The sequence below is a fragment of the Rhodococcus sp. NPDC047139 genome (genome assembly GCF_040643435.1).
GTDB lineage: Bacteria > Actinomycetota > Actinomycetes > Mycobacteriales > Mycobacteriaceae > Rhodococcus.
In genome coordinates this window covers 284,419-342,089 of sequence record NZ_JBEYUH010000003.1, presented here as the reverse complement: position 1 = coordinate 342,089, position 57,671 = coordinate 284,419, and the positions used below count along the sequence as shown (strand labels likewise).

Below are 57,671 nucleotides of genomic sequence, written 5' to 3'. Positions count from 1 at the left end.
CGCCGCTCACGCTGGTCGCTGCAGCGGTGGTGCTGTTCGAGGTGTTGTCGCTGCTCAAGGGCGCAGTTGCGCAGTACCCGGCCTACTCGATCGCGAAGTCGAACGCAGCGGCGCTCACCGGTGACCATTGCGGCCTGGCCAACGAGGTGCTCGTCGAAACCGACCCGAACGCGACGATGCTGCAGCCTCTCGACGGCGATCCGGCCGACGCTCTGGGCGCCGGCACCGACGTCGGTTTCACTCCGAACGGGGTGGCTCTCGACCTCACCGCCGACGCGGAGACCAGCACCGCCGGCGGAGCCAACATCCTCGACAGCGAGGAGGGTGGCACCACGACCTCCACGAGCGCCGGCACCGGCGGCGGACGGACCGGTGACGCAGGCATCAACGGCAGCACTGTGAAGTTGCCGTTCGGGCTCGACCCGCAGACCACGCCCGTCCTCGGCAGCTACCGCAACGGCGTGCAGCAGTCCGCGGAACTCGAATCCGGCTGGTATGCGCTGCCGGAGCGAACCGACCGGACGCCACTGCTCGTGGTGACTGCCGCGGGACGCGTACGCTATGTCGACCCTGACGGGGTCATCACCCCAGGTCAGGATGTGCTGCTGGAGTTCGGTTCGTCCTCCGGGGGCGAGATGACCTCACTCGGTTCGGTCCCCCCGATCGACATCGGGCCGTCGCCGTCGTGGCGCAATCTGCGCGTACCGAGCGAGATGATCCCCGCCGACGCCGACGCGGTCCGGATCGTCGTGACCGACGGCGACCTCTCACCCGACCAGTGGGTCGCGGTCACCCCGCCTCGGATGCCGCGCATGCAGACCCTCCAGGAGGTCGTCGGATCAGAGGCTCCGGTCCTGATCGACTGGTCGGTCGGCCTCGCCTTCCCGTGCCAGCGGCCGTTCGGTCACCGCAACGGTGTCGCGGAGGTCCCCGAGTACCGCATACTCCCGGACCGGGTCGGAGCCGATGCGACGAACGGCTGGCAGGACGACATCGGCGGAGGCCCGCTCGGCTGGATTCCGCTGCTGCTGAACGCCGAGGCCATCCCCACCTATCTGAACCACGACTGGGACCGCGACTGGGGATCTCTGGAGCGATACCTGCCGATCGACCCGGATGCCTCGCCTGCGGAGATCGGTACCGAGGTGGCGACTCGCTCCGGTCTGTGGTCGCCCGGCCGCATCCGTGACGGCGTTCCGGTCCTGCTGGAGTAAGGGCGAGTGCCGTCACACCAGGCCGCCGGATACCATCGACTCCCGTGCCCGACGACGTGACGACCTCACCCGCGCCCTCAGTGACCGCCACCCGGTCCGTGGGCGAGGACCTTCGCACTCGGTACCGGACCGCACGGCTCGTAGCCGTCGTCGCCGGGCTGCTCGGCATGATCTTGGCGCTGGCCACACCCTTCCTTCCGGTCCGCGTGACCGAGACGACGATGGCGTGGCCGCAGGACGCTGCGGCGACCGATGTCGAGTTGCCGCTGATGGCGCAGGTTCCGCTGCAGTTCCGCGCGACGGTGCCGTGTACCGCCGTCGCAGACATGCCGGCCGACGGCGGCATGCTGCTCGCCACTGCTCCCACGAGCGGGCAGGATGCCTCACTCAACGCGATGTTCGTGCGGGTCGGCACCGAGAACGTCGACGTGCTCGATCGCAACGTAGTGGTCGCCACCGCGCCGCGCGCCGACGTCGAGTCGGCCGCATGCAGCGAACTGGTCATCTCCTCCGACTCCGAACGCACCAGCGCGGAGTTCGTGGGCCTCTTCGACGAGAACGGCAACCCGCGCGCCGGTGAACTCACCGGTGATCTGCGGCCACTCGTCGTGGGCGTGTTCAGCGACCTGCCGACCGCGGTACCCGGCCTCGAAGTGACCGTCGACGTCGATTCGCGCTTCACGTCGTCCCCGACACTCGTCAAGTCGCTCGCGATGATCCTCGCGGTGCTGTCGACCGCTCTCGCGCTCGGCGCACTGGCCAAGCTCGACGGCACGGACGGTCGCCGTCACCGCCGGTTCCTGCCCGCCCGCTGGTGGAAGTTCACCGGCGTCGACGTCGTGGTCATCCTCACGCTCGTCGGCTGGCATTTCTTCGGCGCCAACACCTCGGACGACGGTTATCTCCTGACCATGGCCCGTGTGTCGGAGCACTCCGGCTACATGGCCAACTACTTCCGTTGGTTCGGTGTCCCCGAGGCGCCCTTCGGCTGGTACTACGACGTGCTGGCGGCGTTCGCGAAGATCTCCACGGCCAGCCCGTGGATGCGCATCCCGGCCCTGATCGCCGCGGTCCTGTGCTGGATGGTGATCAGCCGCGAGGTGGTGCCGCGTCTGGGACGGGCCGTGCGGCACAACCGCATCGCGCTGTGGACCGGCGGATTGGTGTTCCTCGCGTTCTGGCTGCCCTACAACAACGGTCTGCGGCCCGAACCCATCGTCGCGCTCGGTGCCCTGCTCACCTGGTGCTCGATCGAGCGCGCCATCGCCACCGGCCGTCTTCTGCCCGCGGCCTCCGCCGTCATCATCGGCGCCTTCACACTCGCCGCCGCACCGACCGGCCTGATGTGTGTGGCCGCCCTGATCGCCGGTATCCGCCCGATGACGCGGATCATCGTGCGCCGCCACCGCGAGGTCGGCACGCTTCCGCTGCTCGCCCCGATCGGCGCGGCCGGACTGCTCGTGCTCGTCGTGGTGTTCTCCGACCAGACCCTCGCCGCAGTCCTCGAGGCGACCCGCGTGCGCACCATCATCGGCCCGAACGAGGAGTGGTGGAACGACTTCCTCCGCTACTACTACCTGATGGTGCAGACCGTCGACGGGTCGCTGCCGCGCCGTTTCGCCTTCCTCGTGATGCTGCTGTGCCTGTTCACGACGCTGTTCGTGCTGCTGCGCCGCCGCCGCATCCCCGGTATCGCCGTGAGCCCCACCTGGCGTCTGCTCGGCATCGTCTTCGGCACGATCTTCTTCATGATGTTCAACCCCACGAAGTGGACCCACCACTTCGGGGCGTACGCGGGCATCGCCGGCTCGCTCGCCACGGTCACGGCCGTGGTGGTCTCCGCGAGTGCGTTGCGGTCGCGGCGCAACCGCTCGATCTTCCTCGCCGGACTGCTGTTCGTCCTGGCGGTGTCGTTCGCCGGTATCAACGGCTGGTGGTACGTCTCCAGCTACGGCGTGCCGTGGTTCGACAAGACGGTCTCGTTGAGCGGTTACCAGTCCAGTTCGCTGTTCCTCATCCTCTTCGGCCTCGCTCTCGTGCTCGTCGCGTGGCAGTACCTCCGAGAGGGCTATGCACCCCCACCTGAGTCTCCGGAGACGAAGAAGGGTCGCCGGATCCGCACTCTCGCGGCCGCACCACTCACGGTCGTCGCCGCGGCCATGGTGCTGTTCGAAGTGCTGTCGCTGCTCAAGGGAGCCGTGTCGCAGTACCCGGCGTACTCGCTCGCCCGCTCCAACATCGGTGCGCTCGCCGGGCAGACCTGCGGTCTGGCGAACGATGTGCTCGTCGAGGAGGATCCCAACCAGGGGCGCCTCGAACCGATCATCGACCCCGCGAATCCGCCTGCGGGCGGCGATCCGCTCGCCGGTGCCGAGCCGCGCGGCTTCACCCCGGACGGCGTGCCGACCGATCTGACTGCCGACTACGTCGAGGTGAAGCCCGGCCAGGGCAACACGGACAACCAGAGCGTCGGCCCGACCTTCCAGACCGGCGCGGGCGGCGGCACCACGGGTGGCTCGGGCGCGCAGACCGTCAACGGCAGCACCGTGCGCCTGCCCTTCGGGCTCGATCCGGCCGTCACGCCGGTGCTCGGCAGCTACCAGCAAGGCATGCAGGAGCCCGCCTCGCTCACCTCGAGCTGGTACGCCCTGCCCGAGGTCACCGACGAGACGCCGCTGGTGGTCATCTCCGCGGCCGGCCGCATCTGGTCGTACGACGACACCGGCGCACTGACCTACGGACAGTCGCTGCTCGTGGAATACGGCACCCGCCTCCCCGACGGCAGCGTCGAGGCCAAGGGCACCTACCTGCCGCGCGACATCGGCCCTGCGCCGTCGTGGCGGAACCTGCGGGTGCCGCTCGCGGATCTGCCCGACGATGTGGACGCGGTCCGCATCGTCGCCAACGATCCCAATCTCACCGGCGACCAGTGGCTGGCGTTCACTCCGCCGCGCGTCCCTGCGCTCGAGCGACTCGACGAGCAGCTCGGTTCCGAGCAGCCCCTCCTGCTGGACTGGGCTGTGGGCCTGCAGTTCCCGTGCCAACGTCCGTTCGACCACTGGGCGGGCGTCGCCGAGATGCCGAACTACCGGGTGCTGCCCGACCGTCCGCTCGCCGTGTCGTCGACGGATACCTGGCAGTCCGCCGACAACGGCGGCCCGCTCGGCTTCGCAGAAGTCCTCGCCCGCCCCGAGCAGGTGCCGACCTATCTGGAGAACGACTGGGCCCGCGACTGGGGGTCGCTCGAACGCTATGTGCGCTTCTATCCCAACGCCGAACCTGCGGAACTGACGACCACCGAGGTGACGCGATCGGGGTTGTGGAAGCCCGCCCCGATGCGCGTGTACGAGTGATCCTGCGGTGAGCAACGGGTGAGACCCGTTCGCCTGCCGATCCGGGCGATGATCGACGGCCCCGCTCAGGTGGCGGTCGTGACGGGTCCGGGTACGGTCACTGCCGTCGTGAAGATCGAGGGCGTGACGTTCGTCCCGGGGACCGGATCATGGACGGTCCCCTGACCTGGTGACGGTGGGCGGGGTGTGCCGAGAGAAGCCCGTTCCTATTACATAGAATGAGCGGGTGAACACCGAGAAGCCCGTTGCACCGCCGCTGTCGCCGCGCGCCTCCCAGGCCGTGCATCGAAGCTTGTCGCCTCGGCAGGAGGCTGCGAGCCGCGACGTCGACACCCTGATCCGGTGCGGACGCGAGCTGCTCACCCGAGGGGAGCCCGCGCGGGTCGCCGACATCGTCGCCGCGGCCGGACTCTCCAACGATGCCTTCTACCGCTACTTCAGGAGCAAGGGCGATTTCGTCGACGCCGTCGTCGAGGAGGGTGGGCACCGGCTCGTCGCGTATCTGCGCCGGAAGATCGATGCGGCGACCACACCCGAGGACGCTCTGCGTGCGGGCATCGCAGCAATTCTCAGCCAGGCCGTCGATCCCGAGATCGCCGCCGCCACACGCAATGTCGTGGCGTCCGCGGGCGGCAGGTCGCACGCCCCGAAGGTTCGGGAAGATCTGGAGACGACGCTCGCACAGGTCCTCGCCGGGCCGATCACCGAACTGGGTTCGACCGATCCCGAACGGGATTCGTTGACCACGTCGATCCTGCTGCTCGCATCGATGGAGCATCTGCTGTGGAAGGACGCGTCGGATTTCGACGCCGACTCCGAGGTCGAGCACATCGTGGGTTACGTCCGCAGGGGCCTGCGGACGTAACCCACGCCTGCACTCAGAGCGGCAGCAGGTGGTGCTTGCGGGGGTTCTTGAACACTTCCTTGTCGCGAAGAAGGGTGAGCGCCTTACGAATTTCGAGGCGCGTGGCCGACGGCTCGATTACCGCGTCGACATAGCCGCGCTCTGCTGCGATGTACGGCGTCGCGACGTGCTCGTTGTAGAAGTTGATGAGCTGCTGACGTACTGCCGGAGCGTTCTCCCCCGCAGCCTCGATCTGCCGACGGCCGATCACCGCGACAGCCGACTCGGCACCCATCACCGCGATCCGGGCGGTGGGCCACGCGAAGTTGATGTCGGCACCGAGCTGCTTCGAGCCCATCACGGCGTAGCCACCGCCGTAGGCCTTGCGCACCACGACCGTCACCTTCGGGACAGAGGCCTCGACGTACGAGAAGAGGAACCGGCCACCACGCTTGATGACGCCGATCTTCTCCTGCTCGACACCGGGCAGGAAGCCCGGGGTGTCGACGACGAAGACGAGCGGGATGTCGTAAGCGTCGCACACACGCACGAAGTGCGCCGCCTTGTCGGCAGCGGCCGCATCGAGCGCACCCGACAGGTACAGCGGCTGATTCGCCACGACACCCACCGCGCGGCCGTCGACTCGCGCGTAGCCGGTGATGATGTTCGGCGCGGTCTGCGAGCGGACTTCCAGGAAGTCGCCGTCGTCGAAGATCTTGAGCAGGATGTCGTGCATGTCGTAGCCGGAGTTGTCGGCGTCGGGCATGAAGCTGTCGAGCTCGAGATCGTCCGGGGTGATCTCCGGTTCGAGACCGGGATTGACGATCGGCGGCTTCTCCTGCGCATTGGACGGCATGTAGCTCAGGTACTGCCGCACCCACTCGAAGGCCGCCTTCTCGTCGTGCGCGACGTGGTGCACGTTGCCGTACTCGGCCTGGTGGCGGGCACCGCCGAGTTCCTCGAGGCTCACGCTCTCACCGGTGACCGCCTTGATGACGTCCGGTCCGGTGACGAACATGTGAGCGCTCTCGGTGGCGACCACGACGTCGGTGTTGATCGGCGCGTAGACCGCACCGCCGGCGCAGTTGCCGACGATCACGGAGATCTGCGGGCAAAGGCCCGACAGCGGCTCGTGACGCTTGCCGATCTCGCCGTACCACGCCAGGGAAGTGACGGCGTCCTGCACGCGGGCACCGCCGGAGTCGTTGATACCGACCACGGGGCAGCCGACCTTGAGTGCGAAGTCGAGCACAGCGGCGACCTTGCGGCCGAACATCTCACCGACGCTGCCGCCGAAGACGGTCTGGTCGTGGGAGAACACCGCGACGGGCCGGCCGTCGACCGTGCCGTGGCCTACGACGACGGCGTCGCCGTACATGGCGTCCTCACGACCGGGCGTCTTCATCAAGGCGCCGATCTCGACGAAACTGCCCTTGTCGAGCAGCATGTCGATGCGCTCGCGAGCGCTGGGAATGCCCTTCTTCGCGCGCTTGGCGATGGCGAGTTCGCCGGCAGGCTCCTTCGCCACCTCCAGCTTCTCGCGCAGCTCGGCCAGCTTCTGTGCCGTGGTGCTCACTGTTCGTTCAGCTCCTCGAGGCCTCGATGTCGGCCAGCTTGCGGGTCAGGTCTTCTCCCACCTTCGAGATGTACGGCTCGTCGACGATCTGCAGGTGATCGCCACCGACGTGCACGACCTCGAGATTCGCGACGACCTCGCCCCACCCACCGTCGGGCTGCCGGGTGCCGAAGGCCGGCTCGAGATCGATCGCGTCGTCGTGGTACTTGTCGGCCATGTACAGCACGACATCTCCGCCGTAGGGCGCGAGTTCTGCCGTCTGGATGGCGCGGTTGTCGAGCCACGACGTGCGCTGGTGCTCGATGATGCCGCCGGGAATCTGCGCCCCGCTCATCTCGAGCAGACCCATCAGGATTCCGATCTGCTCCTCGTCGCTGCCGGCCTCGGCCAGCAGATCGTACGGAAGCGGCGCGTCGATCCCGTAGGTCTTCTTCGCGAACGCCGAATAACGCTGCCACCGCTTGCGGATCTCGTCGGGCGTGTCCTCGACCTTCTCCCCGGCCATGACCGTGTCGATGAGGCCGACGAGACGCACGTCCTTGCCTTCTTCACGCAGTAACCGGGCGACGGCGTAGGCGAGGACTCCGCCGAGCGACCAACCGCACAGCACGTACGGTCCGTCGCCCTGGATCTCCTTGATGAGCGGCAGGTAGACCTGGGCCCGAGTGTCGATGGGGCCCTCGGTGCGCTCGAAACCGAACATCGGGGTGTGGGCGGGCAGACGGCGCAGCAGCGGCTCGTATGCAACGGTCGAACCACCCGCGGGGTGGAAGACGAAGACCGGCACCGCGTCGGAACCCTCGGCGCGAGGACGCAGGGTGCGCACGAGACCGTCGATGCGGTCGGCAGATTCGAGGTGCTGCCGCACGGTGTCGGCGAGCTGCTCGATGGTGGTCGCCGCGAGCACCTCGTCGACGGTGATCTCGCCCTCGGCCCGCTCGGTGAGGCGTGCCGCGAGTCGCTCTGCCGCGTTCCGATCGAGCTTCGGCAACGGGTTGAAGATGCCCTTGGCGGACTTACCGGTTATCACCGCCCACGACGCGAAGGTCAGTCGTTCCGCAGCGTCGCGCGGGGGAACGTCGACACCACTCGACTCGGCTTCGGCTTCGGCTTCGGCTTCGGCTTCGGAGAGAACCTGCTCGGCCTCGCCTACCACTGTGGTGTCCTCGACCTGCGGAAGCTCGTCCCCGCCGGTGGCTGCTGCACGCTCGGCCGCCTTCTCGGCAGCCTGCTGTTCGGCGAGCTGTGCGACCTCTTCGCGGTTTTCGACGGCGTACCGCAGGTACTTCGCGACATCGCGCAGGCTCGCGTCCTTGACCGCCGAGAGCTGCAACTGCGGGATGTCGAACTCGTACTCGACGCGGTTCTTGATGCGGACCGCCATGAGCGAGTCCAGACCCAGCTCGATGAGCGGGATCTCGGCCGGCAGATCCTCCGGTGAGTACCCCATCGACTCTGCGACGATCAACGTCAGGCGGTCCTCGAGAGTCTGCGATCCGTTCGGATCCCACTTGCCACCGACCGACTCGACGACCTCGGGTTGCTCGTCCGCCTGCACAGCCGACGTCGCGGCTGCGGCGACGGGCGCAGGAAGCGGTTCGCCGGAAGTGACGACGCCCTCGTGGACGAGGGTGAAACCGTCACCGGTGTTCGCGTGCACCTGCAACGAGGCACCACCGGGATGGCGGGTCAGCGTCGTGGTGAGTGTGCCGGTCGCGGGGACGCCCGCGTGCGGGATGGACGCGGTGAGCGTGACATCGGAGAGCACCTGTGAGGCCGCCGCGACGACCAGCTCGGCTGCGTCGGTGACGGCCGCGGCCTGCACCTCCCACACGTAGCGGCCGTCCGGAAGCGCGACGCGCGCGCCCGGCGCCCGACCGTTGCCGGCGGCGCCGATGCGGGCGTCGACCCAGTAGGGCTTGCGGATGAAGGCGGTGCGCGGCAACTCCGCGTACCCGCCCTCCGGCAGCAAGGTCTTCAGATCCACCGGCTGCCCGTGCACGTACAGCTGGGCGAGAGCGGTGAGGACGCCGAGCGACTCGTCCTCCTTACGCTTGAGCGTCTGGATGAACTGGCCGTCCTGCACACCGGCGTCGAAGGCCGTGGCGGCGACGGACATGAGCGTCGCAGGGTTCGCGTTGAGCTCCACGAAAGTGGTGTAGCCGTCGGACAGTGCCTGCCGGATCGCCTGGGTGAAGTACACGCTGTGGCGCATGCCCTTCGTCCAGTAGTCGACGTCGTGGAGACCGGCGTGACCCACGCGGTAGAGGGTCTCCTGATCGACCGACGAGTACAGGTCGGCCTTCAGCCGGTACGGCTCGATGCCGGCGAGCTCGGCAGCGAGCTCACCGAGGATGGGATCGACCTGCGAGGTGTGGCTCGCGCCCTTGGTCTGCAGGACCCGGGCGAACTTCTCCTCGGCTTCGGCGCGCGCAACGATCGCGTTGACCTGCTCCTGCGGGCCGCCGATGACCGTGTGTGTCGGCGCCGCGTAGACGCACACCTCGAGTTGCGGGAAGTCCGGCAGCACGTCGGTGATCTCCGCGGCGCTGTACTCGACGAGTGCCATAAGGCGGATGTCGTCGCCTTCGAGGCCGGCTTCGGCCTCTCCCATCAGACGTGAACGAGCACAGATGACGCGCACGGCATCCTCGAGCGACAGCCCGCCGGAGATGTATGCACCGGCGGCCTCACCCATCGAGTGGCCGACGACCGCGGCGGGTTCGGCGCCGTGGTGACGCAGCACCGCGGCGAGACCGACCTGGATGGTGAAGATGCCCACCTGCGCGGTCTCGACGTCGTAGTCCTGGCCGTCGTCGAGGAACTTCTCCTTCATGGAGTAGCCCGACTCGTCGTAGATCAGTTCGTCGACCTCGTCCACGGCCGCAGCGAAGACCGGATTCTCGAGATACAGCTGCTTGGCCATCTTGCGGTGCTGGGCACCGAAGCCCGACAGCACCCACACCGCACCCTTGGACGCCGGAGCGTCTGCGGTGAACACACCCTGTGCGGGCTTGCCGGCCGCGACAGCGCGCAGACCGGCAATGGCCTCTCCGTGGTTGCTCGCCACGACGATCGCGCGGGAGCGACCGTGATTGCGGCGAGCAAGCGTACGGGCGACGTCGGCGAGGGGCGTCGTGCTGCCCTTCTCCGTCTCGAGCCAGTCGGCGAGGTCGGCTGCCGCACGGCGACGACGCGACGGCATCGCGGCCGACACGGCGAGCAGAACGGGCAGTTCACGAGCGGCTTCGGTGTTCTCCTCGGCCGTTGCGGTGATCTCCTCGGGCAGCACCTCGACCTCGGCCTCGGCGGCCTGGAGACCCTCGGGTCCGGTGTACTCGCGAACCACGACATGCGCGTTGGTGCCACCGAAACCGAAACCGGACACACCCGCGACGGCGCGACCGGTGTAACGCGGCCAATCCGCACCTTCGGGAATGACCTTCAGGTTGGCGCGGTCGAACGGGATGTACGGGTTGGGTGCGGTGTAGTTGAGAGTCGGGGGCAGCTGATCGTTCTGCATCGCGAGAACGACCTTGATCAGCCCGGCCGCACCGGCTGCGGACTCGAGGTGACCGAAATTGGTCTTGGCCGAGCCGAGCAGAACCGGCTTGTCGGTCTCGCGGCCACGGCCGACGACACGGCCGAGAGCATCGGCCTCGATCGGGTCGCCGAGGACCGTGCCGGTGCCGTGCGCTTCGATGTAGTCCACGCCGGACGGCAGGATCTGCGCGTCCCGGTAGGCGCGACGCAGCACGTCGACCTGCGCTTCGGGATTGGGGGCGGCCAGGCCGTTGGACCGACCGTCCTGGTTGACGGCCGAACCGGCGATCACGGCGAGGATCTCGTCACCGTCGCGCTCGGCGTCCTCGAGACGCTTGAGTACGAGGAGACCGCCGCCCTCGGCGCGGATCATGCCGTCGGCGTCGGCCGAGAACGCCTTGATACGACCGTCGGGAGCCATCACGCCGAGTTCGTCGAAGCCGAGAGTCCCGGCGGGGGCCAGGAGCATGTTGACGCCGCCGGCGAGGGCCACGTCCGCTTCTCCGCTGCGCAGGGCGCGCACAGCTTGATGCACCGCGACCAGCGACGACGAACACGCCGTGTCGAGCGTGACCGACGGACCGTGGAAGTCGTAGAAGTACGAGACGCGGTTGGCGATGACCGCGGTGGAGGTGCCGGTCAGCGCGTAGGGATGCGCTGCGGACGGATCACCGACGGCGAGCAGCATGTAGTCGCTCGCGGAACTGCCGATGAACACACCGACCGAACCGCCCTTGAGGTCGCTCGGCGGGATGTGGGCGTTCTCGAGGGCCTCCCAGGTCAGTTCGAGCGCGAGTCGCTGCTGCGGGTCGACCATCTCGACCTCACGCGGCGACATCGCGAAGAACTCCGCGTCGAATCCCTTGACGTCGTCGAGATAACCACCGCGGGTGTTCGCGTTGCGGATCGACTCCCACACGGCCGGATCGTTCTCGAATTCCGACCAGCGGCCTTCGGGGAGATCGGTGATGCCGTCGCGCCCGGATGCGAGCAGTTCCCACATCTGTTCGGGGGTGTCGACGTGCCCGGGGAAACGGGTGGACAGGCCGACGATCGCGATGTCCTTCGCACCCGTCACCGCACCCACGGTGTACAGCGCGGATTCGTCCTCCGCAGGAGCTTCCGGCTCACCCTCGATGATGCGGGTCGCGAGCGAGGCGATCGTCGGGTGCTGATAGGCGACGGTCGCGTTGAGAGTGACACCGAGGAGTTCCTCGATCTCACCCGCCATCGCGACGGCGTCCCGGGAGGACAGACCGAACTCCTCCATCGGACGGTCGTCCGAGATCTGGGAAACCGGCTGGCCGGTCGCGTCGGCGATCCAGTTGCGCAACCATTCGCGCAGTTGCGCAACCGTCATTTCAGTGTCAGACATCAACCCACCACGCTACCCGGGAAAGAGGACATTCTTACACGCTGTCCGGGAAGGACTGCTGCTGGTAACCACCACGCAGAGTTCCCTCGACATATGCGGTCTTGCACGCCCTGCGCGCGATCTTTCCGCTGGACGTACGGGGGATGGATCCCGCCGGCACGAGCAGAACGTCGCGCGCGGTGACACCGTGCCGGGTCGAGATCGCGGCACGTACCGCGTCGGCGATCGGCTGCGGATCGGCCTTGCCGGCACCGGGGGCACGCTCGGCGACGATCACGAGCTGCTCCGAGCCGTCATCGGGATCGAACGCCAGGCCGGAGGCGTCGTTGTCGAAGACGTCGCGCGGCAGCTGATTCGCCGGGACCGCGAACGCCGCGACGAAGCCGGGGCGCAGCGCGGAGCTGGCCTCCTGGGCCGAGAACTCGAGGTCCTGCGGATAGTGGTTGCGGCCGTCGACGATCACGAGATCCTTGACGCGACCGGTGATGTAGAGCTCACCGTCGATGTAGACGCCGTAGTCGCCGGTGCGCAGCCACTTGCTGTCCTCGGGTGCACCTTCGGCGTGGCTGCCCTCCGGCAGTCGCTTCGTGATGCGGTTGTGGAAGGTCTTGTCGGTCTCTTCCTTGCGACCCCAGTAGCCGATGCCCATGTTCTCGCCGTGCAGCCAGATCTCACCGACGTGCTCGTCGGGCAACTCGGCGCCGGTCTCGGCGTCGACGATCGCGGCCCACTGACTGCGTGCGACGAAACCGCAGGAGACCTGCGGGATGGCGTTCTCGGCGTCGGACTCGACACGCACGACCCGGCCCGCATTGAGTTCGGTGCGGTCGACGTAGATGACCTTCGCCTCGTCGCTGTGCCGGGTGGAGGAGACGAACAGGGTCGCCTCGGCCATGCCGTAGGACGGCTTGATCGCCGTCCGGGGCAGACCGTAGGGGCCGAACGCCTCGTTGAACTTGCGCATCGACGACGTGGTGACCGGCTCGCTGCCGTTGATCAGGCCGATGACGTTGCTCAGGTCGAGTTCTTCGCCGGGCTTGGGCACGGCACGTGCCGCAGCGTGCTCGAACGCGAAGTTCGGCGCGGCGGCGAAGGTGCCGGCTCCGTCGGAGACCGCGGCGAGTTCCCGGATCCAGCGGCTCGGGCGCGCCACGAACGCACGCGGGCTCATGATGGTGATGTACTTGCCGCCGACCGCGGGCAGGATCACCGTGAGCAGGCCCATGTCGTGGAACAGCGGCAGCCAGGTCACGCCGCGCGACGACTCGTTCAGTTCGATGGAGTCGGCCATCTGGATGACGTTGGTCAGCACCGACCGGTGGGTGATCTCGACACCGGCAGGAACGCGGGTCGAGCCGGAGGTGTACTGCAGATAGGCGATGTCGTCGGTGGAGATCGGCGGACGCTTCCACGACTCTGCGACCGCGTCGGGAATGGCATCGACGGCGATCACGCGAGGACGCTGCGCCGCCGGAAGCGGGCGGAAGAACTGCCGCACGCCGGCTGCGGACGAGGTCGCGGTGAGGATCGCGCTGGGCGTGCAGTCGCCCAGAACAGCGTGGAGACGATCCGTGTGGCCGGGTTCGTCGGGATCGAACAGCGGCACCGCGATGGTGCCCGCGTAGATCGCGGCGAAGAACGACACGACGTAGTCGAGTCCCTGAGGGGCGAGGATCGCAACGCGGTCGCCGGGAGCGGTGACCTGCTGCAGGCGCGCGGCGATGGCCTTGATGCGCACGCCGAACTGATCCCAGGTCAGCTCGTGCACCTCACCGTCGCGCTCACGCGAGTAGTCGATGTAGCGGTAGGCGAGGTCGTCACCGTTGGAAGCGAAATTCTCCTCGAGATGATCGAGCAGCGTCCGCCCTTCCGGCAGCCTGATCCGGCCGTTCTCATCGATGAACTCTTCGAACCCGACGCTCAATTCCTTCTCCCTGTCGAAGCGATCCCACAACCACTCGACATGGTTGCGCCACCAAATTTTTCTCCGCGTCGGCAGATCGTCGTACCGACGCCACCCCCCGCGGCTCCCGGAGGTCCGCCAGCCGAATCTGTCCATCGACTCCAGATCACGGATATGTTACAGATCGGCATCGCTCGCACCCCCGCAAAGTGCGGTCACCGGGAGGAACGCTTCCCATCGCTTACGGGAAACACAAAGATACGACATCGCCGTCTTCACACGCACATTCCGTGCCCGGCGAACGGCGCGAGCATACGATCCGGTTGCGTGCGGAGGCTTTTCGACGTCCCAGCCGACCGGCAGCGCACACCGCCGCCGTCCCGGGATCGGCGCCCGCACACGCACGGCAAACCGACGAGCGAGCTCGTGACGAGGATCATCCCTCGTCCCAGGCTGTCGGTACACCCCCGGAGGGGGTCGGCCGTTCGCCGTGCCGTTGCTGGCACCATGAACCTCTTCTCGTGTGGCAGTCGTCGTACGCCACGATCCCGGACGGCCGGGCACGCAGCCGAGGGATGAGTCTAAAGGCAGCCCATCGGTCGAGTGTACCGGGTGGTGAAATCGGACACTACCGCCGAGTAATGTGTGGTTACGGTCACCAGCGGGGAGACCGTCTCACTCCTCGGCCGGTCTCGGAGCACCCTCGATCTTCTCCGCAGCCCAGTTCGCGATCCACTGCGTCGCGGTCGTGCCGTTCTCATCCACCACGTAGGTGTTGTACATCGCATGGATCGGGTTGTTGACGTACTCGAGCAGGCGCGGAGCGGCCGACATCCAGTTCGCGGGATTGAGCGCGTTCGGCGGCGCGTCGCAGATGCTGTCGGTAGGCGCACAGATCTGTACGGTGCGGTCGTCGAGCTGCCCGAAACCGCCCGGACGTGCGCCGGTCATCGTGATACCCGGCAGTCGCAGGCCGTCGAGCGACAATTCGGCCCCGACCCCCGCGACGGGCGCACCGATGTCGGTGCCCGAGACCCCGTCCCGCCGCCCGTCGGCGATGAGCGCGACACCGAGTACCCGGTCGGCGGGGACCGGACCGTTGCCGGCACCGATCTGCGCGGCGATGTCGCCCACGATCACCGCGCCCTGGGAGAATCCCGTGAGCACGTAAGTAGTGAGCGGGCACTCGGCCGAGCGTCGCGCCAGGATGTCGGTGGTCGCCGCAAATCCCTCACCGCGACTGTTGTTGTAGGACTGCTGGCCGTCCGGCGGAAGCGCAATCGGATTCGAGAACTGCGCGACGTACGGCACGGTGTAGACGTCGGCACGCTGGGCGTCGAACCGCTCCTGCAGGGGTCGCGTCACGTTGAGCATGAGCGAGTACGGATTCGCGGCGGGAGCGTAGGGATCGTCGCCGACCGCCGACTCCCACGTTCCCGGGACCGCGACGACCTGCACGTCGGGACACGAGGCCGGCTGCGACTGCGGCTCCTCCCGCCCCGGTGGGGTGGGAACAGGCGAGGGCAGGTCCAACCGTCCTGCGAGCAGATACCAGAGCAACAGCACGATCGCCAGGACGAGCAGCGCCCCTACGACCACGATCCTGCGTCCACGACGCCGCTTCGTCCCGACCATCTCGTGCTGTCCCCGCGTTCCTAGTTGCAGTAGGTCTCACCGGCAACGGTGATGTAGGTGTCGGCGGTCGACGAGGCTTCCTCCTCCGTCAACTCGACACCACCGGCAGCAGCATCACTACCCACCAACGCGGTGACGAAAACCTTGATCTCGTCGGTCGACCCACCCTGCGCCTGGGCGCTGCAGATGTAGTCGGCGATGTTCACGGCACCGGCCTCGTCGTTGGGCTCGACACCTTCTGCGCGCAGACCGTCCAGGAAGGCCTGCGTGCCGGGTGCAGGAGCCGGCGCCGCGCCTGCCCCGCTGTCACCTTCTGCGTCGGGCGAGGCGGGAGCCTGCTGTGCGTCGCTCGTGTCTGCGCCGCCCGTGGTCTCCGTCTCTTCCGCAGCGTCCGTGGTGGACGTCTCGGCCGCTTCGGAGGTGGAGGTCGAGGTCGACGTCGAGGTGGTGGCAGACGTCGTCGGCGTGTTCGTCGCGGTGGAATCGTCGCTTCCGCACGCGGACAGAACGGCCGTGGCGGTCAGTGCCGCAGCGAGTGCGCCGAAGACGCGGGTCGAACGCGAGCGGGTGCGTGCAGGCATGTAGTGGTGTCCTCACATCCGGATGTCGAGCTTGGGCAGATGCGCCCAGGCTACAGAGCGGCCCGTGCGGCCGGTAGGAGCGTCCCGCCTCCCCGGTCGCACGGGCCGGGCCCGCGCTCTCCCCGTTCGATCAGGGCTGCAGCGTCACCTCATCGCCGACGAGCGTGACGAAGCCGTTCCGGAAGTTCTGCCGGACCCCCTCGCCATTGTCGAGCGGGAATTCGTCGCTGACCGGGAAGCCGAGACGCCCACTCTCCCCGCCCTCCGCGAGCCAGGCCTCGAGGATCCTTCCTCGAACCGGCCATGCTCCGGTGAGCGGACTCCAGTAGATGCGTCCGTGCTGGAACTCACCGAAACGGCCGTCGGGACCCGCGAGTACCTCGCTGTTCGTCGGGTAGCCCAGCACGCCCGTCTCGTAGCCGAGTTCGGCGTACTTGCCGAGGATCATTCCCTGAACCGCGTGCGCGCCCGTGTCCTCGCTCCAGTACATGGCGCCCGACTCGAAGCCCTGCACGGCACCCCGGTCGTCGGGTGTCGCTGCCTCGTCGAGGACCGGGTAGCCGAGCGGCCCGCTCTCCCAGCCCTGGTTCTTCCATTCCTCGAAGATCGCTCCTCGCACCGCGCGAGCGCCGTGCTCGGGCGTCCAGTAGATCGCGCCGTTGCGGAAGTGATTGAAACGCCCGCGCCCGTCGGCAGCGACCCGTTCCTCGGTGGTGGGGAAGCCGAGCGGACCCGCTGGGCCGCCCGCGCCCTGGTAGACGCCGCCGATCGCACCCGCCACCGGCACGGTCACACCCTCGGACGAGAAGACGCGCCCGAATCGGAAGTCCTGCACCTTTCCGCCCGCGATGTCGTACTCGGGAGTGAGACAGTCGCCGAGCCAGGCGTTCGCGTTCGCGACGTCACCGAAAGATCCGCCGGACGTGCACTCGGGCTTTTCGACCTCCACACCGAGGGTGTTGGCCAACTGCGGCCACAATTGGTGGAGTTCGAACTCCCAGTACTTCCACGTGTGGGTACCCGACGGCCGGTACACGATCTGCGCGGGAATGCCCTGCTTCTTCAGCTTCGTGGCGAAGGCCTGCGAGGTCAGCCGCGAAAGGATCTCGAGGCCCATCCCGGCGTAGTTCGTGCTCACCCCGGGGACACTCGCCGGATCGTCGTACGGGCCGGCCGTGCCACTACCGCTCGACACGTACAGGCTCACGCCCTTCAGCTTGTCGGCGAGCAGGTAGGGGTCGTGGGCTTCCCAGCCCTCGCCACCCGGAGGCCCCCACATCGCATCGGAGTCGAAACCACCGGCGTCCTGCATCGCATAATGGATCGCCTCGGGCATGCCGAGCGTGGTCGTGGTGAGGATGCCGGACAGTGACGCCGCAAACTGGGCGAAGCCCGGATTGCGGGCGGGCAGGAACATCGCGGCGGTGCCGCCCATCGACAGGCCGACCACACCGCGCTTGTCGGTCGTGCGCCAGTCGCGCTCGAGAATCGGCGGCAGTTCCTCGGTGAGAAAGGTCTCCCACTTGTAGTTCTGCCCGTTGTTCTGGTCGATCCAGTCCGAATAGAAACTCGACTGCCCTCCGACCGGCAGCACGACGTTGACGTTCTTGTCCGCGAAGAAGGACTCTGCGTCCGTCTCCAGCGTCCAGCCGCTCTCGTCATCGCGCGCCCGCATGCCGTCGAGCATGAACACCGACGGGAAGCGTGCGTCGGGCTTGCGGTTCCAGTCGCGGGCGAGCAGCAACTGCACCTGGATCGGCGTACCCATCGACGGCGAGTCGATCCACAGTGCGACCCGCCGGTCGGTGAGCCAATCGACCGAGCGGACGGTCGCCCCGGCAGTGCTCGCAGGGTCGGAGTGCGCGATGAGCGGATCGGCGGCGGCCACCGAGACGGTGGTCAGGCCTGCCCCGACCGGCACGACGAGGGCAGCCGCGATCAGTGCGAACGCGCGGGACCTGCCACTTCGCGCACCCCCGACGCGAGCCGCATTCCTGCGCGGCTCCGTCGGTCGTTCGCCGTGCTCGAGCTCAGTTCGCATCTGCATCGCTCACTTTCTGCGTTGCCGGATTCCCTGCCGTGTGCGGGTTCGAGCGGACCGCGACGGCAAAAGTGGCAGTGCGTCCCCGGCTGGATGTGATCCCCTGCGGTACCGGAGGCCTGAATGTGTTCTACACCGAATTCACACCTATTCGGGGGTGCCGCGCTGTGACCGGTGAGGAAATCGTTACAGAAAACGGCGCCGCCCGCTCACCTGATCGGTGAGCGGGCGACGCCGTTCGAGCAGTGCGGACCGGGAGATCAGAACGCGTTGAGCGCCTCCAGGATCTGCGGACGTGCCTTCCACAGCTGATCCTCCCAGTACTTCCAGGCGTGCGTGCCGCGCGCCGGGAAGTCGAAGGTCGCGGGGATGCCCAGCGTGGCGAGCTTGACCTGGAACGCGCGGGTCTGCGCGAGGGACAGAGCCTCGAGCGCCATGCCGTTGGCGGTGTTGTAGTAGCCGACGAAGCCCTTCGGGTTGTCGTGCTGGCCGGGCAGACCACTGGCTGCCGAGATGTACAGCGAGAGGCCCTCGAGCTTCGGTGCGAAGACGAACGGGTCGTTGCGCAGCCAGGCCGGGCTCCACGGCGGGCCCCACATCGCGTCGACGTTGAAGCGACCGGCGTCGAGCATCGCGACGCGGATGGCCTCACGCATGCCGGGCGCCGACAGGTTCAGGTAACCGGACAGCGACGACGCGAACTTGAACTGGTCGCGGTGGTAAGCAGCCAGGGTCAGCGCGGCCGAGCCACCCATCGACAGGCCGACGATGCCGTTGTTGTTACGCGAGACACCGCGGGTGGCGAGGTAGTCGGGCAGCTGCTGAGTCAGGAAGGTCTCCCACTTGTAGGTGACGTCCTGCTTGTTCAGATTGGAGGGTGCGTACCAGTCGGTGTAGAAGCTCGACTGTCCACCGACCGGCATGATCAGGCTCACGTTGTCGTTCGCGAACTGCTGCAGCGCGTTCGTCTCGAACGACCAGGCGTTCGCGTCGTCCCGTGCGCGCAGGCCGTCGAGCATGTAGAGCGCTGCGTCACCACCGCGCGCTGCCCACTGGATCTGCACCTTGATCGGGCCCATGTCGGAGTCGACGAAGACCTCTTCGAAGCCTCCGGCAGGCGCGCGGTGCGAGACCGGCGCTCCCTGCGCCGGTGCGGCGACGGCGGCGGTGGTTCCGACCAGACCGGCGGCCACGGGGAGGACCAGAGCCGCGGCGGCGGTGCCGAGCAGTCGCCGGCGAAGGCCCTGCCTCAACCTCGGGACAAAACGCATGAACAATGCTCTCTTTCTCGTCTGCGGCGTCCGCGTTCGCGTCCCCCGGATTCCGGCGAAGACGACCGCGGGAGGCCGCCCCAAGTCACACTGCGGTCAAAACTGTAAAGGACCGCGTGATCTCTGACAAACCCATGTTTCAACAGCTCTTGGGCACCTCTTGACCCGAAGATCAAGCCGGTGCTGCCGGAAAGTTACGCATCCGTGATGCAGCGTGCATCTTATCGAGACCATTCGGGGGGGCCAAGTCGATCCCGTTGCTCCCCCTCATCCGCGCGGCGGGGGCATAGGCAGATCACAACGCTGGATCTCGTATTCGGGCACCCGATCGATCCGGTACGAGGCGTACTCGAAGGCATTGCGCAGATTCCGCTTGAACAGCGGCCAGGTCAGCTCGGCGCTCGACGAATCCAGCAGTTCCCGCGTCTCGGGACAGGTCAGCGCCGTCTTCGCCATCGCCACCCAGTCTTCGTCCAGGTAACCGGGCAGCCACGGATGCACGTCGACCATGCCCGAATCGGCGACCACCCAGTCCGGGAACAGGATCTTGTCGTGGCCGATACGCCCGTCCTCGAGACGCTCGGTGTGCGCCGCGAGTGGATAGGCCAGGCCCATCTGGTCGACGACCCGTACGTCCAGTCCGGTATTCATACTGGTCATGCCGAGATTCAGGAAGAACACGGTGTGCCCGGCCCCTCCCGGCGGGATCGGCTCCGGCGGCGGCACCACGTCCCAGGCGTCGTAGGACGGCGTAGGCAGCAGCAGCCCCCCATCAGGGGTGGCGGCGATCGCTTCCGTCATCGCGCGCATGCGCGGATAGTCGAGGTAGTCGTCCGCACGGATGGGATGCAAGTGCCCGGTATTGAGGGCGTAGAAGGCGCGCTCGTCCACGATGCCCGAACGGCCCACCACGGCCCCCTCGGTCATCCCGGTGGTATTGGCCGCGAACGCCGCCCACACCACGGTGCCGAACCACAGCAGGCCCAGTGCGCCCGCCACCTGCGTGGGACGGTTGTTCCCCATCTCGGCGCGTGCCGGTATCCGCAGGGGCACGACCGCGACCGGCAGGAGCAGGCAGAACAGCGGTGGAAGGAGAACACGGCCGTGCATGAAGTCGCCACCCACCCGCAACGAGTACAGCGCCAGGAGCAGACCCGAGCCGAGAAACAGCACGACCACGGCGGTCGGCGTGCGCAGCAGGTTCTGCCCCCAGGCGAGCGCGGCCCGCACGTCGCGTAGATCCGGGCGGGCGGCAGATACGGTGCGATCGGCAGCTTCGCGACTGCTCGCCAGGACCAGCACGACAAGGCCTACGAGCAACAGCAACGGCAACCACAACAGATACGGGGAGACGAGGTTGCCGAGATATTCGAATCCCTGCGACCACTTGGCACCGCCGGCGTCCTTGGCGACCGCCGTGTTGGGATAGGGCAGGCCGTAGTAACCCATGCGCCAGATCTGGTACCCGACCGGAACTGCGCCTGCCACCCCCACCATCGCGATCCGGACACGCAGGTCGAGCCCCGGCGCGAGGAACAGCATCGCGAGCGCCAGCACCGCCACGATCGCCATTTCGGGCCGCACGAGCGGGCCGAGTCCGGCGACGAAGGCAGTAGCAAGGATGGGCAGCGTTCCCGGGAGGGAGCCCTCCCTACCCGGATCGGGGGTCGCCCACCGGACCATGAGCAGCCACAGCAGACCGAGCCAGGCGATCACCAGGCAGGATTCGAGACCGGAGGTCGCGAAGTCGCGGGCCGGGGGCACCGCGATGTAGACGAGAACACCGGCCGGCAGGAGCAGCACCGTTCCCGAAGCGGCACGCAGGCGCCACCGGTACAGCCGTGCGGCGCCGAACATCGCGAGGACGACCGCAGTCGTCGACAACACGAGCGCGATCGTGAGCACGACGTATTCGAGGCGGATCCCGGTGAGCCATGCACCCGCGTAGACGATGTACGTCCACGCGGTAGAGGTGTTGGCCTCGACGCGCTCTCCCACGTTGAATACCGGCCCGTTGCCGGCGAGGAGGTTGCGCACGGTCCGCAGAACGATGAGTCCGTCATCGGCGATCCAGCGCCGCTCCCATGCCCCCCAGAACATCAGGAGCGCGGCGACGACCACGCCTGCGGCGAAGACGCCACCGGCGAAGCGATCGCGTCGAACAGGGCGGACCGTTCGGGACGGCCCGCCTTCCGTGTCGTGGACGCCGCGCACGACGTCAGAAGAGGTAGACAGCACCGCCGACCACCAGGATCCACACCACCGCGAGCAACTGCAGCACCCGGTCCTTCAGCGCGATCTCCTCGGGTTCGCCGGCTTCACCTCCGTCGACGTCGACCGCGTAGCGCAGGATCGCGACGACGAACGGAATCATCGAGATCGCGTACCAGTTGGATCCGGCGACGTTGTCCTGCTCGAATGCCCACAGGCCGTAGCAGAGCACGACGGCGGTCGCGGCGACGGTCCACACGAACCGCAGATAGGTCTCGGTGTAGTACTCGAGCGACTTGCGGATCTTCGCGCCGGTGCGGGTCGCGAGACGCAACTCGGCGTAGCGCTTGCCCGCGGCCATGAACAGCGACCCGAACGCCATGATCAGCAGGAACCACTGCGAGAGCGGAATCTCGGCGGCCACACCACCGGCGATCGCCCGGATCAGGAAGCCCGACGAGACGATGCAGATGTCGAGTACTGCCTGGTGTTTGAGCCCGAAGCAGTACGCGAGCTGGATCACGATGTAGACCGCCATGACCACAGCGAGCTGCCAGTTCGCCAGGAAGGACAGCAGGATGGAGCCGACGAGCAGCACCACAGCCATGATGTAGGCCAGGCGGACCGGCAGAACCCCGGCCGCGATGGGCCGGAACCGCTTGGTGGGATGCGCGCGGTCGGCCTCGACGTCCATCGCGTCGTTGACGAGATAGATTCCCGAGGCGGCCATACAGAACACCACGAAGGCGAGAGCGACAGGCAGCAGCACATCGACCTGGGTCACCGAACCGGCCGCCATCGGGGCCGCGAGCACCAGGACGTTCTTGACCCACTGCCGGGGACGGACCGCCTTGACGATCCCGGCGCCCAGGCTCTTGGGCACTTCCTTGACCGGCGCCGGATCCTCGCTCATCGCTCTCCCCACTTCTTCTCTGCCCGCGCCACGACGGCCGCGGACGCCGCACCGAGTGCCGCACCCGCCAGGACATCCGTCGGATAGTGCACGCCCAGCACGAGGCGGGACAGCATCATGGGCGGCACGAGCACCGCGGGAAAGGGTAGCCCGGTCGTACGGGCGAGCAGCACGGCCGCCGCGGTCGTGGAGGTCACATGCGACGACGGGAAGCTCAGTCGACTCGGCGTGGACACGTTGACCTGCACGGTCGGGTCCACCGGTCGCGGCCGCCGTACGACCCGCTTGATCACGACGGAGGCCGCGTGTGCACCGAATGCTCCGACTGCCACGCTCGCCCACTTGCGACGACGGGGACGGTCGAGGAGGGCGCCCGCGGCGCCGATCGCGATCCAGCCGAGGGCGTGTTCACCGAAGTGCGACATGCCGCGGGCGACAGTCGTCGCGGCGGGCACGGCACCAGCGGTGGCCTGCACGGTCTGCAGCACCCGAACCTCGGTGTCGGTGCTCCGCCAGTGACGTGTCGCTGCACCGTCGTCTGCGGGCGCCGCGGTGTTGCCGGCTGCGGGCACAGCAGCGCTGTCAGTTGCCGATACCGAAGACACGCTCCCACTCCTCCTTGCTCGTCAGGGCGGGAACAGCGTCCCGGTATCGCTTCTTCATCTCGGGGAACCGGCGCGCGAGCTCGCGGCGCAACCGGAGCGCCTCCGTGAGCAATGCCTGTGCCTGCGCACGGTCGCGCTTACGGTAGACGACACCTCGGCCGTCCGCCGTGGTGACCGTCACGCCGTCCACCTGCGAGAGCAGGAACCACCGCGCATCGATGGTCGGGACGTTCAGCTGAGGACGTTCGTGGTGCTCCCGGTTCTCGGGGCGCAGGTTGTGCACCACGCCCTTGGCGAGACGCTTGACCTTTGCGACCGCTCCCTCGGGCAGCCCGACGCCGCCGACCTCTGCGCCGGATGCCATCGGAAGCTCGGTCGACGACGGCAGCACGACGGCGTCGGGGAAGTTCTTCCGCAGGGCGTGTACCTCGCCGAGAGCACGCGGCAACAGTTCGAACAGGTTCTCCGGCCCGGCGAGGAAGTCCTCGATGGCCTTGTTCTGGATCGCGACCGTGGAGTACTCGAGGCACACGAGGTGCTTGATCGTGGCCTTGATCGTGTCGAGCACCATCGGCTTGGCATCGCCGTGCTGGTGCAGCGCGGCCACGACGAGCCGGTTGCGCAGGTGGAAATACGCCTGCCAGTCGATGGCATCGTCCTTGTCGCTCCACGCCATGTGCCAGATCGCGGCGCCCGGCATCGTCACCGTCGGATAGCCGGCCTCGCGGGCCCGCAGGCCGTACTCGGCGTCGTCCCACTTGATGAACAGCGGCAACGGCTGCCCGATCTCCTCCGCGACGACGCGCGGGATCATGCACATCCACCAGCCGTTGAAATCCACGTCGATGCGGCGGTGCAGAAGCTTCGAGTTCTCCCGGTCGCGCAACGGCTTGGCAGCGAAGTCGTGGTCGTACTCGACGTTCGGGGCAGCACCCCACATGAAGTTCGAGCGGTGGATGACCTCACCCATCGTGTGCAGGTGGCTGCGTTCCTGCAGGTTGAGCATCTGTCCGCCGACCAGCATCGGCTTCTTCGCGAAGCGCGACAGTGCCAGAGCACGCAGGATCGAGTCGGGCTCGATCTCGATGTCGTCGTCCATGAACAGGATGTACGGGCTGGAGGTGGTCTTCAGCGCCTCGTACATGATGCGGCTGTAACCACCGGAGCCGCCGAGATTCGCCTGGTCGTGGATCACGAGACGGTCGCCGAACGGCTCGGCCACCTCGGCGAAATCGGCTTCGTCGCGCACCTTGCGGGTGCCCTGGTCCGGAATGATGACGGCGTCGACGACGTCCATCACCAGCGGGTCGGACGCGAGCGCACGCAAGGCCTTCACGCAGTCCGCCGGACGGTTGAAGGTCGGGATGCCCACCGCGACCGACGCACGGCCGGGCGCCTCGACGGGCGCGTACCAGCCGGCGGCGTGCAGGGTGACCTCGCTGTCGGTGGTGATGTCGAACCACATCCAGCCGCCGTCCTCGAAGGGACCCAGGTCGGCTTCGACCTCGACGATCGTCTCCGTTCCACGGAACTCACGCCCGGTGACGTGGATGCGGCTCGAATCCGCCTTGCTGCGGTAGAGGTCGACGCGGCCGTGACCGGTGAGTTCGAGTCGCAGCACCACCGAATCGAGGGTGCTCCAGCGACGCCAGTAGCTCGCGGGCAGCGCATTGAAGTAGGTACACAGCGACACCTCGGACTCCGCGCCGATCGCGAGCGTCGTCCGACTCGTGGCATGTGCGCGACGCGCGTTGGTCGGCGACTCCTCGAGATAGAGGGTGCGCACGTCGAGAGGCTCACCCGGCCGCGGCAGGATGATGCGCTGCAGCAACGACCGCCCGAGCAGTCCGTCCTCGGAGACGGGGGCGGAAGCGCTCACCGTCGCCGCATGCTTCGCGGCGCTCACGACGCGTCCCCGGCGATGGGTGCGCCCGATTCGAAGTGCGGCGTGAGGACGTTGTCGAACATCGACAGCGCACTCGCGATCGCCATGTGCATGTCGAGGTACTGGTAGGTGCCGAGGCGGCCACCGAAGAGCACCTTGTTCTCCGCTGCTTCCTGCTTCGCGAGGGCGCGGTAGGCATTGAGCTTCTCGCGGTCCTCGGAGGTGTTGATCGGGTAGTACGGCTCGTCGTCGTTCTCGGCGAAACGCGAGTACTCGCGCATGATGACCGTCTTGTCGGCCGGGTACGTGTCGCGCTCGGGATGGAAGTGCCGGAACTCGTGGATCCGGGTGTACGGCACGTCGGCATCGTTGTAGTTCATGACGGGGGTCCCCTGGAAATCACCCGTCGGAAGCACCTCGGTTTCGAAGTCGAGGGTGCGCCATCCGAGCCGGCCCTCGGAGTAGTCGAAGTAGCGGTCGAGGGGTCCGGTGTAGACGACGGGGGCGTCGGGGCTCGCGGCGCGGATCTCCTCACGCACCTCGAACCAGTCGGTGTCGAGGCGGACCTCGATCCGCTCGTCCTCGGCCATCTTCTCGAGCCATGCCGTATAGCCGTCGACCGGCAGGCCCTCGTAAGTGTCGTTGAAGTAGCGGTTGTCGAAGGTGTAGCGGACGGGCAGCCGCGTGATGTTGCCGGCAGGCAGTTCCTTCGGGTCGGTCTGCCACTGCTTCGCCGTGTAGTCGCGGACGAACGCTTCGTACAGGGGGCGGCCGATCAGGGAGATCGCCTTCTCCTCGAGGTTCTTTGCATCGGCCGTGTCGATCTCGGCGGCCTGCTCCCTGATGAGGGCACGCGCCTCGTCGGGGCTGAAGTACCGGCCGAAGAACTGCGCCACAAGTCCGAGGCCCATGGGGAACTGGTAGGCCTGGCCCTTGTGCATCGCGAACACGCGGTGTTGATAGTTCGTGAAGTCGGTGAACTGGTTCACGTAGTCCCACACCCGCTTGTTGGATGTGTGGAAAAGGTGGGCACCGTACTTGTGGATCTCGATCCCGGTTTCCGGTTCGGGCTCGGAGTACGCGTTGCCACCGAGGTGGTGGCGACGCTCGACAACGAGCACGCGCTTCCCGAGCTGCGTGGCCGCGCGCTCGGCGATCGTCAGTCCGAAGAATCCGGAGCCGACGACGATCAGGTCGTACTCACCGGTGGAGGGCTGGGGCGCTGATGCAGCAGTCACGGGAGACCAGGGTATGCGACTACCGCGCGGTGGTGCCCTCTCGGTCCGGCCGGACCGAGAGGGCGATCACAATCACACGTACCGGGCAAGTGCGGCACGAACGAATTCGGCCCCCTTCCGGCCCCCGTAGTTCGCTGCGAAACGCTCGTCCTCGACGTACATGTCGGCGAGTCCGAGCACGTACTCCCGCGAGCTCCCTTCCGGCGTGCTGTGCCCCGGGGTGCCGGGGATCGACGCCAACCACTCGACGTGCCGCCGAGCGAGCTCCTGCGCCTCGGGGCCGGCCGGATCCAGTCCGGCCTCCGCCGCAGCGGTCCAGTCGCGGTTCAGCTGTTCGACCTGTGTCGCCCAGGCACTGCGCTCGTCGTCGCCCAGGCTGTGCCACCAGCGGTTGCTGTCGTCGTAGGCCCGTTCGCCCCACCGCTCGATCACTTCCTCCCGGTACCGGCGGTGGTCGAACCCGTCGAACACTTCGTCTGCCACGAGTCCCTCTCCTCTCTCCGTCTTCGCCAAGGTGGTTCGAACCGCCTCGATGCGGCGGTCCAATTGCCGGCGCTCGTGTTCGAGCAGGTCGAGGTGGGTACGCAGCGCGGTCGCGGTGTCGTCCTGCCCGACGAGCACCTCCCTGATCGCGGGCAACGCGAGTCCGAGATCGCGGAGCAGCAGGATGCGCTGGAGTCGCACGAGGGCATCCTCGTCGTAGAACCGCATGCCGTTGCTGCCGGTGCGGCACGGCGGCAACACGCCGACCTGGCCGTAGTGACGCAGGGTACGACTGGTGACGCCCGCAGCTCGGGCCAGTTCCTGGATGGACCACTCGCGCGGCACGTCCTCACCTCTTCCTTCCGACTGCGACCAGCGTGCATCTTGACGTTGCGTCAATGTCAACGCTCGTCGCCGAGGTGTGACGACGTCACCGGCCGGCCGCCCTGTTCGGGCGACCGGCCGGTCGATGTGTGCGGTCGGGTTACTCGGCGCTACCGGTGCTCGGGAACCAGTCCTGCAGGAAGCTCGCGTCGATCACTTGAGCTCCGAGTTCCGGCGTCCACACGATGGCACCACCGGTGAAGATCCGGAACTTGCCGATCTCGTCGGGCAGCATCAGTTCGGGGCCGAGGGGTGCGCCGAGCACACTCTCGACGCCGCCGAGGTCCAGATAAGCCTGTTCGATGGGAGAGGTCCCGGTGCCGCTGCCGAAGGGGTCGATGCCGACCTCCGGGCCGGGTTCGGCCACCGGGGCAGATTCGGGTGCGTCCTCGTCGATGCCTTCCTTCACGGTGAACCAGTCGGAGCGCAACCCCAGGCGGGTCCGCGCCTCGGCACCGGTCGTCTCGATGGTGCGGTCGGAGCCGACCACGCGGACGCGGGTCACGCGCCCACCTTCGGCGCCGAGATTGTTACGGGCGAGCACCTCGAAGGCTTGCAGGTCGCCGACGCCGAACTTGCTGCCGATCTCGGCAGCGGTGAAGGTCTTGGCCCATTCGCGGTTCGGTGCAACCTTGTCGCCCGCGTCCTCGACAGGCGGGAAGGTACCGCCTGCCGAGTATCCACCGGTGGACGCGGAGAACTCGCTGCGTACGACCTCGCCGTCCTTCATGAGGACGGTTCCGCGGGTGGTGCTCACACCGTCGTCCGTGCGCGGATCCTCGACACCCGATCCGCCGTAGACCTGGCAGTCGGTGGTGTCGCAGGTCTGCCACTTCTCGTGACGCTTCTCGGCGAGCGCGTAGGACCGTGCCGCGATGGCCTGCGCTCGCAGAGCCTCACTGCCTCCGGTGTCCGCCCAACCGGGCAGCGCCTCGGCCGGAACGACGCTGCGCAGGTAGTCCTCCACGTGGAGACGGTTGACGGTGCGCGGGGCAGCGCCGTCGAGCACCACACCGAGAGCACCGCGATAGGTCCTGTCGTCCGAGCACATGGTGAGGTGTTCGTTCGCGGGCCGGTCTTCGCCGAGGTCGATCGGGTCCACCCACGGCAGGTCGGTGGCGGTCTGCCACAGCACCTCACCACTGCATCCTGCGGTGACGACGACGTTCGCCCCACCGTCCGGAGTGGGGGTCAGGTGGGCCGCCTCACCGGGCGCGAGCTGCCGCCCGGCGACGATCATTCCGACATCGGAGAAGACATCGAGAGTTTGATCGTCGCGTCCGACGAGGCGGACCGCGATCATCGAATCTTCGACGGTGCCGAGTTCGGTGCCGCCGTAGTAGTGCGCGATGATCCGCTCGGCGGTCCATCCGTCCTGGGCGTAGCCGTAGGCGCCCCACTGCCCCATACCGCGACCGTGGCCGTGACCGAAGCCGCTGAACGTGAACGGCGTGTCGGCCGAAACCGCTTGGACGACACCGGGTGTCGCAGCGTTTCCTTGAACGAGCACCCCCAGGCCGGCTCCCACGAGCACGGCGGGAGCAATCCCGAGCGCGGCAGCACGAGCGATGGATGGACGCCATCCGTTCCGCAGCGGTCTGCCGACGATGATGCGCCGTCTCCGGATCTTGCCCCTGCGCCCGACGGACTGTCCTGCCATGACGTTGCTCCCTCGTAGTCACTTGCGGCGCGAACTCGTGATCCGCGATATATCGGACATTTTCGACCAATCCTCAAGCTCAGGTTGAGGCTTAAGGTTTTCTGCGTCTAGTGTGACAAGAGTGACGGAGCTCGGCAACAAAAGTCACAACAGCAACACAAGAATCACGTGTTACCCAACTTTCGTGGCCGATTCGGCCTGCGGAAGCGATATCTGAGGGACGATCCGAAGTCGAACCGTCCCCTCGAGCACAACGACAGGGAGAAGCAACAGTGCCGCATCGCCGCCCCAAGCCGTCGATCGTCCTGGGTGCCGTCGCCGCCCTGGCCGTCGCGACACCCTTCGCCGTCTCCGGGCTCACCAGCACCGCCCCCGAGATCCGGCCTGCCAACGACGCCGTAGAGGCGGTGGCACCCGACATCGCGGAAGTCGTGCTCGCCTCGGTGCCCGACCTGATCATCCCGCTCGAGGAATTGACCGGTCTCAACCTGCCCGATCTCAATCTCCGCGAGATCGTCGACGGACTCCCTCAGATCACCACCGCGCCCGACCCGAACGGCGGGATCGTCGAGCGGGTCGGTGCGACCGTCAAGGAACTCACCCGCGACACTCCGTTCAGCCTCGTCGCGCTCGCGGCCGAGGACGTCGCTGCCACCGACGCGCTGATCCGCGCTCGGCAGGAAGACGGCAGCTGGGGTCCGTGGACCGCAACCGAGCCGATCGAGACGCGCGCCGACGACGCCACGAACGAAGGGCGTTCCGGCACGGAGCCGATCTATGTCGGCGCGACTCGGGCGGTACAGGTGCTGCTCACGCCGCGCCCCGGCCCCGAACCGAATCTCGCCGGTGCGGAAGCCCCGCCCGCTCCCGCGCCCGAAGCTCCCGCCCCCGAAGCCCCGGCACCCGAAGCCCCGGCACCCGAAGCTCCGGCACCCGAGGCTCCTGCCGAGGCACCGGCGCCTGTCGACGAAGCACCCGCACCCGTCGCCGAACCCGGCGCCGATGCGCCCGAGCTGGGATATGTGCCCGCCTCCTCGTCCAAGCCGTTACGTGAGAACCCGCTGCAGGCGGCTGCCGAAGCGGTCAGCGCCGTGCTCATTTCCCCCGGCGCAAGCGAATTCGACGCACGGCTCGGCGACATCGCGAGTCCGCTCGGCAGCTCCGGACTGAAGGTGATCACCCGTAGGCAGTGGGGCGCCGACGAGTCGCTCCGGTGCCAGAATCCCACCTACGACGACTCGCTCGGCGGCGCGACCGTGCACCACACCGCGGGGAGCAACAACTACTCGATGGCGGAATCCCCCGGGATCGTGCGCGCGATCTACGCCTACCACGCACGGACCCTCGGCTGGTGCGACATCGGCTACAACACGCTCGTGGACAAGTACGGCCAGATCTTCGAAGGCCGTGCCGGCGGCCTCGAACGCAACGTGCAGGGCGCTCACGCCGGTGGTTTCAACGAGAACACCCACGGCATCGCAATCATGGGCGACTTCTCCACCCAGATCCCGCCGCAGGCGGCGATCGATTCGGTCGGCCGGTTCCTCGGCTGGCGACTGGCGCGGGCGGGCCTCGATCCCAAGGGTCGCACCACCATGTACTCCGAGGGCACGTCGTTCACCCCGTACCCGCGCGGTACTGCGGTCCAACTGCCGATCATCTTCGCGCACCGCGACGTGGGTAACACCAGTTGCCCGGGTAACGGCGCCTACGGTCAGATGGGCAGAATCCGCGACATCGCCGCAGCTGCGGCGAAGGGTGGCGGCGGCGGCCCGGTGCCGTCGAATCCCCAGCCCTCGAACCCCCAGCCGTCGAATCCGCCGACCTCAGGGCTGCCGAACATCCCGGACGTCGATCTCGGAGGCCTGGCCTCCGGGTCTGCGGACACCGCCGAAGGTGTGGTCGACCAGCTGATCCAGCTCTCCGGTCATCCCCTCGTCCAGAAGTGGCTCGCCGAGGGTGGCGAACTCGGACGGCTCGGGCAGGCGCTGACCACGATCCTCCCCGCCGTCAAGAGCGGTTTCGAACGCGTCAACTTCGTCAACGGTGCCATCTACACCTCCCCCAACGGTGGAACATGGACGGTACTCGGCGAGATCTACAAGGCATGGGAAAAAGACGGACTCGACGCTGGTGAGCTGGGGTTGCCCACCAGCGACGAGTACAGGGTGCCGGACGGTCTGCGTTCGGACTTCGAGTTCGGCTCGCTGATCTTCAACGAAGTCACGGGCGTCGTGACAAAGGTGCTGCGCGCCTATGACGACTCATACGACGGGGCGTTGCAGGATCAGCCGGCCGACGTCGCAGGACCCGCGCCCGAGGGCGCCCCTGCGCCCGAACCCGAACCGGCCGCTGCGCCGGAACCGGCACCCGAGCCGGCGCCCGCGGCCTGACCCGCGGCGCACCGGCACGAACGAGTCACCGCCACCACCGCTCGAGAACGCGGGCCACCCCGTCCTCGACGTTGGTGGCGGTGACTTCGTCTGCGACCGATTTGGCTTCCGGATGGGCGTTCTCCATCGCGACCCCGTGACGGGCCATCGACAACATCGGGATGTCGTTGGGCATGTCCCCGAATGCCACGAGTTCGTCGTGGGAGACGCCCAGATGCCTCGCCATGTCGCGTAGACCGGAGGCCTTCGTGACCCCCGCAGCCGAGATCTCGATGAGTCCGTGGGTGGTCGAATAGGTGACGTCGACGAGCCCGTGCAGTTTCGGAACGAGGGCCTCCGCCATCTCCCGGCTGGTCATGCCGGGGAGGCGGACGAGCAACTTGATGGCAGGCTCACCGATCACCTCGTGCTCGGCGAGTTCGGTGTTGTCCGGATTCAACCAGGCGTGTTCGTATCCGGGGGCGCTGACGAACTGCGGCGTCGCCGCGTCGTGAGCCCGCTCCCCCACTCGTTCTGCGGCCAGACCACAGCCCGGAAGCACCGACGAGGCCACCTCGGCGAGCCACGCCAGCTCGTCCGCCTCGAGTACCGCGGCGCTGAGCACGCGGTCGGCGGCACTGTCGTAGAGCACCGCGCCGTTCGCACACACCGCCATCGGCGCGTAGCCCAACTGGTCGACCACCGGCGCGATCCAGCGCGGTGGACGGCCGGTGGCCAGGACGAAAGGCGTTCCGGAATCGACCACCGCGTGCACCGCAGCGCGTGTTCGATCGGACACCTTCTCGGCGTCGTCGATCAGGGTGCCGTCGACGTCGGTCGCCACCAGACCTGGGCGCGGGGCCTGTGTGTCGTCCCGACGCGGTTCTCGGCTCGGCTGTGCGTTCACTCCGTCATTGTGCCGAAGTACCGCGCTCGTCGTCGCGCTCGTTGCTCACCGCACCTTCACGCTCGGCACGCTCGCGTGCCTTCCGCGCCCGGCGCTCGGCCGCTGCGGCTTCGTCCAGAGCGGTCGCCTCCTCGAGCGTCGGCGCTGACCCGCCGAGGCGGCGAGGCACCCAGTAGGCACCCTGCTCGTGGACGTAGGCGTCCTGGACCCTGTGCAGCATCGTCTCCATGGTGGCGTGCAGCTGCGCGGTCATCTCGGTTGCCGGCTCGTACGGCTGGATCGGGGCGCCCACCTCGATGGTGATCGGTGTGTTCGTGCGTCCCAGCCGCTTCGGGTGCCCCTTCGTCCACACCCGCTGCGACCCCCAGATGATCATGGGAATCACCGGGACGCCGGCTTCGTTCGCCATCCGCGCCGCACCCGAGCGGAACGCCTTGAGTTCGAAACTGCGGCTGATCGTCTCCTCCGGGAACACGCCGACGAGCTCTCCTGCGCGCAGCGCCTCCACGGCCAGCCGGTACGACTCGCGGGCGTCGCCGCGGTCGACGGGGATGTGCTTCATCGCACGCATCATGGGGCCGGAGATCTTGTGGTCGAAGACTTCCTTCTTCGCCATGAAGCGGACGTACCGCTTGGTGACCCGGGCAGGGAGCCCGGCGTAGGTGAAATCCAGATAGCCCGTGTGATTGATCGCGATCACCGCACCGCCTGTCGCCGGGATGTTCTCCTCCCCTGTGACCGTGAATTTCAGCCCTTGCGCTGCGAAGAGCGTGCGAGCGACACCGATGATGGTCCGATAGAAGGGTTCCACGCCGGTCAGCCTAGCGGGGTGTCCCGGCCCCGCCCACCGGATGCGCTCCACGGTGCCGACGCGCGTGCCCATCCTGCCTCCCCCTAACCTGGAAGACACGTAGGTCAGCACGTCAGGAGGCAGAAGGTGCAGATCACCAGCGTCGGACACGCGGGTTTCCACATCCGGACCGAAGCGGGCTCCATCCTGTGCGATCCATGGGTGACCCCCGCATATTTCGCGTCGTGGGTGCCGTTCCCCGACAACACGGGACTCGACTGGGACGCACTCGGCGACGTCGACTATCTGTACGTCTCACACCTGCACAAGGACCACTTCGATCCCGACACCCTGAGCAAGCACGTCAACAAGGACGCCACCGTCCTGCTGCCCGATTATCCGGTGCCCGACCTGCGCCGCGAACTCGAGAAGCTCGGTTTCACCAAGTTCTTCGAGACGACGGATTCCGTCAAGCACACCGTCAGTGGTCCCAAGGGCGACCTGGACGTCATGATCATCGCGCTGCGTGCCCCGGCGGACGGACCGATCGGCGACTCCGGCCTCGTGGTGTCCGACGGCGAGACGACCGTGTTCAACATGAACGACGCGCGGCCGATCGACATGGACGTCATGCTCGATGCGTTCGGGAAGATCGACATCCACCTGCTGCAGTACTCCGGGGCCATCTGGTACCCGATGGTCTACGACATCCCCAAGAAGACGAAGGCCAACTTCGGCAAGCAGAAGCGTCAGCGCGGTATGGATCGTTGCCGCAGTTACATCGACCAGGTCGATGCGACATGGATCGTGCCCTCGGCCGGCCCGCCGGTCTTCCTGGACGCCGACCTGCGCGACCTCAACGACGACCATGGCGACGAGGGAAACATTTTTCCCGACCAGCAGGTCTTCCTGGAGCAATTGCGTATCCACGGCCGCGAGGGCGGTCTGCTGATGATTCCGGGTTCGGTGGTGGATCTGAAGGGCAGCGAGCACATGACGCTCACCCACCCGATCCCCGACGATCAGGTCGAGGCGATCTTCACGAACAAGGCCGCCTACATCGAGGACATGGCACAGCGTTTCGCGCCGGTCATCGCGGCACAGAGGGCCACCTGGGCCCCTGCCGAGGGCGAGCCGCTCCTGCCCGCGCTCAAGGCGAAGTTCGAGCCGATCATGGCGCAGTCCGACCTCATCTGCGACGGCATCGGTTACCCCGTCGGTCTGGTGATGGGCGAGGAAACCGTGGTACTCGACTTCCCGAAGCGCATCGTGCGCGAACCCGTCGAGGGAGAAGGCAAGTACCGCTACGGTTTCCGCATCGCACCCGAACTGGTTCGTACGGTCCTGCGCGACGACGAGCCCGACTGGGTCAACACCATCTTTCTGTCCACCCGATTCACGGCGTGGCGTGTCGGGGGCTACAACGAGTTCCTCTACACCTTCTTCAAGTGCCTGACCGACGAGCGGATCGCGTACGCCGACGGCTGGTTCTCCGAAGCACACGACGACACCGCGTCCATCGAGTTGGGTGGCTACGAGATCCAGCGTCGCTGCCCCCACCTGAAGGCGGATCTGTCGAAGTTCGGTGTCGTCGAGGGCACCACGCTGACGTGCAACCTGCACGGCTGGCAGTGGGATCTCGAATCGGGCCGGTGCAAGACCTCGAAGGGACACGAGCTGCGTAGCAGCAAGTTGTGACCCGCACCCGACAGAACCTTCACGATCGATCCCGGGCGGGTCGCGCCGGAGGCAACAGCCTCGGCGCGACCACGCCCAGCCCGATCAGTGGAAGCACCGTCACCGCGACCAGCACCGACATCGGCAACCACAGCGAGCCGAGCGCGTAACCGGCGAAGACCGCGACCGACAGCACCTCGCTCGTCAGGCCGACGACGGACGAGACGGTTGCACGGGCTCGGCCGGACATCGTCTCCTGCAGGCGCGCCTCGGCGACGATCGCCGTGTTGTGCAGCGCGCCGTAACCGATACCGATCGCTGTGAATCCGGCGATCCCTCCGGTGAGCGCACCCCCTGCGATCAGCGCCGATCCGACCGTCACGACGGCACCCATCGTGCGGCCGCTCATCGATGCCGTCCGCCCGGCGGTCGCGGCACCGACCACCTGTCCGGCCGCCGTCAGCGCGACCAGCACGGGTACGAATCCGGTATCCGCCCCCGATTCACGCGCGAGGAGAGCGAAGTACTCGTCGAAGGCGAGGCAGGCGAGCAGGGCGGCCGCGAGGACCACCGATCGTCGCACCGCCCGGTCGGTGCGGATCTCGGACGTTCCCGCACGCAGCGACGACATGTAGCGGGCGAGAACGGTCTCGCCGCTGCCGGCGATCTCGTCCGCCTCCTCCGCTTTGGGGGCGGAGGGAAGCGTTCCCACGAGCGCGATGCCGACGACGGTGATCGCGACCGACACCCAGCCCACGAGTGTGTATCCACCGAGTTCGAACAGCGGTGCCGCGGTGAGGATCCCGACGAAAACGCATGCGATCTCGCCTGCGTTGGCGTATCCCATGACCGCCGCGTAGCGGTGTTCGCTCCCGCGCACGGCGAGTTCGTCGTAGACGAGGGCCTCGAAGGTGCCGGATTTCAGCGACTCGCTGACGCCCCACAGGACGAAGCCGAGCGCGAACCCCCAATAACCGGGCCAGATCAGCCACGTCGTGAATGCGGCGGTGAACAGCGCGCCGCTGCCGAACAGCAGACCGCGACGGGAGACGGTGTCGGCCCACGCACCCGAGGGCACCTCGGAGACGAAGGCGACAACCGACCACAGGACGAACAGCGACGAGATGGAGCGGGTGTCGAGTCCGTGGTCCTCGAACAGCAGCGCGTACAGGCCGTAGAGCGGCACGAAATCACGGATGGACGCGTACGCGACCACCCGCGCGGACAGCGAGGTTACCGGGTCGGATCAACATCGTCGGCGCATGAATCGAGAATGGCACGTCCGTCTCCGCATGTCACGCTCCGGACCATCGGATACGGTCGGTCATCGTGAGCACGGACGAGGAAGAACAGCGGCAGCGCACCTACACCTGGGAGGATCCGGCACCGACGTCGGCGGCCAACCGCGACATGCACGGCCTCGACTTCCTGCGCGGTGTGATCGACGGGACGATCCCCCATCATCCGACGTCCCGGACGCTCGGCTTCACCGTCACCGACGCGCGGGAAGGCTTCGCGGAGGTGACGATCGAGCCCCAGGAGTTCCACGCCAACGCGGTGGGCAGCATCCACGGGGGGGTGCTCGCCACCTTGTTCGACACCGCGATGGGCTTCTGCGTCGCGAGCACTCTCGAGGCCGGCGTCGGATACACCACCCTCGACCTGCAGGTGCGCTACATCCGGCCGGTACAGACGGGTAAGGGCATCGTCCGGGTGCAGGGCTTCTGCGAGCACACGGGAGGTCGCACCGCGACGGCGCGCGGTGAGGCACGCGACGCGGACGGCCGCCTGCTCGCAACGGCCTCGTGCACCTGCCTGATCCTGCGCTGATCACCCCGATCTCCGACGGTCGGGTTCGTCCTCCTACTGGAGTCTGCGCGGCGCGGCGAGCGAACGGATCGCCGGCGCCACCGGCCGCCCCCGCAGGAGACCCTCGACACTCCCCGCGTCGATCGCTTTCCGGTACACCACGAGCGCCGCTTCCACCGCGGCGACGGTGAGGTCGATGTCGTCATCGCTGTGTGCCGCCGACACGACGAACGACTGGCCCAGGACCCCGCGGTCGAGCAGTTCGGCGAGGAACAGTGTCCGGTACTCCTGCGACGGCTTCAGGTCGGGTCCGCGGGTCGAGAAGACCAGGCACGACGGTCTGCCTTCCACCCGGACGTACTCCTCGAGTTCCATCTCGGCCGAGAGCATGTTCACTGCGGCGGCGAGGCGTGTGCCGGCGGCCTCCATACGTTCGATCGGCCGCTCGGTCTCGTACGCCCGTACCACTGCACGGAAGGCGGCGAGCGAGGCAGTTTCCGGTCCGTGCGTGGTCGAGAGCAGGAATACCCGTTCGGAGTCGGTCCCCAGACCGCCGAGTTCCATGTACTCGCGGCGACCGGCGAGCGCGGAGATCGGAAATCCGTTCCCCATCGCCTTGCCCCAGCACGAAAGGTCCGGCCGCACGCCGTAGACCGACTGCGCCCCGTGTTCCGACCAGCGGAAGCCGGTGATCATCTCGTCGAGCACCATCAGCGCACCGTGACGATCGCACAGCTGCCGCACACCCTCGAGGAAACCGGGCGCAGGTTCGGCTGTCGCAGTTGCTGCTTCGAGGACGACGCACGCCACCGGATGCGCGGTGAGGGCCGCTTCGAGCGAGGCGAGATCGTTGTAACCGAACCGCAGGGTGAGTGATCGCGCGCTCTCCGGGATGCCCGCACTCATCGGTGTGGTTCCGATGAACCAGTCGTCCACAGAAAAGAAAGGATGTTCGCAGACGGCGATGTGCTCACGTCCGGTTGCCGCACGCGCGAGACGTACCGCTGCCGTCGTGGCGTCGGACCCGTTCTTGGCGAACTTGACCATGTCGGCACCAGGCACGAGCGAGAGGAAATCCTCGGCTGCCTCGACTTCGAGAAGGGTGGGCCGGCTGAAGTTGGTCCCCCTCCGGACGGCTTCGGCGACGGCCTCGACGACCGGGCGGTAGCCGTGCCCCAAAGTCACCGAACGCAGTCCCATCCCGTATTCGACATAGCGGTTCCCGTCCACATCCCACACGTGCGCCCCGCTCCCGTGAGTGAGGATCGGCGTCATATGTTCGGGGTACTGGTCCGAGCCGCGCGCGTAGGTGTGGGCACCTCCGGGCACGAGTTCGTGGAGGCGCCGCTGCAGATGTGCAGATCGCTCGAAGGTGCGTGCCGCCGAATCGGATTCGTTCATCGTCATTCTCCTACGTGGACACTCGATCGTGCATCTGCGGATCGTTTACGGAAGCGCTACCCGCGACTGCTGCCCACAGGTCCAGGTCCCTCAGCCGGCGATCGCGCGTGGTGATGCCGTGCATGCGCCCTTCTCTGGAGAGCCCCAGTTCCCGAGCGAAGTCGGCCGCTGCCGCATTGCAGGAATCCACCCCGGTCTGTACCCGCTCGATTCCCAACACGTCGAATGCTCGTCCGAGCACCCATTCCGCCGCCGGGAGAAGCGCGCGGTGGGAGTGCCCACCGATCGCATCCACACGCATCGTGGCGTCGTGCCGGACGAGGTCGAGGGGTCCGAAACCCACCGTCCCGAGATGGGCACCATCCTTTTCAACGTGGTACCCGAAGGCGTGTCCCGACCACCCCGCCCACGGTGAGGTCGGTTGCCACGCCCCCTCCAGGAGACATTCCCCGGCCCGTCGTCCATGTCGCCCCGGCGGCCGAGGCAAATCCCGGACAGGCCGCAGGAAGAGGCCGCCGAGGGTCACGGGTGCCACCTGCAATGCTGCCCGCCCGCGGGCCAGACGTTTCGTGGTGCCCAGCACGAAACGACAACCGGCAACAAGACATCTCGGTGAGAGCCCCCTCCCCACGGACTGCCGGGTGTGGACCACCGGCACGGTGGGATCGGACCACCTGGCGGCCAGTCCTTCATCGGGCACCCGATCGGCCGTCATGGCGAACAGGATGTGGTCCTTGCGACGACCCCCTGCGGCGAAGGACGACTTCATGATCGCCTCGCGGACGAAACCGATCCGGTCGGCGCCACGTGCAGCGGCAAGATTGTCGACACAGATCGGGGCCGTGATCCGATGCAGACCCAACACGGTGAACGCGTGGTCCATCAGCATCGATCCGGCGATGTGCCCGATCACCCGCCCACCTGCCGTCGAATCCATCCAGATGGACATCTCCGCCGAGCGGCTCACAGGATCGATGCCGGACAGGCCGATCTGTCCGGCGAAACACCCGTCGACCTCGATCACGAAGCCGAGAGAGCGACGAGAGGATCGCAGGTGCAGGCACTCGCGCACCCAATGCTCCTGTGTGTGCCGCTCCTCCCAGGACAACGAGCTCGATGCCCAGAACGGTTCGATGAGGGCGCGATCACGCAGTCGGATCCGGCGCCAGTCCTGGAAGTCCGAGAATCTCGGAGGCCGGAGCCGGATCACTTCTCCGGTCTGTGAGACCACGGTGAGTTCCGTGGATCCACGTTTCGCGGGGGGTGTTCTAGGAAACGACATGGGTCTCCCTCCTCGTCCTGACAACTGCGACAAGCCGCCCGGCCATGGAGACCAGTTCGGTCATGGCAGATCTCGCGAAGACACCGAGCGCCAGGAGATAGGCGGCTGCGAATACGAGCGCGTCGATGAGCAGGAACGCGACGGCGACGAGAGTCGGGCGCGTATCGCTGTGCATGAGGTGATGCTCGAACAGCCAGAGCACCCCCGTGGCCAGCGCCGCCGCGGGTAGCGGAGGGAGGATCGCCCCGGCGAGTTGCGACAGCGATACGGGAATGCATCGCCTGGCGAGGGCAAGAACGACGATGCCGACGATGATCGCGGTGATCGAAACCGACAGGGCCGCTCCCACGAGGCCGAAGAATCCGACCAACGCGAGCAGCAGAACCAGGCCTACTCCGACTTCGGTGAGCGTGTACCAGTTCAGCAATCCCGTCCGACCGCAGCCCTTGATGATCTCCTCACTGACACAGATGAATGCTTTTCCGAGACTGAGGCCGGCCAGTGCGACCACCACCGGACCGGCTCCGCGCCACGGCTCCCCCAGTACGACGACCACTGCGGGAGTCCCCGCAGCGATCATCAGCCCGGAACACGCAGCGGCGCCGATGGTCGCCCATTGCAGGGCTCGCAGGTAGGCCGATATCAACCGTGTGGGGTCATTCGCGATCCGCGAGAAGGCCGGAAACAATGCGACCGAACCGATCTCGATGATCGCCATTTCCGGGATGCGTGCGATCCGCTGACCGTACCGGAAGAATCCGAGGTCGGACGCACTGAGCCCTCGGCCCACCACGACCGCCTCCGTCGCTGCCTGCACGCGCGAGCCGATCATGCCCAGCACGAGAGGTGCTCCGTATCGTGCGAGTTCACGCCAGAGGGCGAACGACGCCCGCCCACGCCCGGGCCGCCAGCTCGTGATCGCCCATACCGACACGACCAGGGTGAGATACGAGACGTAGGTGCCGGCCACCATGCTCCACACGCCCCACCCGAGAGCGGCCGTCGACACCGCGACCGCCGCGTAGCTCACGGCGACGGCTGGGCCGACAATCAACCGCCTTTTCACGCTGAACTCGCGCTGCAGCATGGCTTCCGGCACGTTGGCGACCGAGTAGATGAGCAGGGCGCCGGAAGTGGCAGCCGCGACCAGACCTGCGGTGGTGCTGTCGAAGATCGCCCCGATCACGGGCGCGGCTGCCAGTGCACCGACACCCATGACGATTCCTGCCAGCAAGGTCGCCCGGAAGACCGTCTCGGCGGCATCGGCGACATCGGTCTCTCTCTGGATGAGCCCCGACCGGAGACCACCTTCGACAAAGGCCCCGAAGAACGTGGTGAGAACTGTTCCGGCAACGAAGATTCCGATCTCCGCAGGCGTGAGCAGGCGAGCGAGGGCGACCGTCTGGGCGAGCGAAACCAGTTCGCAGAAGAGTAGTGCGACGGTCGACGCCCCGGCCACCCTGCCGATCGATGCCATCAGCGACCGCCCGCCCATGGCATCCACCGTCCGGTCGACCGGCTCGTTCTCCTCACGCGTCGTTCCACTCACTCTGGCGCTCCTTCCGGCCTGTACTCGACTCAGTGATGTTCGACGCGTGTGTGTTCGGCGAGCGCGAAGACGTGTTCGAAGGCCAGGTGGCCTCGACGGATCCACTCTCGAGCCTGCCCGCGGAGACGTCCGCGAACCTCTTCCGCCTGCCGCCAGGAGTCGCGAATGGCTGCCGCGAGTTTGATTCCGAGGGAGGGATCATCCAGATGCAGCAGGGTGAGTCCTCCTCCGAACAGGTCTTCGAGACCGCGGAACTTGTCGTCGTAGTAGCGGGTCGACGAGAGTGCGACGACGGGAATTCCCCGGGACAGCGCGAACACTGCGAGGTGGTAGGCACCGGTTACGAGGACGCGGCACTGCGAGACCTGATCGACGATCTGAGCGGGTGCGACATACCTGGGAAGCGGCTCGGCCGCGGACCAGGCTCCGCGCACGATCGGAAGCGTCGAACGCCGGTCCTGGGAACGATATTCCGCGATGATCAGCGGCACGAGCGTCGACGAGTATTCGTAGGCGACCGTCTGCACGACCTTGCGGACGGTTTCTCTCGCGGCATCGGACACCGGCGCGTAGGTGGCCATGCGCAGGCACACCCCGATGTCCGCTCCGATGCCGGTATCACTTTCGGTGTACGCGAGTTCGATGGCGTCGTCACCGGTGACGAGGATCCGTTCGTCCGGCACTCCGGCTCGCTCCAGGATCTTCGGTCCGCGCAGGCGTTCCCTGAGGGATATGAAGTCCACTCGTGGCAGGACTTCGGTTGCACGCTGCTGCAGTATCGGGTCGTCGAGAGGGCCGAGGCCCTGACCGATCATGGCGACGGGGATGCCGTTGTCGCAGGCGTGCTCGATCAGATTGAAGACGCGGTGCGCCTGTGCACCGTCGGAATCGGTGATGTAGCCGCCCCCGAGTACGAGCAGCAGCGATGCCTTCTCGACGGCGGCTGCACTTCCCGGGTGCACCGGGCGGCCGGCACCGGCTGCGCGGGACGGAACCGATGAGTCCGAGGCCTGCTGCAAGGGGAGACGATTGCGAACGAGCCGTTCGAGGCGGCGCCGTAGCCCCCGCGCCCTCTGCGGAAGCCACACCCTGAACCGGACGAGTCCGAGAACGACCGGGCCTACGATACGGGGACCCAGTGCCGCGAGAAAGTCCTCCGCGATGGTGGGCTCCGCCCACGCGTCGGATGCGAAGACGGTGACACCCTTCGCCGTCGGGTGATAGGCACGAAGTAGCAGGGGAACGTCGGTGAGCACCCGGATCTGCGCGTCGGGCCATCGACGGCGAAGGCGGGTTATGGTGACCTCGAGCATCGCCAGGTCCCCGTTGTTACGAAGCCAGTACTCGCTGCTCTCGATAAGTATGCGAACCGGAGTAACCGCCGGTTCTTCCGAGTGCGTCGCGCAGTGGTGGTAGATCATCCGATGATCCGATCCTCGATGAGAGAGGGTCCGGGACGTCCCGGCATACGGTGCAGCAAAGCATACTCAACATCAGGCTCGTCGACTTGACATGCCTCCATGATCCATAAAAAACAGGATTTAACAAACTATCAATCTGTACTAGAGTATAAAAAGAAACCTCAAGATTGTTTTGTAGCCTCGCCCATACGGATCTGGGGTACCCATGACATACACGAGCGCCACGACCGACACCGATACTCTCGACACGGCGTCGACCATCGGCATCCAATTGCAGCGCATTCGGCAGTTCTGGCCGCTGGTCGCCCTCATAACGCTCGGTGCCGTGCTCGCGTCGGTTGTCAGCGCCTTCATCGCCGAACCGAGTTACACCGGCAGAACGGTGCTGATCGTTTCCTCACCGGGCCGAGTCCCCGAGGAGGACGCCGTCATGGTGCGCGGATACGTCGACCTGTTCAACGATCCCGCATATCAAGCCCGCCTGAAGGATTCGGCCGATCTCCCCGAAGGGACGACATTCGAGGCGCGCACCGCGGCAGCGAGTTCGATGATCTTCATCGAGGCTACGACCGGGGAGTACGTGGCCGCGAAGGACGCCGCGCTGGAGCTCGCGACGACGTTCCGCTGGGATGTCGACGCCGTGCGGCGGGCCGAGAAGGACGCTTCCCTCGAGCAGCTCCGCGGCGAACTGGACGAGCGACGCGCCCTCCTCACCGAAGGTGCCGACCCGATCTACATGACCCAGCGGATCATCGAACTCGAGACGTCGATCCAGCAGCTGCAGGGTGATTCGACCAATCAGCTCCAGGTGTTGCAGCCCGACGGCGGCGTGTCGACCGATGAACCGAAGGTTGCCCTCAACCTCCTGTTCGGGCTGCTCGGGGGTCTCATCCTCGGTTCCGTCGCCGCGGTGCTGGCCGCCCTTTTCTCCCCGCGACTGGGTACCGCACACGACGTGCACACGCGGACTGGGGTAAACCCCATCGTCGACATCCCGCGTGGTGGAACCCCCCGTAGGTCCCGCGCACGACGCCTAGGCTTCGTGCGCATCGCGACTCGTGCCGGGCACCGGCAGGTCCCGAGGCCCGCGACGCTGGCCGTCGCGTCGCCCACCCGTACGCCGGCGACGGGACAGGTGGCGCGAGCGATCGCCGAGTTCTGGGCATGTGAGGGTGAGCGGATCGTCCTCCTCCACGCCGATACGCGCACCGTCACGATCCGGGATCACGCAACACCCGACGGCGCGGTCACGGTGCATACGGCCGTCGTCCAGGACCTCCTGGGGGATCCGGACGTGCCACTGAATCGCGAGCGTTTCATGCGCGTCCTGCAACGCTTCCGGAACGCAGACCTCGTGATCGTCGAAGTACCGCCGCTCACCGAGGATCCCTTCGCCCACTCCGCGTGCGTCATGAGCGATCGGACCGTACTCGTCCTGGACCGGCTGTCGGTTCGGGTCGGGCCCACCCGCGAAGCCGTCGAACTGCTCGCGGACGCAGATCTGCTCGGCGCTGTACTCGTCGATCCCCGCACCCGCACGAGGCGCAGCCTCTTCCGCCACAGCGCATCGGAAGAGTCCGCCGCTCCCGTGCGGTACGAACGGGTCGGCCCCGGGCTCGCTCCGAGGGAAACCGTTCCCAACGGCCACCACCGCGACCGTGAGGCTGCGTCGCTGCTGGCCGGTGAGCGCGGTGGACAGCCATGAGTCTCGTAGAAGCCCCCCACTCCCGGATTCGGTCGCCGGGGGCCCGGTTCGGACGCGCGGCGATACCGATCGCGGTGGCGGCAGCCGTCCTGGCTGCCGCGGGGCTCGCCGCCACCGTTCTCCCGAGCGGATTCCTTTCGTTGCTGCTGCCTGCGGCGGTGGGGCTGGGTGTCATCGCAGCCGCGCTCCACCACCCGGCTACGGCGGTTCTCGTGCTGATCGTCGCGATGTTCTTCCGGATTCCCACTCCCGAGATCCCCATGCTTCCCGTGGATCTGTTCGTCTTCCTCTTCGTGATCGCCCTCGGTTCGTTCGGATTGTGGGTCACCGTTCGGCTCGACCGCCTACGGCAACTGGGCATGCTCGAGGTGTTCATGGGGTTGTTCGTCCTGTGGAACTTCTGGTCGATGTTCGCCTCTCACCGTTTCCCCGCGGTGGTCCCCCTGACCGGCCAGCCCACGTCGGTGTCCCGTTTCATCATCATCGGCACGGTGATCCCCTTCGCCGTGTTCATCATCGGCCGCCTGAGTTTCGACCGAGAACGTGCGGTGCGGGGTATGCTCTGGACCGTCACCGCGATCGCGGCCTTCTCGGCCGCCATGAGCATCTTCCATCTCAAGGGTCCCAACGCCCTGGTGTGGCCCCGCTACATGCTCGAGAACGATCAATGGCCGGGTCGTGCCGTGGGTGTCACCAATCAGCCTGTGGGCAACGGGACGATCCTCATCTTCGGGTTCCTCGCGACCATCGTTCTGGCTTCTCGGCGATCCGAACCGATATGGCGACGCCGGTTGGCAGTCGTGATCGCTGCGGCATGCGCATACGGCGTGTTCCTGACCTACACACGCGCGGTTTGGCTGGCCTTCGGAGTCGTCGTCCTGGCCGGCCTGCTGTGCGCTCGCGGTTTCCGGCGGGCCTTCGCTCTGACGGCCGGCGTGATCACGGTAGCGTTGGCACTGAACTGGTCGACGTTCACCAGCGACGATCGAAAAGCCGGCGGGGTCGGCTCCACCAGCGAGATTCACGACCGGCTCAACACCATGGCGACGGCCTTCTGGGCGATCCGCGAGGAACCGCTCACCGGATGGGGTGTCGCGCGTTTCACCTCCCTCAACACTTTCTTCCACCGTTCGTGGGGGCCCAGCATCCCGTGGGAGGGCGGGTTCGGAATCGACTCGCATTTCACCGAGTTGGGCATCTTCACCGAACTCGGCATCGTCGGGGGTTTGCTGTGGCTCACGGTGCTCGTTCTGCTCGTCGTACAGCTGATACGCGCATACCGGCGGCTGCCGCCGGGCCGGCTCACCGCACAGCCACTCGCGATCATGGCGATCCTGGCCGTGCTCTGTCTCCTCGTCACCGGTGTCACCGCCGAACTCCGCAATTTCGATGTCACCAACGCGATGGCGCTGTTGATCGCAGGTGTGGCGATCGGATGGTCCGACCGGTTCGTCCCACAAGCTCGAACGAACCCGACGTCATCCGAGGAGGAGTCGTGGTGAATTACCCTCGTGCACTGTGGGTTTCGACGAGCATGTCGACTCGCGGCGGGGTTGCGTCGTTCGTCCGCTCGATGCAGGGCACCGATTTGTGGAGCGACTGGAACATCGAGCACATCGGCACCCATCGCAACGGCTCGATTCCACTCCGGGTCGGTGCCTTCATCGTCGGCTTGTCGGCGTTCACCTGCGCCCTGCTCCGGAGACGGCCCGAAATAGTGCACCTGCACACCGCTTCGTATGGGAGTTTCGTCCGTAAAGCGATACTGGCGCGAATCGCACGCACCGCCCGCGTCCCGGTGATCCTGCACGTGCACGGAGCCGAGTTCCACAGCTTCTATGCCGGCTGCCCCGCACCGGTGCGAGCCCTCATCCGGGCCACACTGACCGGCGCCGACGCGGTGGTCGCGCTCGGCGACCGGTGGGCGCTGCGCCTGCGTCAGATCGCCCCCGATGCTCGGATCACTGTGATTCCCAATGCTGTTCGTCCGAAGGAGCCCGTCTCCCAGCTTCCGGATGGACGTGGGGTGAACGTGCTCTTCCTAGGGGAGGTCGGTGAGCGCAAGGGTACCTTCGTCCTGCTCGATGCATGGGCGCGCCTCGCACGGGAAGGATTCGTCTCCGACGCTCACCTGACCGTCGCGGGAGACGGAGCAGTGGCTACGGCAGCACGACAGGTCGCCGATTTGGGCATTGCCGACACCGTCACCATCGCAGGATGGGCCGCGCCCGAGCAGGTTCCGGAACTTCTCCGGAACAGCCGGGTGCTCGTGCTGCCGTCACGGAACGAAGGTCAGCCGATGGCTGTCCTCGAGGCGATGGCGTCCGGATTGTGTGTGGTGGCCGGAGACGTCGGCGGAATCCCCGATCTGCTCGACGGCGATTCGGGAATGCTCGTCCCGCCCGACGATCCCGACGCTCTCGCTGCCGCGCTCCGCACGGTTATCACCGACGATGCCGAACGGACCCGGCTCGGAACAGGTGCATGGCGACGCGTATGCACCGACTTCGATGTCGATGTCGTGTCCCGCCGTTTCGACGCCCTCTACAGAGAGGTCGGGAGATGCCCCGTCCCCTGCGACTGATGTATGTCGTGCCGGACCTCGGTGTGGGGGGCGCCGAACGTCACGTCACCACACTGCTTCCGCGACTCGACCCGGAAAGGTTCACTTCCTGTGTGGTCTGCGTCGGCGACCCGGGTGAACTGTTCTCCGATCTCGTCGAATCGCACATCCCGGCAACGGCTCTGCGCAGGACCAAACGGCAGATGGTGGGTGCCGTCCTCGACTTGGTCCGGCAGATGCGCCGGTTCCGCCCCGACATCGTGATCACCCGGGGATACAACGCCGAGACGCTCGGCCGAACAGCCGCCTTCCTCGCCCGCGTCCCGCACGTCGTGGTGTGGGTCCACCACTGCGGCGATCCCGAGCCTCGCGGCCGGCTCCGACGGTTCGCCGATCGGTGCCTCGATCCGCTCACCGATGCCTATTTCGGCGTGGCCGAGGCCCAACGCGCATTCATGACCGACGATCTCGGCTGTCCGGCCGAGAAGATCACCGTCGTCCACAACGGGGTGGACACCTCGCTCTACGACCCCGAGGACGACCGGAGTGTGTTGCCCGAACTCGGAATTCCCGGCGACGTCCCCACCGTCGGCATCGTGGCAGCGCTGAGACCGGAGAAGGACCACGACTGCTTCCTCCGCGCCGCTCGGCAGGTGGTCGACGCACGTCCGGACGTCCGTTTCCTCGTCGTCGGCGACGGTCCGTGCCGCCCGGAGCTCGAGGCCCTCGTCGACGAGTCGGATCTCCGCGAGAACGTCGTGTTCACCGGGTCACGAAGCGACATCCCCCGGCTCCTCCGTGCCCTGGACCTCGTCGTCCTGTCGTCCTACAGCATCGAGTGTTTCCCCATGGCCCTGCTCGAAGCGATGGCGTCCGGCCGTCCCGCTGTATGCACGGCCGTGGGGGGCGTGCCGGAGATGCTGGTCGACGGCGTCACCGGGCGGCTCGTGCCGGCGCGCGACGCGCGGTCGCTCGCGGACGCGATGCTGGCTCTGCTCGACGATCCCGAACTCGCCCGCAAGATGGGGCGGTCCGCGCGGGAACGCGTGGACGCGGAGTTCACACTCTTCCGAAGTGTCGAGGGCGCCCAGGCGGCTCTCGAACAGGTCGCACGGTCGACGGAGCGGACGGACCCCATCCGTCTGACGCTCGTGTTGGACCAGACGTTCGTCGGGGGCGTCGAGGTCCTCATGCTCGAGGTGTTCCGGCACCTCGATCCGTCGGTCGTGCGCCCCCGTCTGCTCTGCCTCCGCGAGGCCGGTCCTCTCGCGGGCGAGTACCGTCGCGCGGGCTTCGAGGTGGACGTCGTCCCCCGGTCCGGGCGCTACGACCCGCGCAGGCTCTCGCGTCTGGTGCGGATGCTCCGTGACGACCGGACCGACGCCGTGCTCGTGACCCACCACCACCATGCCGCCCTCGCACTCGGCCGAATGGCCGCTCGGATCGCCGGCGTGCCGGTGAATCTGGTCGCCGCACACGACATGGACCTGACCAGGGTCGGTAAACGGTGTCTGCCCCGGTGGGCGGTGGCCACCCTGTTCCTCTCGGATGCTCTGGTGTTGCTGGCACCGCGCCAGGGCGAGTATCTGCGGCGTGAAGAAGGCGTCGGCCGCCGGCTGTGGTCTCGTACACGGGAAGTGGTGATCACCAACGGAACGGATATCGGTGATCCTCCCACCGAGGAGGATCGCGCCGATGCGCGCTCTGCCCTCGGGCTCTCTTCCGAGGACTTCGCCGTCGGAATCGTCGCGCGGCTGAGTTCACAGAAGGCGCACCAGGTGCTCTTCGAAGCGGTTCGGATTGCGGCTCGCACCAATCCGGAACTTCGATTGCTGGTCATCGGCGGAGGCAGCAGGGAGTCCGAACTACGCTCGCTGGCGAACGACCTGGGTATCTCCGGCCGGACCGTCTTCACCGGAGTGCGCCGCGATGTGCGGGCCCTGCTACCGGGGCTGGACGTCTCGGCGCTCTCGTCGGTCCACGAGGGTGCACCGATCACCGTGATCGAAGCCATGGCCGCCGGTATTCCGGTAGTGGCCACCGACTGTGGCTGCCTGCCCGACATGGTCACCGACGGGACGGACGGTTTCCTCGTGCCCGTCGGAGACGCAGCGGCGCTGGCGGAGCGTCTCCGGATGCTGGCCGACGACCGACCACTCGCACGCAGGCTCGGCGCGAACGGCCGCAGGCATGCGGAGCGCGACTACCGCATCTCCCGGACCGCGCGATCGTTCGAGGCCCTGCTCACCGAACTGACCGGACGCCCGAAGCCGGTCATTCCGTCCGCAGGAGGATGACGCCGTCCTGCGGTTCGAGCACGACCTCCTCGGTCACGGTTCCGTCGTTGACACTCGGATCCTGACTCCCCTGCAGATGGCGGTAAGGCCGCTCGAGGCGCACGCGCTCGGTGCTGTCACCGCTGTTGACAAGCACGACTCCGTTGTCGAAGTCCCGCCTGAAGACGGCCGTTCCCGCCTCGCCCTGCAGGGCCGCGTCCGAGACGGGGAAGCCCAGATATCCGCGCCCGAGTCCCGCTCCGTCCATCTCGTCGTAGTAAGCCGTGCTGCCGTAGTGGAGCAGCATCGGTGCCCAGAAACCGTCCCGCAGGAGAGTTGCCGTGAGGAAGAACCGGGCACGTCGATATGTTTCCGCCACGCTCGTCCCGGCCCCCAGCCGGTCGACCGTCATCCACACTCCCGGCAATCGGTATCCACCACCCACGGTGGTCGACAGATAGCGGTCGAGGTCGAGGCGAGGGTTCCGATCGACCATCGGGTCGGCGAAGCTTTCCCAGACGCGCCCGTCCAGAAGACCGTCGACCAGACTCCGGTCGCCGTTCGCGATGATGATCGCGTCGGGCATGCGCTCCCTCAGGATCCGCTCCGCCACCGCGACGCCCCGCGCCCACGGGCCGTCGGATCCGTAGATCTGCGAGTCGGGTTCGTCCTCACCGTCGCGATCGAAATCCCATGCGTCTGCGTCGGCCGAGTAGATCCGATCTCCCCAGACGTCGAGGAGGACACCGTCCCAGACCCCGCTGGACCAGACTCGGTTCACGATCCATTCCGCAGCATGTTCGGCGTAGGTCCGTCCGCCGACCCGCGGTGCTGCGTCGGTGAGATTGACCATCGTCGTCCTCGGCCATTCGCTCACGAGATCCCCGGACGCCGTGGTGGCGAGCCATTCGTTCGGGAAGGAACTGGAGGACGGGCCGTCGTACTGCCACAGCTCGTACCGATCGGCCCAGTATCCCGGGGATCCCAGCGAGTCCGGAAAGTCGACTACGTTGGTGTACGCGAGCAGCCGCAGGCGGGGGTTGCGGGCCCGTAGATCCTCGAAGTACGACGCCGGAGCCCGATGCGCCCATTCGTGATCGAGAACCACGAGATCGAAGCGGGCGAGTTCCTCCACCGGGGGAAGACGATCCTGATCGAGATAGTAGGTGGCGGTTCGCGGAAATGTCGGCCCGTTCCCCGCCAGCGCCGCGACGGGTTCGCCCGGTGATGACACCACCGTCGCCGGCGCGGCATTCGCGCCGGTGTCCCTCGAGGACGCGGTCGAACACGCCAGTGAGGACGCCGATACCAGTACGACGAGCAGGACTCGGAACAGTCCGCTGCGGGGCATCAGTCTTCCCGATCCGAGAGGTAGCCGGCGAATGCGGCAGTGACGACCTCAGGAACGCTCCGGGCACCGGAGCCCTCTACCACGGCCGCTTTGAGCTTGCCGGACGACGAGCGCGGGACGGCACCGAGAGTGACCACCCGGACGTCCTGTCCCGGACCGAACCACCGATCGACATTGCGCATGTACTGCTGCTCGGCACGTTCGGCGTCGAAGTCTGCGCCCGGGACCATCCTGATCTCGAACCGTCCGGGGGCGAGCTGCGCGATCTGCGCCTCACGAACCCCGGTGACGTCGTCGATCACGATCGACGGCAACGGAAGGGGCCTGCCGTCGGCGGCGGTGAACACATCCTCGACTCGGCCGTCGAGTTCGCCGAGTGCGGGAAACGAACGTCCACACGCACACTCGCCGGCCGGCGCGGGCCCGACCAGATCACCCGTCCGATATCGGAAGAGCGGAAAACCCCAATTGTGCAAAGGCGTTCCGACTATCTCCCATCTATCCGGAAGACCGGGGACGGGTTCGAGTTCGACGATGCCGTAATCGGGGAAGATGTGCATCGTGCCCGTCTCACACGTGCCGGCCATCGCCACGCGTTCCGTCTGACCGTAGTGGTCGACGATCGGCCCCCGAAAGACTTCCTGGATCAGTGCGCGCTGGGCGGAACGGATCGATTCGGAGGACGTGAGGACGGCGCGGACGGGAAGACGCTGTCCTCGTTCGTACAGCAGTTCCGCGAGAACGGAGATGCTCGAGGGCCAGCCGTCGATCGCCTCGGGTTCGAACGCGCGGATGTCCCGCAGGATCGCGGGCAGGTCGTCGGGTGTGAGGCGATAACTGGACACCAGCAATTGGCTTGCACCTGGGACGATCTCGGTCGGGTGGCCCGGGCGGTCCGCCGCGAAGTCGCTGCTGCCCAGGGTTATCCGGCGCAGCCCGCGCGGCAGGCCGTACCAAGACCACTGCCGCTCGAGCGCGCACATCTCGTAGATCGACGACCCCGGAGTCCGATAGACGGTGACAGGACGACCCGACGTCCCACTCGAGTGGGCCTGCCACATCGTCCGCGCTGGGTATGCCCGGAACATCTCGGGACGGGAGACGAGATGGTCGCGGTCGAGTACGGGCAGGAGCCGCAGGTCGTCGAGCGTGCGGATCGCCCGCGGGTCCACCTTGTGCCGACGGAACCACTGACGGTAGAAGGGTGATGCGGTCGCCGCCCATCGCGTCATCCACCGGAGTCGGCGTTCCTGGAAGGCCCGGATCTCGTCAGGATCCGCCGCAGCGAGCCTACGGAGTTCCGCACTCATCGACACAGCGAGCGGATGCATCCGCCGCACCCGATGCTGCGCGGCGACGAGCTTCTTGGGGGGCGCCATAGAACCACCTTCGGTTCGGATATGCCGATAAACATACCTGTAGTCTGATTAGAGGGCAATCTATAGACTCTTGTTTTGCTACGGTGACGTCTCGTGCACCGATCCCCTATGGAGTCTCGTTGCGGAGGTGTCGTGGAGCGACTGACCTGGTACTCCCACAGGCTCCGTGCGATGGGGCCTGCCGAAATCGGATGGAGACTCCGCCGCGCCGTCGAACAGCGACTGCCGTCCCGACCTCTCACCGACGCACAACTCGTCGGACCCGATCTCGACTGGCCGGGTGCTCTGGAACGTTTCCGGGCAGCCGAAGGCCGTCCCGTGCTCCTCGGCTCGGAGCAGGCCGAGGCACTGGCCGGTACCGACCACGCTGCCGACACACTCGCCGCGGCCGATCGAGTACTCGCCCACCGGTTCACCTATTTCGGTTATCCGGAAGCGGTGCTCGGTCCCGAGATCGACTGGAACCACGACCCCGTCGGGAAAGTCGACTGGCCGATGCTCCCCTCCCACCGCATCGATCACCGCACCGCGGATGGCGATCCGAAATGGGTCTGGGAGCTCAACCGGCTGCAGCACCTTCCGTGGCTCGCTCAGGCGTGGCTACTGACCGGCGACGAGCGCTACGCCGCCGAAGCATTCGAACAGCTCGACTCGTGGATGGCCGGCAATCCTCCGGGGCTGGGCATCGCCTGGCGTGGAGCGTTCGAGGCCGGTATCCGTGCCATATCCGTCGCCGTTGCGCTGCAGGGACTCCGGCACAGCCCGCATCTCACCGTCGACCGGTTCCGTGCCGTCGTGTGCATGCTCGCGGAAAGTGCCCGTCGCTGCTGGACCGAACGGTCACGCTACAGCTCGTCCAACAATCATCTGATCGGCGAACTCGCCGGCCTTGCCACAGTCGCCGTCCTCTTCCACGATCTACGGCCGGCCGCCCGCTGGGAGCACGATGCCGTCACCGCCTTGTGCGCGGAAGCAGACCGGCAGATCCTGCCCGACGGCAGTGGCGCCGAGCAGGCCGTGGGCTATCAGGTTTTCACAGCCGAACTCCTGCTCGTCGTGGCACTGATGCTCGGGCGTCGTGATTCGCGTGCTCCCGTTGCGCTCACCGGCGCTATCGCTCGCAGTGCCCGATATCTCGCGAGGGTCGTCGGCGATACCGACCCCGCTCCCCGGTACGGAGACGACGACGAGGGTTTCGCGCTGCGCCTCGACCCGAGCCCGTTGCGCACCGTCCGCCATCATCTGGGGCTCGTGGCCGCCGTGCTGGGCATACCCGAGGCCGACCGAGCAGGCATTCGCCCGCCGGCGGCCTCGTGGCTGGCCACCCCCGAGAGGGTGTACACCGACAATCGCTCCGGCACTGAGCCGTTCGGCAGCTTTTTCGCACCCGACGGCGGCCTCGTGGTTCTGCGGTCGGGGGGTCGCCGGCTCACCATGGATGTCGGGCCCCTCGGGTACCTGTCGATTGCGGCGCACGGCCACGCCGACGCACTCGCTGTGACCATGAGTGTCGATGGGCACGAGCTGGTGGGTCACCCGGGAGTGACGAGCTACTACGGCCACCCCGACTGGCGATCCGTGCATCGAGGCACGCGGGCACAGCCCACCGTCTCGGTGGACGGTCTCGATCAATCCGTCATCGGCGGCGCGTTCCTCTGGAGTCGGCACGCTCGTGTGCGCACGCATTCCGTGGACACGACCCGAGGTCTCGTGGACGCCGAGCACGACGGTTATTGCCGTCTCGACGAGCCCGTGGTGCATCGCAGATTGCTCATCGCACCGCCGGAGCGCACCACCGCTTTGGTGGTGGACGTGCTCACCGGCACCGGCAGGCACGAGTTCCGCACCGCCTGGCCGCTGCATCCGTCACTCGACGCCCTGCCCCACGAGTGTGGGCATCTCGTCCTCCGCGAGGGTGCACCGGCCCTGCAACTCGCCTACGCCTGCTCCTCCGGCAATCCGACGCGCAGCGAGATCCGAGGCGACACCGAGACGAATCTGGGCTGGTGGTCGCACCGACTCGAATCCCGCGTCCCCGCATGGCTGGTCGGCAGCGTCGTGCATGCGGAAGCCCCGGTGGTGCTGGTGACCACGTTGACGCCGTGCAGCGGTCCGGAGCCGACCGTGACAGGACTTGCCGTCGAAGTGCGTGACACCGCGATTGTCGTGCGGTGGCACGACGAGGACGGCGCCCAGCTCCACACCGTCTTCCCGACCGCAGATCCGACCGGCCCCATCCAGCACGAGGATGCCGCCCATCCGATCCCCTGACCCCGACGTGTCCGAGGAGTTCGAGCATGCAACCGACCTTCAGTTTTCTCACCACGGCGTACCGCACCGAGGACTACGTGGCCGAGACTATCGAATCGGTCTTCGCGCAGACACGTGACGACTGGGAACACGTGATCGTCGACAACGGAATGTCGGACGACATGGCGCGGGTAGTCGGACGATACCTGAACGACCCTCGAATCACATTGGTGAGACAGGAGAATCGCGGATACGCGGGTGGCATCTCGGCAGCAGCAAGTGCCGCGCGGGGCCGGTACCTGTGCGTCCTCGACAGCGACGATCACCTGATGCCGGAATTCTGCGCGATGGTCGGGAACGTGCTCGACGCCCGGCCGCAGGTCGATGCCGTCACGGTCGACGCTCACCTGTTCACCGATACCGAGGAGACGCTGCCGACCGGATACATGCGTTCCATCGGAGCCGGCGAGAATCGGCGCGGTCGCGGACGCCTGACCCTGCTCGACGTCCTCGGCGGGAGGGTTCCCTACTACACGGCAGCGATCCGGCGCGAGGCGTGGTACGCGGTCGACGCATACGACTCGGGCTTGGGAGAGGTCGACGAATCGGTGATCATCTGGCTTCGTCTCGCCGACCGCTTCGAGGTACAGGTGCTGCCGGACCGGCTCGCACGGTACCGGTTGCGCAGCGACTCGGACTCCAGGGACGAGGCGACCGTCGCGACCTTCGAACGCCAGTTGATCCGGTCCTTCCAGTGGGGTGCGGCCCTGGCGAAGACGGCCGACGAGCATGCAGCCCTGGACGAGACGGTGTGCCGCCTCCGCTACGAGCAGGCTCTGCGTCGGGCTCGGTCCGCCTTTCTCCGGAACGATCTGCCCGGCGCCCGGTCCGCGGCACGGGAGGCCTTCGCGGTGCGACGCTCTGTGCGTGCTGCAGTCGCGCTCGCGTCCGTCACCGTGGCACCCGGTCCGATACGGATGTTGTATCCGGCGAAGCAGCGGCTCACGAGCGCTGTCGGCCGGGTCGCCGTCCGGTTGAACGCCCCGATCTGACGATTCGAAGAAGGACCCCATGCGTATCGACACCACCGACCTGCCCGGCGTGCTCCTACTCCGCCCGGAACCGTTCCGCGACCACCGCGGATTCTTCACGCGCACCTTCGACGCCACCGTTTTCGATGAATACCTCGCGAAAGATCCGACCGCGCCGAACATCCGGGCTTCCGACTTCGTCCAGGACTCGCAGTCCCGTTCCCTCAGGGGTGTCGTGCGCGGAATGCACGGCCGCTCCGGAGCAGGAGAGGCGAAACTGGTGCGCTGCGCCCACGGGGCCGTGCACGATGTCCTGGTCGACATCCGTTGCGGATCAACTACATTCGGACGTTCTCAGGCTTTCCTGCTCGATGACGTCGAGTTCACCCATCTGTTCGTACCGCCGGGGTTCCTCCACGGCTTCCAGGCACTGGCCGAGGTGAACGACGTGTGTTACCGCATCGATCGACCGCACGACCCGCACCAGGATCTCGCCGTCGCCCACGACGACCCTGATCTCGAAATCGCCTGGCCACTACCGGTGACGACGATCAGCTCGCGTGACGCCGCAGCGGGAAGCTGGAAAGAGCTGTCGGCCGCCCTCGCCGCTTCGGCGAAGCCGGCCGACCTTCGGCGGTGAGCGTCTCAGGTGCGGTTCGCGTCGAACCGGACCACAGCCTTCTCCATGACGAATGCCTCCGCGTGCGGGTACCGGCACTGCACACCACGAAGTCTGGACAGTCCGAGGAACGACTCCTCGTCGAACCAGTCGTGATCCCTCTGCGAGGGATAGTGCTTGAGCAGCACGCGAGCCTTCTCCGCGGCGATCTCCCTGGTGAGAGGGTGATACACGGTGGTGGCCGGGGTGTCCGCCTCCCATTTGAGGATCTCGTAGCCGAGCACGAGATGGTCGCGGAACACCGTGGGGACCATCTCGGCGAGCAGTCGATGGTCCTGATGCGCGTCGGCCCGTTGCGGGGCGAACACCACGTCGGGTTCGGTGTGATAGCGGAAGGACTGGAGAGCGATCTTGATCGCTTCCCAGTAACCCGGCGCCCGCCCGTCCGGGATGTCCAGCACACGAACCGCCACATCCGCACCGGGGCACAATGCCCTCAGTGCGTGGTTCTCCTCGATCTCGCGCGGGGTGTCGCCACCGGAAAGGACGAAGGCACGGACCCGGAGGTCCGGACATGCCGCCGAGAGCGACAAGAGAGTTCCGCCGATACCCATGGCGATGTCGTCGCAGTGCGCGCCGAAGACGGCGATCTCACGGATATTGCGCGGCATCAACTCGATCACGGTTCTTCCACCTCCCGGATATCCCGGCCAGAAGCACGATCGACGGGGAGCAGAACCCCTTTCATGATCAACACCTGCCTTCGGCGACGGAAATTTCGATCGCAGAGTTCACTAAAACACATCTCAAGTCCGTCAACAAGGCTTAAACAAACTCTAGGTATTTTTCTTGGCTGTTAGTTATCCTAGAATCAGCTTATTTCCTTATGTTCGGACTCACATCCGCCTCCCTGAACGACAACGTTCGCCCCGCGAAGGAGTTCCCATGAAGATTGCGGCAGGGCTGCACGAGGATCACGGACCGCCGCGGGGCGGTACACGACCGGACACCCGCATGCGCATCCAGCATCTGACCGAACTCGCCGTGCGTGGACTCACGAGCATGTACGACGGAGACGGGTTCCCGCAGACGGCACGGGGCATCAAGACCTCGTCCGGCACCGGCCTCCGACTCGAGGGACGGAGCACGCGCTACACATCCATAGCTGCTCTCGGCCTGCACCTGCTGCCCGACGATGTGCAGCGCAATGTGCTGCGCGGAGGCACGGCCGCGGAACTCGCCGACCGCTCCGCAGTCCGCGCTCGTGACGATCGCGACACCGGGGCCGTCGCTCTCGCCGTCTGGGCCTGTGCCGAGATCACCGGTTCGGTCGATCCCGCGCTGTACGAGGAGCTCCGACGCCGGTGTGAGAGCGGCACCCCGCTGTCGACGGTCGACACCGCGTGGGCACTCACGGCCGCACTCGCCGCGCGCAACCAGTTCGATTCCACAGATCTGACGACCACGCTCACCGAACGGCTCCTCGGCGCCCAGGGCCCCGGCGGACTCTTTCCCCATATGATTCCCCTCGGCACGGGGAGCACCCTGCGCCGGCACGTCGGGTCTTTCGCCGACCAGGTCTATCCCATTCAGGCTCTCGCCCGGAGGGCAGCGGCGACAAACGACGAGGTCGCACTCGCCGCGGCGAATGCGGGCGCCGCCAGGATCTGCACGCTGCAGGGCGCGGCAGGCCAGTGGTGGTGGCATTACGATGCGCGCGGGGACGCGGTGGTCGAACGCTTCCCCGTCTACAGCGTCCACCAGCACGCGATGGCACCCCTCGTGCTGTTCGACCTCGCAGCGGCCGGCGGCGACGACCACACCGCAGCGGTCGAACTCGGGGTCGACTGGCTCTACCGACACCCCGAGACACTCGCCGAACTCGTCTGCGAATCACAGGATGTCGTGTGGCGCAAGGTCGGTCGTCGCGAACCACGCAAAGCCGCGAGATCCATCGCGGCCACAGCCACGGCCCTGCGCCCCGGTTCCGGCCTTCCAGCACTCGACCGACTCTTCCCTGCCGGCGTCGTGGACTACGAATGCCGTCCGTACGAACTCGGCTGGATGCTCTATGCCTGGTTGCCGCGCAATGTATCCGGAGGACTCGATGACCAGCAACGCCGCAATTGATCCCCACCCGTCAGCAACCCTGTTCGGAATGCCGATCGATGCGGTCACGATGGACGAGGCCGTTGCCAGGTGCCTCGACGCCCTCGAACACCGCAACCGGATGACCGTCGGAGTCCTCAACGCCGCGAAGACCGTGCGCCTCCGTAAGGACACCGCGCTGCGCGATTCCCTGCTCGAGTGCGACATGCTTCTCGCCGACGGTCAGGCGGTCGTATGGGCGGGAAACCTGCTGGGATACCCACTTCCCGAACGTGTCACGGGGATCGACCTGTTCACCTCGCTCCTCGCCACGGCCGACTCCGAACATCTGTCCGTCTATCTCCTCGGCGCCGAGCAATCGGTACTGGACGACCTCGTGAAGGTCCTCGCCGCAAAGTATCCGGGCCTACGGATCGCCGGCGCACAGAACGGATACTTCGCCCCGTCGGACGAGGAGCCGATCGC

Annotated in this window: 40 protein-coding genes (2 of these 40 only partly in view); 16 read left to right on the top strand and 24 right to left on the bottom strand. The window is 67.0% G+C overall.

The window, feature by feature from the left end:
• The 4 genes from ABZ789_RS05520 to ABZ789_RS05505 all read left to right on the top strand — a co-directional run.
• Positions 1 to 1,214, top strand: partial view of an arabinosyltransferase domain-containing protein gene (locus tag ABZ789_RS05520; protein WP_358420234.1) — the final stretch only. Its footprint begins 2,035 nt before the window's first position; 1,214 of the gene's 3,249 nt are visible here — the last part of the coding sequence; its start codon lies off the left edge, out of view; its stop codon occupies positions 1,212 to 1,214.
• Between the two features lie 44 nt (positions 1,215 to 1,258).
• On the top strand, positions 1,259 to 4,567 hold the full coding sequence (locus tag ABZ789_RS05515; RefSeq protein WP_358420072.1) for an arabinosyltransferase domain-containing protein: 3,309 nt from the start codon (positions 1,259 to 1,261) through the stop codon (positions 4,565 to 4,567).
• An 18-nt stretch (positions 4,568 to 4,585) separates the two neighbouring features.
• Positions 4,586 to 4,732: a hypothetical protein gene (locus tag ABZ789_RS05510; protein WP_358420070.1), complete on the top strand. Its 147-nt coding sequence runs from the start codon at positions 4,586 to 4,588 to the stop codon at positions 4,730 to 4,732.
• Between the two features lie 61 nt (positions 4,733 to 4,793).
• A complete protein-coding gene (locus ABZ789_RS05505; RefSeq protein ID WP_358420067.1) occupies positions 4,794 to 5,432 on the top strand; it encodes a TetR/AcrR family transcriptional regulator in 639 nt (212 codons plus the stop codon).
• Between the two features lie 13 nt (positions 5,433 to 5,445).
• Here the strand turns inward: ABZ789_RS05505 and ABZ789_RS05500 are convergent, their stop codons facing one another.
• The 14 genes from ABZ789_RS05500 to ABZ789_RS05435 all read right to left on the bottom strand — a co-directional run bounded on the left by ABZ789_RS05500 (position 5,446) and on the right by ABZ789_RS05435 (position 28,715).
• Positions 5,446 to 6,987: an acyl-CoA carboxylase subunit beta gene (locus tag ABZ789_RS05500; RefSeq protein WP_358420064.1), complete on the bottom strand. Its 1,542-nt coding sequence runs from the start codon at positions 6,985 to 6,987 to the stop codon at positions 5,446 to 5,448.
• 7 nt (positions 6,988 to 6,994) lie between these two features.
• On the bottom strand, positions 6,995 to 11,890 hold the full coding sequence (gene pks13, locus ABZ789_RS05495) for a polyketide synthase Pks13 (protein ID WP_358420231.1): 4,896 nt from the start codon (positions 11,888 to 11,890) through the stop codon (positions 6,995 to 6,997).
• Between the two features lie 49 nt (positions 11,891 to 11,939).
• Entirely contained in the window at positions 11,940 to 13,829 is a 1,890-nt protein-coding gene (gene fadD32, locus ABZ789_RS05490; protein WP_358420061.1) for a long-chain-fatty-acid--AMP ligase FadD32, read from the bottom strand.
• 654 nt (positions 13,830 to 14,483) lie between these two features.
• On the bottom strand, positions 14,484 to 15,443 hold the full coding sequence (locus ABZ789_RS05485; protein ID WP_358420058.1) for a cutinase family protein: 960 nt from the start codon (positions 15,441 to 15,443) through the stop codon (positions 14,484 to 14,486).
• 20 nt (positions 15,444 to 15,463) lie between these two features.
• Positions 15,464 to 16,024 carry a DUF732 domain-containing protein gene (locus ABZ789_RS05480; RefSeq protein WP_358420055.1) on the bottom strand — a complete coding sequence of 187 codons (561 nt, stop codon included), beginning with the start codon at positions 16,022 to 16,024 and terminating at the stop codon, positions 15,464 to 15,466.
• A 130-nt stretch (positions 16,025 to 16,154) separates the two neighbouring features.
• Positions 16,155 to 18,071 (bottom strand): alpha/beta hydrolase-fold protein, encoded by a 1,917-nt coding sequence (locus tag ABZ789_RS05475; RefSeq protein ID WP_358420052.1) that lies wholly within the window; start codon positions 18,069 to 18,071, stop codon positions 16,155 to 16,157.
• A gap of 254 nt (positions 18,072 to 18,325) precedes the next feature.
• Positions 18,326 to 19,336, bottom strand: coding sequence for an alpha/beta hydrolase family protein (locus ABZ789_RS05470; protein ID WP_358420050.1), 1,011 nt, complete (start codon positions 19,334 to 19,336; stop codon positions 18,326 to 18,328).
• 267 nt (positions 19,337 to 19,603) lie between these two features.
• Positions 19,604 to 21,550, bottom strand: a complete 1,947-nt coding sequence (zomB, locus tag ABZ789_RS05465) for a flagellar motor control protein ZomB (RefSeq protein ID WP_358420047.1) — start codon at positions 21,548 to 21,550, stop codon at positions 19,604 to 19,606.
• Between the two features lie 4 nt (positions 21,551 to 21,554).
• Positions 21,555 to 22,460 carry a decaprenyl-phosphate phosphoribosyltransferase gene (locus ABZ789_RS05460; protein ID WP_358420044.1) on the bottom strand — a complete coding sequence of 302 codons (906 nt, stop codon included), beginning with the start codon at positions 22,458 to 22,460 and terminating at the stop codon, positions 21,555 to 21,557.
• Positions 22,457 to 22,948 carry a phosphatase PAP2 family protein gene (locus ABZ789_RS05455; protein ID WP_358420228.1) on the bottom strand — a complete coding sequence of 164 codons (492 nt, stop codon included), beginning with the start codon at positions 22,946 to 22,948 and terminating at the stop codon, positions 22,457 to 22,459. The genes ABZ789_RS05460 and ABZ789_RS05455 overlap by 4 nt, the downstream gene beginning before the upstream one ends.
• A gap of 94 nt (positions 22,949 to 23,042) precedes the next feature.
• Positions 23,043 to 24,944: a glycosyltransferase gene (locus tag ABZ789_RS05450; protein ID WP_358420225.1), complete on the bottom strand. Its 1,902-nt coding sequence runs from the start codon at positions 24,942 to 24,944 to the stop codon at positions 23,043 to 23,045.
• Positions 24,945 to 24,967: 23 nt separating this feature from the next.
• Positions 24,968 to 26,188 (bottom strand): UDP-galactopyranose mutase, encoded by a 1,221-nt coding sequence (gene glf, locus ABZ789_RS05445; RefSeq protein WP_358420041.1) that lies wholly within the window; start codon positions 26,186 to 26,188, stop codon positions 24,968 to 24,970.
• Positions 26,189 to 26,260: 72 nt separating this feature from the next.
• Complete coding sequence (locus tag ABZ789_RS05440; protein WP_358420038.1) at positions 26,261 to 27,016, bottom strand: MerR family transcriptional regulator; 756 nt, start codon at positions 27,014 to 27,016, stop codon at positions 26,261 to 26,263.
• 139 nt (positions 27,017 to 27,155) lie between these two features.
• The gene (locus tag ABZ789_RS05435; protein ID WP_358420035.1) at positions 27,156 to 28,715 is read right to left on the bottom strand and encodes a SpoIID/LytB domain-containing protein; all 1,560 of its coding nucleotides are present in this window, start codon (positions 28,713 to 28,715) and stop codon (positions 27,156 to 27,158) included.
• Positions 28,716 to 28,987: 272 nt separating this feature from the next.
• Between ABZ789_RS05435 and ABZ789_RS05430 the strand changes: the two genes are divergently transcribed.
• Positions 28,988 to 31,108 (top strand): N-acetylmuramoyl-L-alanine amidase, encoded by a 2,121-nt coding sequence (locus ABZ789_RS05430; protein WP_358420032.1) that lies wholly within the window; start codon positions 28,988 to 28,990, stop codon positions 31,106 to 31,108.
• 25 nt (positions 31,109 to 31,133) lie between these two features.
• On the opposite strand, the gene ABZ789_RS05425 is transcribed toward ABZ789_RS05430, so the two are convergent.
• Entirely contained in the window at positions 31,134 to 31,994 is an 861-nt protein-coding gene (locus tag ABZ789_RS05425) for an HAD family hydrolase (protein ID WP_358420030.1), read from the bottom strand.
• 4 nt (positions 31,995 to 31,998) lie between these two features.
• Positions 31,999 to 32,805: a lysophospholipid acyltransferase family protein gene (locus ABZ789_RS05420; protein ID WP_358420027.1), complete on the bottom strand. Its 807-nt coding sequence runs from the start codon at positions 32,803 to 32,805 to the stop codon at positions 31,999 to 32,001.
• A gap of 126 nt (positions 32,806 to 32,931) precedes the next feature.
• Between ABZ789_RS05420 and ABZ789_RS05415 the strand changes: the two genes are divergently transcribed.
• Positions 32,932 to 34,482: an MBL fold metallo-hydrolase gene (locus ABZ789_RS05415; protein WP_358420024.1), complete on the top strand. Its 1,551-nt coding sequence runs from the start codon at positions 32,932 to 32,934 to the stop codon at positions 34,480 to 34,482.
• A gap of 19 nt (positions 34,483 to 34,501) precedes the next feature.
• On the opposite strand, the gene ABZ789_RS05410 is transcribed toward ABZ789_RS05415, so the two are convergent.
• Positions 34,502 to 35,677 carry an MFS transporter gene (locus tag ABZ789_RS05410; protein ID WP_358420022.1) on the bottom strand — a complete coding sequence of 392 codons (1,176 nt, stop codon included), beginning with the start codon at positions 35,675 to 35,677 and terminating at the stop codon, positions 34,502 to 34,504.
• A gap of 113 nt (positions 35,678 to 35,790) precedes the next feature.
• Here ABZ789_RS05410 and ABZ789_RS05405 point away from each other — a divergent pair, with 113 nt between their 5' ends.
• On the top strand, positions 35,791 to 36,291 hold the full coding sequence (locus ABZ789_RS05405) for a PaaI family thioesterase (RefSeq protein ID WP_358420020.1): 501 nt from the start codon (positions 35,791 to 35,793) through the stop codon (positions 36,289 to 36,291).
• A gap of 33 nt (positions 36,292 to 36,324) precedes the next feature.
• On the opposite strand, the gene ABZ789_RS05400 is transcribed toward ABZ789_RS05405, so the two are convergent.
• From ABZ789_RS05400 to ABZ789_RS05385, 4 genes are read right to left on the bottom strand one after another with little or no spacing between them, the layout of a single operon-like run.
• A complete protein-coding gene (locus ABZ789_RS05400; RefSeq protein WP_358420018.1) occupies positions 36,325 to 37,671 on the bottom strand; it encodes a glutamate-1-semialdehyde 2,1-aminomutase in 1,347 nt (448 codons plus the stop codon).
• 10 nt (positions 37,672 to 37,681) lie between these two features.
• A complete protein-coding gene (locus ABZ789_RS05395; protein WP_358420016.1) occupies positions 37,682 to 38,902 on the bottom strand; it encodes a GNAT family protein in 1,221 nt (406 codons plus the stop codon).
• Positions 38,903 to 38,939: 37 nt separating this feature from the next.
• Positions 38,940 to 40,502: an oligosaccharide flippase family protein gene (locus ABZ789_RS05390; RefSeq protein ID WP_358420013.1), complete on the bottom strand. Its 1,563-nt coding sequence runs from the start codon at positions 40,500 to 40,502 to the stop codon at positions 38,940 to 38,942.
• Between the two features lie 29 nt (positions 40,503 to 40,531).
• A complete protein-coding gene (locus ABZ789_RS05385) occupies positions 40,532 to 41,923 on the bottom strand; it encodes a polysaccharide pyruvyl transferase family protein (RefSeq protein WP_358420010.1) in 1,392 nt (463 codons plus the stop codon).
• Positions 41,924 to 42,128: 205 nt separating this feature from the next.
• Here ABZ789_RS05385 and ABZ789_RS05380 point away from each other — a divergent pair, with 205 nt between their 5' ends.
• From ABZ789_RS05380 to ABZ789_RS05365, 4 genes are read left to right on the top strand one after another with little or no spacing between them, the layout of a single operon-like run.
• Positions 42,129 to 43,628 carry a hypothetical protein gene (locus tag ABZ789_RS05380; protein WP_358420008.1) on the top strand — a complete coding sequence of 500 codons (1,500 nt, stop codon included), beginning with the start codon at positions 42,129 to 42,131 and terminating at the stop codon, positions 43,626 to 43,628.
• On the top strand, positions 43,625 to 45,130 hold the full coding sequence (locus ABZ789_RS05375; protein ID WP_358420005.1) for an O-antigen ligase family protein: 1,506 nt from the start codon (positions 43,625 to 43,627) through the stop codon (positions 45,128 to 45,130). The genes ABZ789_RS05380 and ABZ789_RS05375 overlap by 4 nt, the downstream gene beginning before the upstream one ends.
• Complete coding sequence (locus ABZ789_RS05370; protein WP_358420002.1) at positions 45,124 to 46,212, top strand: glycosyltransferase family 4 protein; 1,089 nt, start codon at positions 45,124 to 45,126, stop codon at positions 46,210 to 46,212. The genes ABZ789_RS05375 and ABZ789_RS05370 overlap by 7 nt, the downstream gene beginning before the upstream one ends.
• The gene (locus ABZ789_RS05365; RefSeq protein WP_358419999.1) at positions 46,191 to 48,488 is read left to right on the top strand and encodes a glycosyltransferase; all 2,298 of its coding nucleotides are present in this window, start codon (positions 46,191 to 46,193) and stop codon (positions 48,486 to 48,488) included. The genes ABZ789_RS05370 and ABZ789_RS05365 overlap by 22 nt, the downstream gene beginning before the upstream one ends.
• Here ABZ789_RS05365 and ABZ789_RS05360 read toward each other — a convergent pair.
• Both ABZ789_RS05360 and ABZ789_RS05355 read right to left on the bottom strand, forming a co-directional pair.
• Positions 48,466 to 49,818: a putative glycoside hydrolase gene (locus ABZ789_RS05360; RefSeq protein WP_358419996.1), complete on the bottom strand. Its 1,353-nt coding sequence runs from the start codon at positions 49,816 to 49,818 to the stop codon at positions 48,466 to 48,468. The two genes, ABZ789_RS05365 and ABZ789_RS05360, sit on opposite strands and share 23 nt — an antisense overlap.
• Entirely contained in the window at positions 49,818 to 51,197 is a 1,380-nt protein-coding gene (locus tag ABZ789_RS05355; RefSeq protein ID WP_358419993.1) for a phenylacetate--CoA ligase family protein, read from the bottom strand. Before ABZ789_RS05355 ends, ABZ789_RS05360 begins: the two co-directional genes overlap by 1 nt.
• Positions 51,198 to 51,368: 171 nt before the next feature.
• On the opposite strand from ABZ789_RS05355, the gene ABZ789_RS05350 reads away from it, so the two are divergent.
• Genes ABZ789_RS05350 through ABZ789_RS05340 form a run of 3 tightly spaced genes read left to right on the top strand, consistent with a single transcriptional unit; the run spans position 51,369 to position 55,118 of the window.
• Entirely contained in the window at positions 51,369 to 53,468 is a 2,100-nt protein-coding gene (locus ABZ789_RS05350) for an alginate lyase family protein (protein WP_358419990.1), read from the top strand.
• 26 nt (positions 53,469 to 53,494) lie between these two features.
• The gene (locus tag ABZ789_RS05345) at positions 53,495 to 54,499 is read left to right on the top strand and encodes a glycosyltransferase family A protein (protein ID WP_358419987.1); all 1,005 of its coding nucleotides are present in this window, start codon (positions 53,495 to 53,497) and stop codon (positions 54,497 to 54,499) included.
• A 19-nt stretch (positions 54,500 to 54,518) separates the two neighbouring features.
• Positions 54,519 to 55,118, top strand: coding sequence for a dTDP-4-dehydrorhamnose 3,5-epimerase family protein (locus tag ABZ789_RS05340; RefSeq protein ID WP_358419984.1), 600 nt, complete (start codon positions 54,519 to 54,521; stop codon positions 55,116 to 55,118).
• A 5-nt stretch (positions 55,119 to 55,123) separates the two neighbouring features.
• Here ABZ789_RS05340 and ABZ789_RS05335 read toward each other — a convergent pair whose 3' ends face one another.
• Positions 55,124 to 55,780 (bottom strand): PIG-L family deacetylase, encoded by a 657-nt coding sequence (locus tag ABZ789_RS05335; protein WP_358419981.1) that lies wholly within the window; start codon positions 55,778 to 55,780, stop codon positions 55,124 to 55,126.
• A gap of 262 nt (positions 55,781 to 56,042) precedes the next feature.
• Between ABZ789_RS05335 and ABZ789_RS05330 the strand changes: the two genes are divergently transcribed.
• On the top strand, positions 56,043 to 57,227 hold the full coding sequence (locus tag ABZ789_RS05330) for a hypothetical protein (RefSeq protein WP_358419978.1): 1,185 nt from the start codon (positions 56,043 to 56,045) through the stop codon (positions 57,225 to 57,227).
• Positions 57,228 to 57,255: 28 nt separating this feature from the next.
• Positions 57,256 to 57,671, top strand: the 5' portion of a protein-coding gene (locus tag ABZ789_RS05325) for a WecB/TagA/CpsF family glycosyltransferase (RefSeq protein WP_358419975.1). It continues 349 nt past the right edge of the window; only the first 416 of its 765 coding nucleotides appear in the window; the start codon lies at positions 57,256 to 57,258; its stop codon lies off the right edge, out of view.

Coding starts and splice junctions, on each gene's coding strand:
- ABZ789_RS05345 (WP_358419987.1), top strand. CDS start 53,495: ATGCAACCGACCTTCAGTTTTCTCACCACGGCGTACCGCACCGAGGAC.
- ABZ789_RS05480 (WP_358420055.1), bottom strand. CDS start 16,024: ATGCCTGCACGCACCCGCTCGCGTTCGACCCGCGTCTTCGGCGCACTC.
- ABZ789_RS05460 (WP_358420044.1), bottom strand. CDS start 22,460: ATGAGCGAGGATCCGGCGCCGGTCAAGGAAGTGCCCAAGAGCCTGGGC.
- pks13 (WP_358420231.1), bottom strand. CDS start 11,890: ATGACGGTTGCGCAACTGCGCGAATGGTTGCGCAACTGGATCGCCGAC.
- ABZ789_RS05375 (WP_358420005.1), top strand. CDS start 43,625: ATGAGTCTCGTAGAAGCCCCCCACTCCCGGATTCGGTCGCCGGGGGCC.
- ABZ789_RS05400 (WP_358420018.1), bottom strand. CDS start 37,671: ATGAACGAATCCGATTCGGCGGCACGCACCTTCGAGCGATCTGCACAT.
- ABZ789_RS05470 (WP_358420050.1), bottom strand. CDS start 19,336: ATGCGTTTTGTCCCGAGGTTGAGGCAGGGCCTTCGCCGGCGACTGCTC.
- ABZ789_RS05475 (WP_358420052.1), bottom strand. CDS start 18,071: ATGCAGATGCGAACTGAGCTCGAGCACGGCGAACGACCGACGGAGCCG.
- ABZ789_RS05485 (WP_358420058.1), bottom strand. CDS start 15,443: ATGGTCGGGACGAAGCGGCGTCGTGGACGCAGGATCGTGGTCGTAGGG.
- ABZ789_RS05350 (WP_358419990.1), top strand. CDS start 51,369: ATGGGGCCTGCCGAAATCGGATGGAGACTCCGCCGCGCCGTCGAACAG.
- ABZ789_RS05355 (WP_358419993.1), bottom strand. CDS start 51,197: ATGGCGCCCCCCAAGAAGCTCGTCGCCGCGCAGCATCGGGTGCGGCGG.
- ABZ789_RS05435 (WP_358420035.1), bottom strand. CDS start 28,715: ATGGCAGGACAGTCCGTCGGGCGCAGGGGCAAGATCCGGAGACGGCGC.
- ABZ789_RS05380 (WP_358420008.1), top strand. CDS start 42,129: ATGACATACACGAGCGCCACGACCGACACCGATACTCTCGACACGGCG.
- ABZ789_RS05360 (WP_358419996.1), bottom strand. CDS start 49,818: ATGCCCCGCAGCGGACTGTTCCGAGTCCTGCTCGTCGTACTGGTATCG.
- ABZ789_RS05365 (WP_358419999.1), top strand. CDS start 46,191: ATGCCCCGTCCCCTGCGACTGATGTATGTCGTGCCGGACCTCGGTGTG.
- ABZ789_RS05330 (WP_358419978.1), top strand. CDS start 56,043: ATGAAGATTGCGGCAGGGCTGCACGAGGATCACGGACCGCCGCGGGGC.
- ABZ789_RS05385 (WP_358420010.1), bottom strand. CDS start 41,923: ATGATCTACCACCACTGCGCGACGCACTCGGAAGAACCGGCGGTTACT.
- ABZ789_RS05340 (WP_358419984.1), top strand. CDS start 54,519: ATGCGTATCGACACCACCGACCTGCCCGGCGTGCTCCTACTCCGCCCG.